This window comes from Paenibacillus sp. J2L1-98, assembly GCF_056269405.1.
The window spans coordinates 57672-115342 of the sequence record NZ_JBWDNW010000002.1 but is presented as its reverse complement, the minus strand read 5'-3'; the positions used below and the strand labels follow the sequence as shown (position 1 = coordinate 115342).

General features: G+C 46.4%; 52 protein-coding genes (2 of these 52 cut by a window edge). 45 read left to right on the top strand and 7 right to left on the bottom strand.

The window, feature by feature from the left end:
* Positions 1 to 170 carry the 5' portion of a hypothetical protein gene (locus AC0YNZ_RS05190; RefSeq protein ID WP_110773088.1) on the bottom strand. It extends 121 nt beyond the left edge of the window, so the window shows 170 of its 291 coding nt (coding positions 1-170); it begins with the start codon at positions 168 to 170; its stop codon lies beyond the left edge, outside the window.
* A gap of 247 nt (positions 171 to 417) precedes the next feature.
* Between AC0YNZ_RS05190 and AC0YNZ_RS05185 the strand changes: the two genes are divergently transcribed.
* The 16 genes from AC0YNZ_RS05185 to AC0YNZ_RS05110 all read left to right on the top strand — a co-directional run bounded on the left by AC0YNZ_RS05185 (position 418) and on the right by AC0YNZ_RS05110 (position 20014).
* On the top strand, positions 418 to 1227 hold the full coding sequence (locus AC0YNZ_RS05185; RefSeq protein ID WP_475825624.1) for an alpha/beta fold hydrolase: 810 nt from the start codon (positions 418 to 420) through the stop codon (positions 1225 to 1227).
* A 324-nt stretch (positions 1228 to 1551) separates the two neighbouring features.
* Entirely contained in the window at positions 1552 to 2220 is a 669-nt protein-coding gene (gene rpiA / locus AC0YNZ_RS05180; RefSeq protein WP_475825623.1) for a ribose-5-phosphate isomerase RpiA, read from the top strand.
* 648 nt (positions 2221 to 2868) lie between these two features.
* Positions 2869 to 5016 (top strand): nitrite reductase large subunit NirB, encoded by a 2148-nt coding sequence (gene nirB, locus AC0YNZ_RS05175; RefSeq protein WP_475825622.1) that lies wholly within the window; start codon positions 2869 to 2871, stop codon positions 5014 to 5016.
* Positions 5001 to 7163: an assimilatory nitrate reductase catalytic subunit NasC gene (gene nasC, locus AC0YNZ_RS05170; RefSeq protein WP_475825621.1), complete on the top strand. Its 2163-nt coding sequence runs from the start codon at positions 5001 to 5003 to the stop codon at positions 7161 to 7163. Before nirB ends, nasC begins: the two co-directional genes overlap by 16 nt.
* A 192-nt stretch (positions 7164 to 7355) precedes the next feature.
* Positions 7356 to 8264: a permease gene (locus AC0YNZ_RS05165; protein WP_475825620.1), complete on the top strand. Its 909-nt coding sequence runs from the start codon at positions 7356 to 7358 to the stop codon at positions 8262 to 8264.
* Positions 8261 to 9283, top strand: coding sequence for a TIGR03943 family putative permease subunit (locus AC0YNZ_RS05160; protein WP_475825619.1), 1023 nt, complete (start codon positions 8261 to 8263; stop codon positions 9281 to 9283). Before AC0YNZ_RS05165 ends, AC0YNZ_RS05160 begins: the two co-directional genes overlap by 4 nt.
* A gap of 204 nt (positions 9284 to 9487) precedes the next feature.
* Positions 9488 to 10627 carry an acyl-CoA dehydrogenase family protein gene (locus AC0YNZ_RS05155; protein ID WP_475825618.1) on the top strand — a complete coding sequence of 380 codons (1140 nt, stop codon included), beginning with the start codon at positions 9488 to 9490 and terminating at the stop codon, positions 10625 to 10627.
* Positions 10628 to 10650: 23 nt separating this feature from the next.
* Positions 10651 to 11823 carry an acetyl-CoA C-acetyltransferase gene (locus tag AC0YNZ_RS05150; protein ID WP_475825617.1) on the top strand — a complete coding sequence of 391 codons (1173 nt, stop codon included), beginning with the start codon at positions 10651 to 10653 and terminating at the stop codon, positions 11821 to 11823.
* A 16-nt stretch (positions 11824 to 11839) separates the two neighbouring features.
* On the top strand, positions 11840 to 12706 hold the full coding sequence (locus tag AC0YNZ_RS05145) for a 3-hydroxybutyryl-CoA dehydrogenase (protein WP_475825616.1): 867 nt from the start codon (positions 11840 to 11842) through the stop codon (positions 12704 to 12706).
* Positions 12707 to 12732: 26 nt separating this feature from the next.
* Entirely contained in the window at positions 12733 to 13875 is a 1143-nt protein-coding gene (locus tag AC0YNZ_RS05140; RefSeq protein ID WP_475826141.1) for an acyl-CoA dehydrogenase family protein, read from the top strand.
* Between the two features lie 33 nt (positions 13876 to 13908).
* Positions 13909 to 14808, top strand: coding sequence for a methylisocitrate lyase (gene prpB / locus AC0YNZ_RS05135; protein WP_475825615.1), 900 nt, complete (start codon positions 13909 to 13911; stop codon positions 14806 to 14808).
* Positions 14798 to 15919: a bifunctional 2-methylcitrate synthase/citrate synthase gene (gene prpC / locus AC0YNZ_RS05130; protein ID WP_475825614.1), complete on the top strand. Its 1122-nt coding sequence runs from the start codon at positions 14798 to 14800 to the stop codon at positions 15917 to 15919. The genes prpB and prpC overlap by 11 nt, the downstream gene beginning before the upstream one ends.
* A 21-nt stretch (positions 15920 to 15940) precedes the next feature.
* Entirely contained in the window at positions 15941 to 17383 is a 1443-nt protein-coding gene (locus tag AC0YNZ_RS05125) for a bifunctional 2-methylcitrate dehydratase/aconitate hydratase (protein ID WP_475825613.1), read from the top strand.
* A 144-nt stretch (positions 17384 to 17527) separates the two neighbouring features.
* On the top strand, positions 17528 to 18037 hold the full coding sequence (locus AC0YNZ_RS05120; RefSeq protein WP_475825612.1) for a hypothetical protein: 510 nt from the start codon (positions 17528 to 17530) through the stop codon (positions 18035 to 18037).
* Positions 18038 to 18243: 206 nt separating this feature from the next.
* On the top strand, positions 18244 to 18690 hold the full coding sequence (locus AC0YNZ_RS05115) for an Rrf2 family transcriptional regulator (RefSeq protein ID WP_475825611.1): 447 nt from the start codon (positions 18244 to 18246) through the stop codon (positions 18688 to 18690).
* A 52-nt stretch (positions 18691 to 18742) separates the two neighbouring features.
* Positions 18743 to 20014 (top strand): MFS transporter, encoded by a 1272-nt coding sequence (locus AC0YNZ_RS05110; RefSeq protein ID WP_475825610.1) that lies wholly within the window; start codon positions 18743 to 18745, stop codon positions 20012 to 20014.
* Between the two features lie 22 nt (positions 20015 to 20036).
* On the opposite strand, the gene AC0YNZ_RS05105 is transcribed toward AC0YNZ_RS05110, so the two are convergent.
* The gene (locus AC0YNZ_RS05105; protein ID WP_475825609.1) at positions 20037 to 20897 is read right to left on the bottom strand and encodes a YihY/virulence factor BrkB family protein; all 861 of its coding nucleotides are present in this window, start codon (positions 20895 to 20897) and stop codon (positions 20037 to 20039) included.
* A gap of 137 nt (positions 20898 to 21034) precedes the next feature.
* Between AC0YNZ_RS05105 and AC0YNZ_RS05100 the strand changes: the two genes are divergently transcribed.
* From AC0YNZ_RS05100 to AC0YNZ_RS05080, 5 genes are all read left to right on the top strand, one after another.
* Positions 21035 to 21442, top strand: a complete 408-nt coding sequence (locus tag AC0YNZ_RS05100) for a TerB family tellurite resistance protein (protein ID WP_475825608.1) — start codon at positions 21035 to 21037, stop codon at positions 21440 to 21442.
* 25 nt (positions 21443 to 21467) lie between these two features.
* Positions 21468 to 22385 (top strand): helix-turn-helix transcriptional regulator, encoded by a 918-nt coding sequence (locus AC0YNZ_RS05095; protein ID WP_475825607.1) that lies wholly within the window; start codon positions 21468 to 21470, stop codon positions 22383 to 22385.
* Between the two features lie 71 nt (positions 22386 to 22456).
* Entirely contained in the window at positions 22457 to 23998 is a 1542-nt protein-coding gene (locus AC0YNZ_RS05090) for an MDR family MFS transporter (RefSeq protein ID WP_475825606.1), read from the top strand.
* A gap of 129 nt (positions 23999 to 24127) precedes the next feature.
* Positions 24128 to 24949 (top strand): GNAT family N-acetyltransferase, encoded by an 822-nt coding sequence (locus AC0YNZ_RS05085; protein ID WP_475825605.1) that lies wholly within the window; start codon positions 24128 to 24130, stop codon positions 24947 to 24949.
* Between the two features lie 73 nt (positions 24950 to 25022).
* On the top strand, positions 25023 to 25664 hold the full coding sequence (locus AC0YNZ_RS05080; protein ID WP_475825604.1) for a Bax inhibitor-1/YccA family protein: 642 nt from the start codon (positions 25023 to 25025) through the stop codon (positions 25662 to 25664).
* A 97-nt stretch (positions 25665 to 25761) separates the two neighbouring features.
* Here the strand turns inward: AC0YNZ_RS05080 and AC0YNZ_RS05075 are convergent, their stop codons facing one another.
* A complete protein-coding gene (locus AC0YNZ_RS05075) occupies positions 25762 to 26400 on the bottom strand; it encodes an FMN-dependent NADH-azoreductase (protein ID WP_475825603.1) in 639 nt (212 codons plus the stop codon).
* A gap of 254 nt (positions 26401 to 26654) precedes the next feature.
* Here AC0YNZ_RS05075 and icmF point away from each other — a divergent pair, with 254 nt between their 5' ends.
* The 6 genes from icmF (at position 26655) to mgrA (ending at position 34637) form a co-directional block, all read left to right on the top strand.
* On the top strand, positions 26655 to 29930 hold the full coding sequence (icmF, locus tag AC0YNZ_RS05070) for a fused isobutyryl-CoA mutase/GTPase IcmF (RefSeq protein ID WP_475825602.1): 3276 nt from the start codon (positions 26655 to 26657) through the stop codon (positions 29928 to 29930).
* 21 nt (positions 29931 to 29951) lie between these two features.
* Entirely contained in the window at positions 29952 to 30503 is a 552-nt protein-coding gene (locus AC0YNZ_RS05065; protein ID WP_475825601.1) for a cob(I)yrinic acid a,c-diamide adenosyltransferase, read from the top strand.
* Between the two features lie 226 nt (positions 30504 to 30729).
* Positions 30730 to 31506, top strand: a complete 777-nt coding sequence (locus tag AC0YNZ_RS05060) for a DeoR/GlpR family DNA-binding transcription regulator (protein ID WP_475825600.1) — start codon at positions 30730 to 30732, stop codon at positions 31504 to 31506.
* Entirely contained in the window at positions 31499 to 32326 is an 828-nt protein-coding gene (locus AC0YNZ_RS05055) for a Cof-type HAD-IIB family hydrolase (RefSeq protein WP_475825599.1), read from the top strand. The genes AC0YNZ_RS05060 and AC0YNZ_RS05055 overlap by 8 nt, the downstream gene beginning before the upstream one ends.
* Positions 32327 to 32330: 4 nt before the next feature.
* The gene (locus AC0YNZ_RS05050; protein WP_475825598.1) at positions 32331 to 33533 is read left to right on the top strand and encodes an MFS transporter; all 1203 of its coding nucleotides are present in this window, start codon (positions 32331 to 32333) and stop codon (positions 33531 to 33533) included.
* Between the two features lie 120 nt (positions 33534 to 33653).
* The gene (mgrA, locus tag AC0YNZ_RS05045; RefSeq protein WP_475825597.1) at positions 33654 to 34637 is read left to right on the top strand and encodes an L-glyceraldehyde 3-phosphate reductase; all 984 of its coding nucleotides are present in this window, start codon (positions 33654 to 33656) and stop codon (positions 34635 to 34637) included.
* Between the two features lie 162 nt (positions 34638 to 34799).
* On the opposite strand, the gene AC0YNZ_RS05040 is transcribed toward mgrA, so the two are convergent.
* A complete protein-coding gene (locus AC0YNZ_RS05040) occupies positions 34800 to 35678 on the bottom strand; it encodes a LysR family transcriptional regulator (protein WP_475825596.1) in 879 nt (292 codons plus the stop codon).
* A 176-nt stretch (positions 35679 to 35854) separates the two neighbouring features.
* Here AC0YNZ_RS05040 and zwf point away from each other — a divergent pair, with 176 nt between their 5' ends.
* The 7 genes from zwf to AC0YNZ_RS05005 all read left to right on the top strand — a co-directional run bounded on the left by zwf (position 35855) and on the right by AC0YNZ_RS05005 (position 46426).
* Positions 35855 to 37381 carry a glucose-6-phosphate dehydrogenase gene (gene zwf / locus AC0YNZ_RS05035; RefSeq protein WP_475825595.1) on the top strand — a complete coding sequence of 509 codons (1527 nt, stop codon included), beginning with the start codon at positions 35855 to 35857 and terminating at the stop codon, positions 37379 to 37381.
* Entirely contained in the window at positions 37359 to 39353 is a 1995-nt protein-coding gene (gene tkt / locus AC0YNZ_RS05030) for a transketolase (RefSeq protein WP_475825594.1), read from the top strand. The genes zwf and tkt overlap by 23 nt, the downstream gene beginning before the upstream one ends.
* 67 nt (positions 39354 to 39420) lie before the next feature.
* On the top strand, positions 39421 to 40089 hold the full coding sequence (gene fsa / locus AC0YNZ_RS05025) for a fructose-6-phosphate aldolase (RefSeq protein ID WP_475825593.1): 669 nt from the start codon (positions 39421 to 39423) through the stop codon (positions 40087 to 40089).
* 41 nt (positions 40090 to 40130) lie between these two features.
* Positions 40131 to 41480, top strand: a complete 1350-nt coding sequence (locus AC0YNZ_RS05020) for a glucose-6-phosphate isomerase (protein ID WP_475825592.1) — start codon at positions 40131 to 40133, stop codon at positions 41478 to 41480.
* Between the two features lie 449 nt (positions 41481 to 41929).
* On the top strand, positions 41930 to 42832 hold the full coding sequence (locus tag AC0YNZ_RS05015; RefSeq protein WP_475825591.1) for a LysR family transcriptional regulator: 903 nt from the start codon (positions 41930 to 41932) through the stop codon (positions 42830 to 42832).
* A gap of 110 nt (positions 42833 to 42942) precedes the next feature.
* The gene (gene metE / locus AC0YNZ_RS05010; RefSeq protein WP_475825590.1) at positions 42943 to 45231 is read left to right on the top strand and encodes a 5-methyltetrahydropteroyltriglutamate--homocysteine S-methyltransferase; all 2289 of its coding nucleotides are present in this window, start codon (positions 42943 to 42945) and stop codon (positions 45229 to 45231) included.
* A 295-nt stretch (positions 45232 to 45526) separates the two neighbouring features.
* On the top strand, positions 45527 to 46426 hold the full coding sequence (locus AC0YNZ_RS05005; RefSeq protein WP_475825589.1) for a cell wall hydrolase: 900 nt from the start codon (positions 45527 to 45529) through the stop codon (positions 46424 to 46426).
* A 305-nt stretch (positions 46427 to 46731) separates the two neighbouring features.
* Here the strand turns inward: AC0YNZ_RS05005 and AC0YNZ_RS05000 are convergent, their stop codons facing one another.
* The gene (locus AC0YNZ_RS05000) at positions 46732 to 46893 is read right to left on the bottom strand and encodes an AraC family ligand binding domain-containing protein (protein WP_475826140.1); all 162 of its coding nucleotides are present in this window, start codon (positions 46891 to 46893) and stop codon (positions 46732 to 46734) included.
* Positions 46894 to 47147: 254 nt separating this feature from the next.
* Here AC0YNZ_RS05000 and AC0YNZ_RS04995 point away from each other — a divergent pair, with 254 nt between their 5' ends.
* Positions 47148 to 47318: a hypothetical protein gene (locus AC0YNZ_RS04995; RefSeq protein WP_220039034.1), complete on the top strand. Its 171-nt coding sequence runs from the start codon at positions 47148 to 47150 to the stop codon at positions 47316 to 47318.
* 458 nt (positions 47319 to 47776) lie between these two features.
* Here AC0YNZ_RS04995 and AC0YNZ_RS04990 read toward each other — a convergent pair whose 3' ends face one another.
* Positions 47777 to 48325: a TetR/AcrR family transcriptional regulator gene (locus AC0YNZ_RS04990; protein WP_475825588.1), complete on the bottom strand. Its 549-nt coding sequence runs from the start codon at positions 48323 to 48325 to the stop codon at positions 47777 to 47779.
* 280 nt (positions 48326 to 48605) lie between these two features.
* Between AC0YNZ_RS04990 and AC0YNZ_RS04985 the strand changes: the two genes are divergently transcribed.
* The 5 genes from AC0YNZ_RS04985 (at position 48606) to AC0YNZ_RS04965 (ending at position 54293) form a co-directional block, all read left to right on the top strand.
* Positions 48606 to 49583, top strand: coding sequence for an aldo/keto reductase (locus AC0YNZ_RS04985; protein ID WP_475825587.1), 978 nt, complete (start codon positions 48606 to 48608; stop codon positions 49581 to 49583).
* Between the two features lie 178 nt (positions 49584 to 49761).
* Positions 49762 to 50151, top strand: coding sequence for a MerR family transcriptional regulator (locus AC0YNZ_RS04980; protein WP_475826139.1), 390 nt, complete (start codon positions 49762 to 49764; stop codon positions 50149 to 50151).
* Positions 50152 to 50503: 352 nt separating this feature from the next.
* Positions 50504 to 51547, top strand: a complete 1044-nt coding sequence (locus AC0YNZ_RS04975; protein WP_475825586.1) for an NAD(P)-dependent alcohol dehydrogenase — start codon at positions 50504 to 50506, stop codon at positions 51545 to 51547.
* A gap of 367 nt (positions 51548 to 51914) precedes the next feature.
* Positions 51915 to 52955, top strand: a complete 1041-nt coding sequence (locus AC0YNZ_RS04970) for an NAD(P)-dependent alcohol dehydrogenase (RefSeq protein ID WP_475825585.1) — start codon at positions 51915 to 51917, stop codon at positions 52953 to 52955.
* Positions 52956 to 53312: 357 nt separating this feature from the next.
* On the top strand, positions 53313 to 54293 hold the full coding sequence (locus AC0YNZ_RS04965) for an aldo/keto reductase (protein WP_475825584.1): 981 nt from the start codon (positions 53313 to 53315) through the stop codon (positions 54291 to 54293).
* 85 nt (positions 54294 to 54378) lie between these two features.
* Here AC0YNZ_RS04965 and AC0YNZ_RS04960 read toward each other — a convergent pair whose 3' ends face one another.
* Positions 54379 to 54924: a TetR/AcrR family transcriptional regulator gene (locus AC0YNZ_RS04960; protein WP_475825583.1), complete on the bottom strand. Its 546-nt coding sequence runs from the start codon at positions 54922 to 54924 to the stop codon at positions 54379 to 54381.
* Positions 54925 to 55129: 205 nt separating this feature from the next.
* Here AC0YNZ_RS04960 and AC0YNZ_RS04955 point away from each other — a divergent pair, with 205 nt between their 5' ends.
* The 5 genes from AC0YNZ_RS04955 to AC0YNZ_RS04935 all read left to right on the top strand — a co-directional run.
* Positions 55130 to 55459: a carboxymuconolactone decarboxylase family protein gene (locus tag AC0YNZ_RS04955; RefSeq protein WP_475825582.1), complete on the top strand. Its 330-nt coding sequence runs from the start codon at positions 55130 to 55132 to the stop codon at positions 55457 to 55459.
* A 263-nt stretch (positions 55460 to 55722) separates the two neighbouring features.
* Positions 55723 to 56901 carry an MFS transporter gene (locus AC0YNZ_RS04950; protein WP_475825581.1) on the top strand — a complete coding sequence of 393 codons (1179 nt, stop codon included), beginning with the start codon at positions 55723 to 55725 and terminating at the stop codon, positions 56899 to 56901.
* Between the two features lie 104 nt (positions 56902 to 57005).
* On the top strand, positions 57006 to 57191 hold the full coding sequence (locus AC0YNZ_RS04945; RefSeq protein WP_475826138.1) for a DUF3737 family protein: 186 nt from the start codon (positions 57006 to 57008) through the stop codon (positions 57189 to 57191).
* A 46-nt stretch (positions 57192 to 57237) separates the two neighbouring features.
* A complete protein-coding gene (locus AC0YNZ_RS04940) occupies positions 57238 to 57618 on the top strand; it encodes an aminotransferase class I/II-fold pyridoxal phosphate-dependent enzyme (RefSeq protein WP_475825580.1) in 381 nt (126 codons plus the stop codon).
* 45 nt (positions 57619 to 57663) lie between these two features.
* Positions 57664 to 57671: the 5' portion of an MFS transporter gene (locus tag AC0YNZ_RS04935; protein WP_475825579.1), read on the top strand. The gene runs 1189 nt beyond the window's last position; 8 of the gene's 1197 nt are visible here — the first part of the coding sequence; its start codon is at positions 57664 to 57666; its stop codon lies beyond the right edge, outside the window.

The window sequence follows — 57671 nt, the reverse complement described above, 5'->3', positions numbered from 1 at the left end:
GATAGTTTCGGATTGACATGCAAAGCGGACTCAAAGAAAGAGCATCTTTCGAAATTGAAGTCCATGGTGGAAATGATAATTACGCAGTTCGTGAAAGTACAGCCAATAAAGCTGAATCCATCAAAAGTAATTGTCTCGTTTTTAAAATGTTCATTAGATATTCTATTCATTATCGACGCTCCTATTCTGTGATGGGACAACCTAATAAAGATATTAACAGAATTTAAATGTGATGTTTGTCGCTTATTGTTTTGAAAAATAAATAATTAACGACATAAATAGCGGTCATCCGAACTTTACCGCAGAAGAAAGGGGATACATAATGTGCTTAATAAGCAATACCATTAGGCATTCACCTAATTGATCTGCTATGAGTATCTTAGTGCTAAAGAGACCCTTAACATTGGAGGAATTAGCTTGGGATATTACGTGGCAGTGGAACCTGATGTGAAGATATATGTAGAGGACGTAAATCCGAATAGCAATAAGGTCATCTTCTTTATACATGGCTGGCCGGCTAATCATCATCTGTTCGAGTACCAATTTAATGTATTTCCTGCTTTGGGTTACCGCTGCATCGGCATCGATCTTAGAGGCTTCGGTCTATCCGATAAACCTTACAACGGCTACAATTATGACCGGTTAGCCGACGATGTTCGAGCTGTTGTTGATGCGCTTAAGCTGCAAAGCTTTACCCTTGCAGGTCATTCTGTAGGCGGTGCGATCGCCATACGTTATATGGCGCGTCATAACAGCTATGGAGCAGCTAAACTGGTGTTACTGGCTGCAGCTGCCCCAAGCTTTACACAGCGGCCGAACTACCCGCATGGGCTGCCTAAAGATGAGGTGACCAAGCTTATACAAGCTGCTCGCAACAACCGTCCTCAAATGCTCCGGGATTTCGGCGAAATGTTCTTTTTCCAAAACGTTGCCGAGCCATTCTCCGAATGGTTCTTTCAACTCGGCTTGCAGGCAGCGGGTTACTCTACTGCCGCTCTGCTCGAATCACTGAGGGATGAAAGCTTATTCGACGATCTTAGCAAAATAAAAGCTCCGGCCTTAATTTTCCAAGGAATACATGATCAGATCGTGCTCCCGCAGCTTGCTATGGCGCTGAGCAAAGGTATTCAAGGCTCAAAGCTCATATGGCTGGAATACAGCGGGCACGGCTTGTTCTGGGAACAGCGCGATAAAATCAATGAAGAGATGTCGAAGTTTATCGGCTGATACATGTGCCGTCGTTTCACTGTAATTAGCGCCGATATGAAGGGTGGAACCCATGTCTTAAAACGTGGAAGCCGCCTTTTTTTGGTATTCAATCATTTGGACGGCTGATATAATATTGGGATGGGAAATAAGTATTTTCTTTCTATCAATCGCAGCAGCATGAAAGCACGGGAGTGACAACGCTCCTTTCTTAGGTTAATGTCAAACTATGAAATTGTTGCTGAGAAGCTTTGCTGTATTCCGATGGATAATAACGGCCTTATTATTGTATTAGGCAGTAGTACGCATTATGATGATTTCTAATCAAAAGACAGAGGTGTAACGATGGAATCTAAAAGAATTGCTGCGGAAAGAGCTGTAGAATTTATTAAGGATGGCATGATTGTTGGGCTCGGGACAGGCTCGACCGCATTTTGGGCGATACAAAAAATCGGACAAAGAGTGAAGGAAGGGTTGTCGATCAAAGCGATTGCTACGTCCAATCAATCTGAGGATTTGGCGAGAGAACTTGGCATAAGCTTGCTCTCAACTGCTGAAATTGAAACTATCGATATTACGATTGATGGCGCTGATGAAGTTGATACGGATTGGAATCTAATAAAAGGCGGCGGCGGAGCGCTTTTGCGCGAAAAAATTGTCGCATCCTCCAGCAAGCAGCTAATCATCATTGTAGATGAAAGCAAGCTAGTCAAGCAATTAGGCCATTTCCCTTTGCCGGTTGAGATCGTTCGGTTTGGATATGAAATAACGGTCAATAAGCTGCGCAAGCTTGGTGCTGAGCCAACTCTAAGAAAAACCGGCGAACAGCCCTATTTAACGGATAACGGAAATTATATCGCCGATTGTCACTTTGGAAAAATAGATCGGCCAGAGGAGCTGCATCAAGCTCTGAACCTCATTCCGGGCGTTGTAGACAACGGCCTCTTTATTGGCATGGCAACGCATGTAATCGCAGGCTATCAGGATGGAACAGTCAAGGAGCTGCTGAAATAATCAAACTCAAACTTGTGCTCCTTGACGAAATATTTACTCAAAAAAACCTTGATTGACCATACTTATGGTCATCAAGGTTTTTTTGTATTTTCTGTCGGGGAGAACAAACAAATGTCCATAGGACTGATGACTAAACCAACTTAGTAATGCAAAAGATAAACGTGACTAATAGTTCCCAAATAAAAAGGAAGAAGCCGTATTATATCGATTGGCCGTTATCGACCTAAAAAGCCGCAATTCGTCCTTTTCAAAGAACGAGATTGCGGCATCATTACCAATAGCTGCACGTCATTGTGCGAATTTCATCTGGATGGTTTACAATTTTGTAAGCCCTATCGAATTATAAATTTGCGTAATGTGCGTGTCAATATAGCTCACACATAATTTTTTATTTTTCAAAAATGAGCGCATAATTGTGTTATATATATTGACATACAATACGGCATGAACTAATCTTACATTATAAGAGTAGAGCACAGCGGCGTGCCAACTCATGCGGCATTGATGCCTTTTCCCCGAATTCGGGAAAGGGCTTTTTATGTACATCTCTGCTCAAACATATCGTTGGGGGGATAATATGTCGAATATAACTGCGCTACACCCGCTGACAAACGACTTAGACAATTGCACGAGTGGATGTGAACATAGATGAGTAAGGAAAAACTAGTAGTCATTGGAAACGGTATGGCCGGCATCAAATGTGTTGACGAAATAATAAAGCTTGCACCAGAGAAATTTCAAATTACGGTAATTGGCAGTGAGCCGCATCCGAATTATAACCGAATATTGTTATCAAAAGTACTGCAGGGTGACTCCTCCATTGAAAGCATCGTGATCAATGATTGGTCCTGGTATGATGAAAGGGGAATTCACCTCTTTACGGGTGAGACTGTCACTCAGATTCATTCGGAAGCACAATATGTAACAACCTTATCCGGTATTCGTATTGATTATGATTACCTTATTATAGCAACCGGCTCCTCTGCCTTCATACCGCCTATAGCAGGCGTCCATAAGTCTGGTGTGATCTCATTCCGGAACATCGAGGATTGCCAGACAATGATGAAGTATGCGAAAAAATATAAAAAAGCGGCCGTCATCGGCGGAGGCTTGTTAGGTCTTGAAGCCGCAAGAGGCTTGCTGAACCTCGGCATGGAGACGGATGTGATCCACAATGCTCCTTATCTGATGAACCGCCAGCTCGACCGCAAGGCTGCAGAAATGCTTCGTAAGGAATTAGAAGAACAGGGCATGCGGTTTTGGCTAAGCAAAGAAACGGAAAGCATTACCGGTTTGAATCGCGCTAAAGGCATTCGCTTCACGAACGGAAGCTCATTGGAAGCTGATTTGATCGTCATCTCTGTAGGAATCCGTCCTAACATCGAGCTAGCCAAAAAAAGCGGCATCGAAACGAATAGAGCGATCGTCGTCGACGATTATATGCGCACGAGCATACCTAACGTTTATGCGGTTGGAGAATGCGCTGAGCATCGTGGAGTCGCTTACGGTCTGGTCGCGCCGTTGTATGAGCAAGGGAAGGTGCTGGCCAGCATCATTTGCGGGGAGGAATCAGAGCCCTATAAGGGTTCTGTACCATATGCACAGCTCAAGGTCTCAGGAGTAGAGGTCTTCTCGGTAGGCAATATTAACAAAGAGGAAGCAGATACAGCGATTCAGCTGTATGACGGTATTCGCGGCACTTACAAAAAAGTGACGATGATAGATGGTAAGGTTCGCGGCGCTATTTTGTTCGGCGATACGGCAGAAGGAACCTCTTTGCTTGGTTTAGTGAAAAGAGGGGCATCCATTTCTGAGCTTACCGCTCCTTCAAGCGCTGCAGACAGCGGCGGACTGGATGAGGCGGCCGCAAATATGCCGGACCGTGAGACAGTCTGTGCCTGCAACGCTGTCAATAAATCGGCTATCATGTGCGCTGTTATTGAAGACGGTATGCAAACGACTGATCAGGTTCGCGATTGCACGAAAGCGTCAAGCTCCTGCGGTGGATGTCGTCCTATGGTTGCGGCAATTGTGCAATATGCGCTTCGACACGGTAAAGAAGCTCTTGCGGCAACGGCTCCTCCCGTCTGCGGCTGCACAGATGTAAGTCATGAATTGCTAAAGGCTTCAATTGCTGACCGTTCATATTCTAATAAGCATGAGGTTAAAGTCGCATTAGGCTGGAAAAGCTTATCGGGCTGCCCGACCTGTACAGCTGCCATCCAATATTATTCGGAGCTTTATCATCCGGAGGCTGCCAAACAAAACTCGAACGGTACAGACGAAAGCTGCAGCGACCTCTCGGTTGGCGTTCATCCGGACAAGGGTGCAGGCATCGATGCAGAATTCGATTCGCGGTTGATAGGGAGAGAGCTTCAAAGCTCTTGCGGCAGCTTATCTTTCCCTTCGCCTGTGAGAGCAGCCATCACGTCCAGCCTTCGAAATCCGGCTGGGGTGCTCGTTCATGACATCGGCATAACCGGAGCACCCGCCGGCTGGGAACTCTATGCGGGAGGACATTCGGAGCTTCCGGTTAAGCAAGGTCAGCTAGTCGGAATAGCTGAGACCGATAAGGACGCGGTGATGCTTTCCGTATCGTGCCTCCAGCTCTACCGGGAAAGAGCGGAGTATGGCGAACCTCTTTGGAAGTGGATAGAGAGAGAAGGAATCGTTGAAATTAGAGAGATGTTATTTGACGGGGATTACCGGCTTGACCTTATCGATAGAGCAGAAGCATCAGCTATAACGAAAAAAAATGAGGAAAGGCTCGGTGAAAGCATATGCGGCAATTATTAAACGCTCCAGTAGGCATGGAATCGAGCTTTGTCACGGAAACGCAATGTCCGTTTTGCAGCGTGCAGTGTAAAATGCGCATAACGAAAGAGCTGCCGATACCTGGCTCACGCCGGTATTCTTATGCGGTTGAAGGCATACCAAACGCCGCTTCGGAAGGACGCTTATGCGTGAAAGGCATGAATTCCTATCAGCATGCGACAAGCACGGACCGCTTGCTTCAGCCTCTAGTAAGGAAGGACGGCCAGCTTGTCCCGGCTTCTTGGGAGGAAGCCTTAAATACGATTCATAACAAATTCCAATCTATCAGCAAGGAGCACGGCCCCGATTCGCTAGGCGTATATGGCGGGGGTTCGCTGACGAACGAGTCTGCCTATTTGCTCGGTAAATTCGCAAGGGTAGCGCTGGGAACCAAATATATAGACTATAATGGAAGATTTTGCATGTCGGCTGCCGCTTCTGCGGGCAACAAAACGTTCGGCATCGATCGTGGACTAACTTGTCGGTTAGCGGATATCCCGCTTGCACGCTGCATCATTTTGGCTGGAACGAACATAGCTGAATGCCAGCCGACTTTAATGCCTTATTTCACGAAAGCTAAGGAAAATGGTGCCATCATCATCGTCATTGATCCAAGGGCTACAGCAACCGCTGCGATAGCAGACATTCATTTGCAGATCAAGACCGGTACAGATGCCGCGCTTGCAAACGGCATGCTTAAAGTGCTGTTGGAAGAAAAGCTGATGGATGAAGCGTTTATCGCCAAAAGAACAAACGGATTTGCGGAGCTGAAAGAGCATCTGTCTTCTATCCAACTAAATGAAGTGGCCGAGTTAACGGGCTTGAATGAAGAAACGATCCGTAAGGCGGCGATCGCTTACGGGCAAGCGGAAACAGGCATTATTTTCACGGCAAGAGGCGTAGAGCAGCAGACAGACGGTCATGTGGCGGTGCGGAACTTCCTGAACATGGTTATCGCTACAGGAAAAATCGGCAAGCCCGGCTGCGGCTACGGCGCCGTTACCGGTCAAGGCAATGGGCAGGGCGGTAGAGAGCATGGACAGAAAAGTGATCAATTACCCGGCTACCGGAACATTGAAGATGAGCAGGATCGCGCTTATGTCGCTGGCGTATGGGGGATTGATCCGGCAGAACTCCCGCGTAAGGGCGTATCCGCATATGAAATGATGGAGCTTGTTCACAAGCGGGTCATTCGGTCTTTGTTCGTAATGGGTTCGAATCCCGTCGTCTCTAATCCGAATGCCGATTTGGTCGAGGAAGGACTGTCCGGATTAGAGTTCTTAGTGGTAGCAGATATGTTCATGTCCGAGACGGCGCGGATGGCCGATGTCGTATTGCCCGTTACAGCATATCTTGAGAATGATGGAACTTTAACCAATCTAGAGGGCCGCGTACTCTTGAGAGAATCTACTATTGCTCCTCCTGGCGAGACGAGGCATGACTGGAAAATTTTATGCCAAATTGCCGAAGGGCTCGGAAAACATAAATATTTTCCATTTCACACAGCTGAACAAATATTCGATGAGCTCAGAATCGCAAGCCGCGGCGGTCTTGCTGATTATTACGGCATCACCTATGATAAATTGCGGCGGACTGGCGGTGTCTATTGGCCTTGTACGTCAATCGAGGCGAACGGTAACCAGGGGATCATGTTCGAGCATGGCTTTGCCCATTCGGACGGGAAAGCGATTTTTATGCCTGTATCCAGCAAGCAGCCTCAGGAGACGCCAAACGAGGAGTTTCCGCTCACAATGACTAACGGAAGATTGCTGTCTCATTATTTGACAGGTGTCCAAACACGCAGAAGTCCTTCTCTGGCGGCGCGTAATGTAGACAATTATATCGAAATCCATCCGAAAACAGCCAAGAAGTATCGGGTGGAGGATGGCGAATGGGTAGAGGTTACCTCTCGCAGAGGCAGCTTCAGCGTTAGAAGCCGTTTCACGGATAAAATTAGAGAGGATACGTTATTCGTTCCGATGCATTGGGGTGGGGTACAAAACGTGAATAAGGCGACTAGTCCCGAGCTTGATCCCAATTGCAAAATGCCAGGCTTTAAAACCTCGACCGTTACCATAAGCCCTTTGCGTTTGCAGCAGCCTAGCAAGGCGCAAGCGAAGCAAGTATAGTTAATCCAAATCATAAGCGAGCCTGAATAAAAAGGACCGTTCCGAGCTGCCCATCTGGAGCCGAACGGTCCTTTGCTGTGACAAGCTTGACACAACGGCTGCGAGTGGTTTAAAACCATATACAGGGGTATACCGGCTACACGCTATTTTTTATTCAAAGCAATACGAGAATGAGCAGTGGAGATGAGCTAGTTGACGACTTTATATCAACTCAATACGATTTTTATCAGCATGGTGATGGAAGCTATTCCTTTTGTGTTAGTTGGTGTCCTTATTTCCGGATTAATACAAACCTTCGTCAAAGAGCAATGGATCGCGCGTATCATGCCGCGAAATCGTTATTTAGCCACGATATTCGGCTGCGGGATCGGCATGTTTTTTCCTTCCTGCGAATGCGGGATCGTTCCGATAACGAGAAAATTAATTAATAAAGGCATGCCTCTGCACGCCGGAATTGCCTTTATGCTAACCGGTCCGATTATTAATCCGATCGTGTTGTTCTCCACCTATATCGCCTTCGGGAATGATTGGCAAATGGTCGGCATTCGCGCAGGGCTTTCGATTGCGGTCGCTTTCGCGGTTTCGATCATCCTCTCGTTTCTGTTTAAGGAGCTGCCATTCCGTATACACGATGGGCAGACTGCTGCAGCAATCGAACTTGGAACGGAACAGAAGGCTGCCCGCATTCCGCTTAGCAAGAGGATTTATGAGGTTGTTGCGCACGCGGTTGATGAGTTTTTCTCCGTCGGAAAATATTTAGTTCTCGGAGCTTTTATCGCCGCATGCATGCAGACGTTCGTACCGACCTCGTACTTGCTGCATCTTGGCAGCAATCCGGTGACATCATCGCTCGTTATGATTGCCTTGGCCTTTATTATTTCGCTTTGCTCGGAAGCGGATGCTTTCATTGCAGCTTCCTTCAGAAGCACTTTCACGGTCGGCTCATTATCTGCTTTTCTAGTTTTTGGACCGATGATTGATATCAAAAACACACTTATGCTGCTCGGAACATACCGTGGAAAATTTGTTTTCACTTTGATTGCTTTGGTAGCGTTATTTACCTTAGCCGGATCGTTAATCGTTGGGAGGTTATTCGGATGATTCGTTTTTTCATATTGTTCGGATTTTCTTTCATGTTTTTCATGCTTCATTATACCGGAGATATTAATAAATATATCAATATGAAATATGCCTATCTATCGATTAGTGCTGTCGTCATTTTGGGTCTGTTAAGCATCTTTGAATTTGTGCGCGTCTCGCGTCTGCAGATTGCTGAGGAGAAGCAGCAGGCGGCGGCTGCCGCCTCGGCTGAGGATGATGAAGCATGCCGGCGCGGCGAGCATGCGGGTCATGAACATTGCACGAATAACAATCATGTGCATGACCATCACGCGCATAACGATCATCTACATGACCATCACGTCCATGACGATCACACGCATATTCATGCGCACGCACATGAGCATCATCATCACGATCATGGACATTCACACGGCAACGATACTAAGCTCAAGCGGTTTTTCAGCTACCTCATCTTATTTGTGCCAATTATAACGGGGCTTTTCCTGCCGGCGCATGCGCTCGACTCAAGCTTCGTGAAGGCAAAGGGCTTTTCGTTCCCGAGCTTTGAAGAAAATATAGAAAAAAATCCCGGAGCCCATCAGTTTTTGAAGCCTGATTCAAGCGTATTTTATCGTAAGGAAGATTACACTCAAGTGAAAAATAAAGAGCTTGCACAATTCATTAACCGCCAAACAATCACTCTTACCGATGCGGATTATTTAAAAGGCATGGAGGTCATTTACAATACGCCGGACGCCTTTATGGGCAAAACAATCGGCTTCGACGGCTTCGCCTACAAAGGGCAGCAGGTGGACGGCAATCATTATTTCGTCTTCCGCTTCGGCTTCATTCATTGTGTTGCGGATTCCGGTGTGTTTGGGATGCTGGTCGAATTTCCGAAAGATACGCAAATCAAGGATGATGATTGGGTGCATGTATCGGGTAAGCTGACCTGGGAGCTGTATCAGCCGTTCAAACAAACGATTCCTGTCTTAAAGGTAAACGATTGGAAGCCAATAGAAGCGCCAAAAGACCCCTATGTTTATCGATCAACTTAATTTAAAGCCGAACATGAAGTCAACCTTTGCGGGTTGGCTTTTTTTGTTTGGCATGTCCTTTTTTTAATTCATAGCTGAGTCGTATTTAAACTGGCCCGGGAAAGTCATTTTTAAGGAGACAGCATTCATATAATACGATACTAGTGAATACCGCCTTGCTTTGTCCATCTAACTTTGCCTGCCATAAGAAAGGGAGGGAGGGAGATGCTTTTTTCTATATCCGAAGAGCTGGAGATGACCCGTTCGGTCATAAGAGAATTTGCGGAAAGCAAGATTGCTCCGAATGCCGGGGAACGAGATGAGGCAGAAATTTTTGATCGTTCGATTTTCGTGAAGATGGGGGAACTCGGCATAACGGGAATTCCAATCGGCGAGCGTTACGGCGGTGCCGGAAGTGATTGGATGACGTATACCGTTGTTTTAGAAGAGCTCTCACGAGTATGCGCTTCGACGGCGGCTGCACTCGCTGCACATACCGTTTATACGGCTTGGCCGATTTACGCTTTTGGCAGCGAGGAGACAAAAGCTTCCTATCTGAAGGAGCTGGCGAGCGGTAAAAGGCTGGGAGCATGCGCACTGCCAAATGCCAAAAACGAAAAAGCGCGAATGGATGACGGCATTACCGCCCGTCTAATCGGGGGGAATTGGGAGCTGAACGGTGTATATTCCTTCGCGATCCAGGCGGAGATTGCGGATAGCTGCGTCGTGTTTGCACAAATCGGGAAAGGAAAAAAGATTTCCGGTTTCAACGCATTCCTAGTTGAAAGCGGAACGGCTGGATTCGAAATCAGCAAAAAAGTGCGAAAGCTGGGCTTGCGTTCCTTAATGACTGCAGAAATCAGATTCAAGCAGTGTATGATTCCGAAGAAAAATAGAATTGGCCAAGAAGGGCAGAGTCAAGAAATGGCTCATTCGTTAATAGACATCGGCCATATTAGTGCAGCTGCGCAAGCAGTCGGTATCGCACAGGGAGCGTTGGAGGCGGCAGCCGCATATGCCAAAGAGCGCAAGCAATTCGGCACTCCGATTGGAAAGCAGCAGGGAATTTCCTTTAAGCTCGCTGATATGTCGGCCAAAATCGAGGCCGCCCGTCTGCTCGCCTATCAGGCAGCATGGCGTAAGGACGCAGGTTTAGACTGCGGCAGGGAATCTGCAATAGCCCGTAAATTCACGGCAGATACAGCTGTCGCTGTAACGATTGAAGCTGTCCAAATATTTGGCGGCTATGGTTATATGCAGGAATATCGTATGGAGCGATATTTGCGGGATGCCAAATGCCTGGAAACCGAAATTGGAACGGGCGGTATGGAGACGGATTGCATTTACCGCGTGTTGACGGAATAGGGAGGTAGGGAGGCGATTCCATCATGCGTCATACGGTTGTTGCCGGCGGACGAAGAACGGCTTTCGGTAAATTCGGCGGGATGTTCAAGGACGTAAAGGCGGCCGAACTCGGAGCAGCCGCGATTAAGGGAGCGATGCAGCAAACAGGAATACCGGCTAATCAAGTAGATGCAGTCATGATGGGCATGGTGCTTCAAGCCGGCTGCGGACAAAATCCGGCACGCCAAGCTGCTAGGATTGCGGGGATCGATTGGAGCGTCCCGTCGGAAACGATCAATAAAGTATGCGCCTCGGGGCTGCGCGCCGTTACGATGGCGGATCAAATCATCCGCACTGGAGATGCGGATATGATTGTGGCTGGCGGGATGGAAAGCATGAGTCATGCGCCATTCGCTGTCCGGACCGCCAGATGGGGCAGCAAGCTGGGGAATGCCGAGTTAACCGATATTTTGATCCACGACGGACTTCTTTGTCCATTCGACGATGTACTGATGGCTGTTCACGGCAATCGGGTCGCTGCTGAACTAGGCATAAGCCGTTCCGAGCAGGATGAGTGGGCATTAAGAAGCCATTACCGGGCGAGTTCCGCTAGAGCCAGACTTTTTTTCGAAGAGGAAATTGTATCCTGTCTGGCGCCGGCAAGCGCTGCGATCGATATCGACGAATGTCCGCGCGCCGATACGAATGAAAAGAAGCTGGCGCAGCTTAAACCCATTCACAAGCCTAACGGAACGATTACTGCGGGAAATGCACCCGGCGTGAACGATGGCGCAGCGGCATTAATTCTGATGTCGAACGAGAAGGCGCTGCAAGAAGGATACAAACCGCTTGCCAAAATAATCGGGCACAGCACGATCGGAACGGAAGCTCCTTATCTTGCCACGGCTCCAGCACTAGCCATACGGAAGCTTTTGCAAAAAACGGGCGTTTCGTTGAAGGATATCGATGTTTTTGAAGTGAATGAAGCATTCGCATCCGTTGTTCTGACATGCGGCAAAATACTCGGATGGGATGCTGAGAAGGTTAATGTGAACGGAGGAGCTATTGCGCTTGGACATCCGATTGGGGCAAGCGGAGCAAGAATTATGCTTACCTTAATCCATGAATTGCAGCGCAGAGGCGGCGGTCTTGGAATTGCTGCCATTTGCAGCGGCGGGGCGCAAGGAGATGCCGTATTGGTTCAGGTAGATGGCTGAAGCTGGGATGGTGACCATGACTATTCGAAACGTAACGGTAATTGGAGCTGGACAAATGGGCAGCGGAATAGCCCAGACACTTGCCCATAGCGGATTACAGGTAACTCTTTACGATATTGAGATGGCAGCAGTTAACCATGGCATATCCTCGATTGGCGACAATCTGTCGCGGCTCGTCACGAAGGGGAAAATGACCGGGGAGCAGCGAGAGCTGCTATTAGCCCAAATTGCCGTTTCGACGAATTTGGAAAGTGCTGCTGAACATGCAGAGCTTGTTATTGAAGCTGCGCCAGAGCACATGGACACAAAAAAATTGTTATTTAAGCGGCTTGATCAAATATGCCGGCCGAATACGATATTAGCGACAAATACGTCATCACTGCCGATCACAGACATTGCTGCAGCGACAAAACGGCCGCAGCTCGTGATCGGTATGCATTTCATGAATCCTGTGCCTGTTATGCCGCTCGTCGAGATCATCCGAGGGCTTGCGACATCGGATGAAACCCTCGAGAGCATTCAAACGCTAGCTCAAACACTTGGAAAAACGCCAGTGGAGGTGCATGATTTTCCGGGCTTCGTCTCTAACCGCATTCTGATGCCGATGATCAATGAAGCCATTTACACGGTCTATGAAGGGGTAGCTGCACCGGAGGCTGTAGACCAGGTAATGAGGCTGGGGATGAATCATCCGATGGGACCGCTCACTCTCGCCGATTTCATTGGACTTGATACTTGCTTAGCCATTATGGAGACGCTGCACGATGGATTTGGGGATTCGAAATATAGGCCTTGTCCGCTGCTGCGCAAATATGTGCAGGCTGGCTGGCTGGGCCGAAAGAGCGGACGAGGGTTTTACATTTACGAAAAAGGGCGGGGATAAGCTCAGCAGGAAAGGGGTGCATGGCGTTGGAGCTCCGGTATACACAAGAGCAAGCAGAACGGCAGAGAGCGGTCCAACAATTTGCAGAGACAGAAGTTGCCAAATTCGTGCCGGATATGGAGCTAAAGGATGAATTTCCTCGCTCGCTAATCGCAAAAATGGCTCAATTTGGACTTATGGGCATTCCGGTTCCCAAGCAATGGGGCGGAGAAGGCGCCGATTTTATATCGTATATTGTTGCTATTAACGAGATATCGAAAGTGAGCGCCGCAGTTGGCGTCATCCTATCGGTTCATACCTCTGTCGGAACATTTCCGATTTTGCAATATGGCTCCCAGGAGCAGGTTTCTAAATATGTGCGGAGGCTGGCAGCCGGAGAGAGCTTAGGCGCTTTTGCATTAACCGAGCCGAATGCCGGATCGGATGCTTCCTCCATTCGTACGACAGCCGTACTTGACGGTGAGCATTATATTTTGAACGGGACGAAGCTGTTCATAACGAATGCCGGGGCGGCGAACATCTATGTCACCTTTGCGGTAACTGACCCTGCCAAGGGAGCCCGCGGAATTACTGCGTTTATTATCGAGAGTGATGCGGAAGGGCTAACCATCGGCAGAAAAGAGAAGAAGATGGGTCTTCATGGCTCAAACACCTGTGAATTGATCTTCGATCAGCTGAAGGTGCCTGTTTCGCAGCGGCTGGGGGAAGAAGGTAAAGGGTTTACGATCGCCAAAGGCTCGCTAGATGGCGGCCGAATCGGTATCGGAGCCCAAGCGCTAGGTATTGCTCAAGCGGCTTTGCAGGTGCTGGATAATCATTTTAACCCGCGCGTTGCCGGTAAAGTCAAACTGTTAGATAAGCTGCAGCACCAGCATGCGAAGCTTGCCGAATTGACTGCACAGGTCGAAGCAGCCAGATTGCTCGTTTATCGGGCTGCATATTTGCGTCAGCAGGGGCTGCCTTGCACGATGGAAGCCTCCACGGCGAAAATGTTCGCTTCCGATACGGCAGTCGCGGTTACAGGCGCTGCTGTTCAAATGCTCGGAACGGAAGGCTGCACGAAGGCGCTGTCCGTAGAGAGGCTGTTTCGCGATGCGAAGGTCACTCAAATCTACGAGGGCACCAATGAGATTCACCGGATCGTGATCAGCGGCCAATTGCTGAAATAAATGAATTTTATCCCCAGAAAAGGAGGTGGCGGAATGGGTCATACTCCCGGGCAGCGTCTTCGCGAAGCGCTTAACGTCGAAAAGCCTCTGCAGGTCGCAGGCGCTATACATGCCTATTCAGCCATTATGGCTGAAAGAGTTGGGTTTCGCGCTTTATATTTATCAGGAGCAGGCGTAGCTAATGCTTCCTTCGGGCTGCCCGACCTCGGAATTACAACGCTGCAGGATTGTTTGGAGGAGGTTAGAAGAATAACAAGCGTAACGGAGCTGCCTCTGCTCGTAGATGCCGATACCGGCTTCGGCGGAGCCTTTCAAATTGCGCGCATGATGAAGCAAATGAATCGTGCCGGAGCTGCCGGCGTTCATATCGAGGATCAGATTATGGCCAAAAGATGCGGGCACCGTCCCAATAAAGCGATTGTAAGCAAAGGGGAAATGGTGGATCGCATTAAAGCCGCGGCAGATGCGAGAGAAGATTCACATTTCGTTATTATGGCCCGCACGGACGCGCTTGCGTCAGAGGGATTAGAAGCTGCGATCGATCGAGCCTGTGCATGCGTCGAAGCAGGAGCGGATATGATTTTTCCGGAGGCGGTCATCAGGCTTGAGGATTACCGGTCATTTGCCGATGCCGTAAAGGTTCCCGTGCTTGCAAACATCACGGAGTTCGGTCAAACGCCGTTATTTACAGCAGAGGAGCTGGGAAATGCGGGAGTAAGTATGGCTCTGTATCCACTATCGGCGTTTCGCGCGATGAATGCAGCCGCGCTGCTCGTTTATCAGGCAATCCGGCAGGAAGGTACGCAAAAAAACGTAATTGGTTATATGCAGACAAGAGCGGAGCTCTATGATTTTCTTCACTATTTCAGTTATGAGAAAAAGTTGGATCTGCTGTATGGCAGCCGGGAGGAGGGAATTAGCGATGGCGACTAAAAAACCGGGCGGGCTCGCTGAAGTTGTAGCCGGGCAAACCGCAATCTCTACGGTCGGCAAGGAAGGGAGAGGGCTAACCTATCGCGGTTATTCGATCGACGATCTCGCAAGCTGCGCGTCCTTTGAAGAAACCGCCTATTTGTTAATTTACGGAAAACTCCCGAATCAAGCGGAATTGCAGCAGTATAAGCGCAAGCTTTCAGGTCTTAGGCGGCTGCCGGCAGGCTTGCTCACGATTTTGGAGCAGCTGCCTTCTAGCACGCATCCGATGGATGTACTGCGAACCGGCGCCTCCGCGCTTGCTGCCTTTGAGCCTGAGACAGAAGGGCATGACCAATTTGAAATTGCCGATAGGTTGATCGCATGCAGTGCATCAATGCTGCTGTACTGGCATCAATTTCACGCGAGCGGCAGCAGGATCGAAACCGAAACCGATAACGAAACCATTGCCGGTCATTTCCTCCAGCTGCTGCATGGTCATCGCCCGAACGAGCTCCATGAGAAGGGTTTGGATGTTTCTCTCATTTTGTATGCGGAGCATGAATTCAATGCTTCTACGTTCGCAGCCCGCGTAACGGCATCCACGTTATCCGATATGTATTCGGCAATTACGACCGGTATCGGGACTCTGCGGGGGCATCTTCACGGCGGCGCGAACGAGGCGGCGATGGAGCTTATCGAACAATTCGCAGGTCCAAGCGAAGCGGAGAGCGGCATAATGCAAATGCTGAGGGAAAAGAAATTAATTATGGGCTTTGGTCATCGCGTTTATTCGATCTCTGATCCAAGATCGGATATTATCAAAAAATGGTCGAGAAAACTCTCTGAGGATAGCGGCGATTTGTCGCTCTATCAAGTTTCCGAGCGAATTGAGCAGATTATGCTGCAGGAGAAAAAGCTCTTTGCGAATTTAGACTTCTACAGCGCGTCGGCATATCGGCTAATGGGCATTCCGACTTCCCTTTTCACTCCGATCTTTGTCATTTCCCGCACGAGCGGCTGGTCCGCACACATTATCGAGCAGCGCAGGCATAACCGTCTCATTCGTCCGAATGCTGACTATACAGGGCCTGATCCGCTGTCGTGGACTCCGATCGATCAACGAGCCTGATAAGAGGAGGAAGTGAATCCTATGTCTACGCCTGTCAGCAACGAAAGGCCTGAGCCCGATCAAGTCTTAGTCGATATTGCGAAGTATGCTGCGCATGATTCGATCGAAAGCGCAGAAGCATACGAGACGGCCCGGTATTGTCTCATGGATACGCTCGGCTGCGGCTTGCTCGCGCTCCGATATCCGGAATGCACGAAGCTGCTAGGTCCGATCGTTCCCGGAACGATCGTGCCGAATGGTGCTCGTGTGCCAGGCACCGCGTTCCAGCTGGATCCGGTCACAGCTGCATTCAACATCGGCTGCATGATCCGGTGGCTCGATTATAACGATACATGGCTTGCGGCGGAGTGGGGCCATCCGTCCGATAGTTTGGGAGGAATCCTTGCTGCCGCCGATTATATAAGCAGAACAAATATAGCCGGACGCAAGCCGCCATTAACGATGCGCGACGTGCTCACCGCGATGATTAAGGCGCATGAAATTCAAGGCATTATTGCGCTTGAAAACAGCTTTAATCGTGTAGGACTCGATCATGTCATTCTTGTGAAGGTCGCCTCAACCGCTGTCGTAACGGCGCTGCTCGGGGGGACGCAGGATGAAATTATCGCAGCGTTATCGAATGCCTGGATCGATGGGCATCCGCTTCGCACCTACCGGCATTCACCGAATACGGGAACGCGAAAATCATGGGCAGCCGGCGATGCGACGAGCCGCGCCGTTAGACTTGCCATGATGGCTGTAAAGGGGGAAATGGGGTATCCTTCCGCGCTGACGACGCCGGGGTGGGGATTTTATGATGTTCTCTACCGGGGTAAAGATTTCTCGATTAAACGCGTTTTTGAATCATATGTCATGGAAAATGTACTGTTTAAGATATCATTCCCCGCTGAATTTCATGGCCAAACAGCAGTCGAATGCGCGATACAGCTTCACCCGATTGTTAAAGACAGACTGCATGAGATTGATAAAATCGTACTCACGACGCATGAATCTGCCATACGCATCATCGATAAGACCGGACCGCTTCACAATCCGGCGGACCGCGATCATTGTCTCCAATACATGGTAGCAATCGGACTGCTGTTTGGCACTTTGTCTGCCGATCATTATGAAGAAGCTGCTGCAATCGACCCGCGAATAGATGCGCTCCGCCAAAAAATGATTACGGTTGAAGATAAAAGGTATTCGCATGACTACCTGGATGAGAATAAGCGTTCGATAGCTAATGCAATTCAAGTATTTTTCACGGATGGCACGACCTCGGAAAAGCTCGAGATCGAGTACCCGATCGGCCATCGGCGCAGACGGTCTGAAGCCATCCCGCTTCTGCAGCGTAAATTTGAATCCAATCTGAGAAGCCGTTTTCCAGCTAAACAAGCTCAAGCGGTTTTGGAGCTTTGCCTAGATCAAATAGCGCTGGAGCAAACTCCTGTCCATCAATTTATGGATCTGTTTGTAATCTGACAACTGCCTGCGTAAAACGCGGGTTTTTCTTTTTTTTAACAAAAAATTTATTGCAGCTTTTCTGTAACTTATTGCGCCCTGCAAACGTTATATTCTATACTTAAACCAAACAAGAATAATCCATATTAAAGGGGCGTCTGCGGTATGAAAAAATATCCAATGATCGCAGCAGTTGCAATCGCTTGTCTCACGGCCTTTAGCTTTGCGCCGACGGGCGGCCGTGAATATGTGCCGGTAGAAAAAACGCCGGACTTGGAAACAGGCTACATCGCAAACGTCCAAAAGCAAAATAATCAATTCATGCTGTCCTTTGATCCGATTGAATGGTACGAGGGTGATCAAGCCGTCGATAAATTTACCCAGCGGGAAGGGGATTCGGGTCTAGATGGCCCGCCTGATGGCTATTATATTATAAATGACGACGAAACTTTGCAAGCATTGCCTATCGATGACGATGCCGAAGTTCTCATGCAAATCTATAATCGTACAGGCAATATTGCCGAAGCAGACATCGTATGGGATGAGCATATATCCGTCGAAAAATTCATCGGTCTGATCAATAAGGAAGATGATTTGGACATAAAGAGCTTCCCTTATCACTTGACCGTGAAAGACGGCAAAATCGTTCGGATCGTGCAGCAATATATTCCTTAACTAAACAATGACGATCGACGTCGCAACCAGAAAGCAAGCTCTGCGCAGATGTGATCGTTACACTCAAAAAGTCGCGGATATAGCGGCTTTTTTTATTTGCGGCTATTCGGAATCGAGGTCAGCCTTGTTTTCATGTTTATACATTTGGATTGCAGTTGACATAAGAATCAAATGAAACTAATATAGTTACATTGAGAGGTGAGATTATGGGATCGAACAGCCATTTTACTGTAGCGCTTCACATCCTATTAAGAATATGCTTTGAGAAGGATAAGAGCCAGCCATATGTTTCTTCCGAGCAAATTGCCAAGAGCGTGAACACACACGCGGTGTTTATTCGCCGGATTCTAGGCGCCTTGAATAAAGCGGGTTTAGTTGAAGTGCGGCGCGGCGGCGTGAACGGCGGCTGGATACTCGGAAAGTCCCCGGAGGAAATAAATTTACTAGATGTTTATACCGCTGTCGTGGATGATCCGCTCAATGAAATGCATCACAGCGAGCCAAATCGCAAATGTCCGATAGGCAGAGGCATTCAACCTGCTTTAAGTCATTATTATGAGTCTGCTGAAGCTGCTTTTCGCAGTGAGCTAGCCAAGACAACATTGGCCAAGCTAATGCATGATACGCTTGATTTCGCTGCTGAAGATGAATAGCTTTTTTTGAAGTCAAATAAAACTGATTCAGTTACATTAAAGAGGTGAGAGTATGCCAAAAGAACGTCAGGCTTCAACATTTTATTACGGCTGGGTCGTCGTTGTAATTGTGTTTCTGACCTTGCTTGTGTCTGCCGCTATCAGTTCCGTACCAAGCGTGCTCATGCTGTCGCTCGAGAAGGAGTTCGGCTGGGATCGCAGCGCCATCTCGGGAGCCGTATCGATCCGAATCTTATTGTACGGATTAATGGGACCATTCTCCGCAGCGCTTATGGCTCGATACGGCATTCGAAAAATAATGGTTATAGCAATGGTGTTATTAATTGCAAGCATGTCGCTAACGCCCCTCATTACAAAAATTTGGCAATTTGTGCTTCTGTGGGGAGTTGTTGTCGGTCTGGGTACGGGCGCACTAGCCAATGTGCTTGGCGTGACGATCGCCAATCGCTGGTTCGTAAAGCATAAAGGACTTGTTATTGGCTTGCTTACGGCCAGTGCAGCTACTGGCCAATTGTTGTTTCTCCCAATCATCGCCAAGATCACGAGCGAAATGGGATGGAGATATTCCGTCTATACGGTGGTTGCCGTATTGTTATTGTTAATACCTGCAGTGGCGATTTGGATGAGAAATCATCCATACGATGTCGGAAAAGCGCCATTAGGTGAATCGGAGATCGTCAAACCTGCTCCATTTACAGGCAATCTCTTCCTAACCCCGATACTCGTACTGGTCGCAGCGAGCAAGAGCGGAACGTTCTGGCTGCTCGCAGCAACTTTTTTCCTATGCGGATTCTCGACAAACGGATTGATCGGCACTCATCTTATACCGGCATGCGGTGATTTCCAAATTCCGATTGTTATTGCAGCCGGATTGTTATCACTAATGGGGTTATTCGATTTAGTGGGCACGACGATGTCGGGCTGGCTGACCGATCGGTTTGACAGCAGATGGCTATTATTATGGTATTATGGGCTTCGCGGACTTTCTCTTATTTTCTTGCCATACGCGCTTGGAATGGGTTACACGCAGCTTTTGATCTTTTCTGTCTTCTACGGACTCGATTGGATAGCAACTGTACCGCCAACCGCAAAGCTGACGTCCGACGCATTCGGAAAAGAAAAGGCGGGGATGATATTCGGCTGGATTGTCGTTGCCCATCAAGCCGGCGCATCGTTGGCGGCATACGGAGCTGGCATGCTGCGTGATTGGCTTGGCAACTACACCGTTCCTTTCGTGCTCGCAGGTTTCTTATGCTTATTTGCGGCTGTTATGTCATTGCGAATTCGCGGAATGAGGAAGAGGACTGCTTTGAGCTATAATTGAGCATAAAACAGGGTAGGAAGCCTTAATCGGGCTTCTTACCCTGTTTCTTGCTGAGAATATCTCTTCTCGCCGACGCAAGCGTGGCATTAATTTCACCGCCAAGCATAATCATGATGGAGCTGAGATAGAGCCATATCAATAAAATGATCATACCGCCCAGGCTGCCATACGTTTTTGAATAGTTTCCGAAGCTGTTCATATAAAATTGGAACAAGAGTGAAGTAACAATCCAGCCAAACGTAGCGAACATGGCTCCCGGTAGGACCTCCCGCAAACCTAGTTTTCTGCTCGGTACGATCCAGTATAAAAAGCTGAAGGTACCGATCATTGCCGTGATAGGTACCGCATATTTAACAATTCCCCAAATCCAATGGAATCCGTCAGGTTGATCGAACAAATCAAATAAATAATGGCCGATCGCCTTCCCGAAAATGAACATGAACATCACCAGCACAATAACGGCCACAAGAAAAATCGTCGATAGAAGCGAGAGGCCCCGGATTTTCCAGAAGGGACGCATCTCCTCCAGGTCATAGGCTTTATTTAAGCCTTTTAAAATAGCATTAACGCCATTCGACGCCGACCAGAGGGTAGCAATCATCCCGAATGAGAGCAAACCGCTATTACTGTTTTTCATCACCTCCGACAATATCCCGTTTATCGTATCGCTCGCGTCAGTAGGAAGGACGCGCACAAGTTCTGTAACGACGCTATCGCCTGACAATTCAATCAATCCAAGCAGGCTGACCATGAAAATAAGAAAGGGAAAGAAGGATAATATTAAATAATAGGTAAGCTGCGCTCCAATTGCTGGAACGTCATCGTCGCGAAAGCGTCTGTACAGGCTTTTCATAAACTGCAGCGATTGAGACATGTTCGGCATCTGTAATCACCATCCTTTATGTAAAAATAAACAAAAATACGAGAATACTAAACAAGTTGGCTTCAAAATGTAGGAAAAGCTTATCTGATGTCGAATAAGTGTAAGTCAAACTTATATAAAACAAGGGAGTGGGCAGTTTGTTTTTACATTTTCTGCAATCGAAAGAACATAAAGTAGCCTTTCTTGAACTGGCGCATCTCGTGGCGAATGCTGACGGGTTCGTGAATAAGAAGGAACGCGGATTTCTGCAAACATACAAGGACGAGATGGATATCGGGCAACTGGATATTAGCTTCTCATCAGAAAAACAGCTTTCGGACATCATTGGCGACCTGAAGGATGAGCATGTGAAAAACATCTTTTTCGCAGAAATTTTGCTGCTTATATTCGCAGACGGGGATTACAACGATGACGAGAAACAAGTCACGAGGGATATGAAGCGCCTGTTCGGTTACTCAGACGAAACCTATGAAACGTTCAAAAACTGGGTCATCCGGATGGATCAGCTGAAAATTGAAGGCGTAAAGCTCATTTTGAACCCTTAATCGATTAAACGCTAAGGAGATACCTATGAAGCTGGAGCGTTTAATATCGATGATATACATGCTGCTGAACAACGAGATCCTTTCTGCTTCGGCTTTGGCAGAGAAATACAAGGTATCTCAACGGACGATTTATAGAGATATTGATGCGATCTGCGCGGCGGGAATTCCCGTCATCTCCTATCAGGGCGTAAATGGCGGTTTCGGCATTATTGACTCGTACAAAATGGACAAAAGCTTACTCGGCTCCTACGATATTGGCTCGCTTATCACGATTCTTCACAGCATGTCGACCGTATTTGAGGATGATCGTGCTTTAGAGACAATACATAAGCTGCAAACGATCCAACAAGACGAAGGCGTGCCAAGCTTAACGATGGATATTGGCGGCAAAAGGGCTTACAATGACTCACTCCGGATTCTAAGAACCGCCATTACGGAATGCCGTCTCGTCCGGTTCGAGTATATCAACGCCAAAAGCGAAAGGAAGCAGCGCAGTGTTGAGCCGATCAGCCTCCTGTATAAATATGATTCGTGGTATTTATACGGATTCTGCCGGGAACGCAAAGATTTTCGAGAATTTAAGCTGTCCCGGATAGCAAAATTGCTTGCTGCAGCTGAATATTTTCAGAAGCATAGCCACTTGCCCGAAAGAGATCGGACCTATGAACAGCAGCAATCAGAAAATGAAATGAAAGCCACTCTTCATTTCTCTATCGAATGCTTAGCTCGAGCTATGGATTTCTTCTACAGCGCGGAGAAGAGCTTCAATGATGACGGCACGCTTAACGTTACAGTAAGCATCGATCGTATCTCGGAATCGCGTTGGCTGATTCCGATTCTGTTAAGCTTCGGCGATGGGGCCGTCGTAGTTGATCCTCCCGAGCTAAGAGAAACGGTCAAAGCTAAGCTGGAAAAGATGATAAAACGATATACCGAAGTATGACACGCAGTTGTCATACTTTTTTTAATACACTGATAACAAGATAAAACGATATCAAAAAAGGAGTGTTATCAGTGAAGCAACGTCAAACAAGCAGTCTTACCGTCGTCATTGCGGGCTTGCTGCTCGGTATTTTAATGGCATCCATGGACAATACGATCGTGGCGACAGCTATGGGAAATATCGTCGGAGAGCTCGGCGGCATGGATAAATTTATATGGGTGACATCCGCATATATGGTAGCAGAGATGGCCGGCATGCCTATTTTCGGTAAGCTGTCGGATATGTACGGGCGCAAAAAGTTTTTCATCTTCGGAATTATCGTATTTATGCTTGGCTCCGCGCTTTGCGGAACGGCTGGCTCGATTACGGAGCTTGCAATCTATCGGGCCATACAAGGTATCGGCGGAGGCGCACTCATACCGATTGCGTTTACGATCATGCTTGACGCGGTGCCCTTGGAGAAACGCGGTAATTTGGGCGGAATGTTCGGAGCGGTCTTCGGTTTATCCAGCATATTCGGTCCTTTGCTCGGAGCCTATATTACAGATCATATTGCTTGGCAGTGGATATTTTACATCAATCTCCCGATAGGGGTCATTTCTTTCATTATGGTCACGGTTTTCTATAAGGAATCGCATGAGCACTCCAAGCAGCCAATCGATTGGTTAGGCGCTTCTACGCTATTAGGGGCAATTGTTTGTCTCATGTTCGCGCTGGAGCTTGGCGGTAAGCAATTCGCTTGGCACTCGGGGGTTATTTTGAGCTTATTCGGCGGATTCGCCGTTTTGCTTATCGCGTTTCTCATAACAGAGAGCAGAGCGGAGGAGCCGATTATCTCATTAGGATTGTTTAAGAATAGATTGTACACAACGAGTATCCTTGTCGCGCTTTTCAGCGGAGCGGCATTCGTAGTGGCATCGGTATACATCCCTATTTTCATCCAAGGGGTACTGGGCGGATCGGCAACTAATTCCGGTCTTGTACTGCTGCCGATGATGGTTGGATCTGTCGTTACCGCAACGCTTGGAGGCAGCTTGATGAATAAAATATCTTACCGGAATATCATGATTCCCACGCTTGCTTTATTAGCGGTCGGCATCGCGCTTGTTGCCAGTCTTTCTGCCGAATCGTCAAGATTGACGGTTACCGTCTATATGGTCCTCGTTGGACTTGGGATCGGCGCATCATTCTCTGTGCTTGGAAATGCGGCTATCCACGGCTTATCCTACCGCCAGAGAGGAACCGCAGGGGCGACCTTAAATTTTATTCGCTCGCTCGGCATGACGATTGGCATCACAACGTTTGGTCTCATTCAGAGCCACCATTTTATGAATAAAATGACGATGCTGTATGCTGCTGGCGCCAGCGAAGAAGGGCAGCTGCCAGAAGGGCTCTCCCTTCACGATCCGCATGCGCTGCTGTCACCGGATACGAGGGCACTAATCCCGTCCGACATGCTCGACGACTTGTCCACTACGCTTTCCGGTTCCATCGTCTATACCTTCGCTTGGGCGATTGTGCCGGTTGCGCTCGCGCTGCTCGCTTCATTATTCATGGGTCACAAGAAGCTGGACGATTCAGCGGAATCAGCGGAATACTCATCCGCACATTAGAGATGCGAAATGACAGTCGCGTTATCCCTATAAACCCCCGTTTTCCAAATGGAAGACGGGGATTTGTAGTTAAAAAGTGGAAATATATAGTATACTTAATTGAACTTTAAAGTGAAGGAGGAGCGAGAGTTGAAACTGCCCGTTATGAATGAAGAGCTTGCAAAACGCATCCAACAATCAGAAATCGATTATTTAACGTCAAGGATCAGCTCGATTGGCGAGCGGGAAGATAATCCCGAGGGAGTCGAAATCAATACGTTTGGCGAGACAAGGGCTTATTATATTAGAACGATGCCCTGGTTCATTTTCAATTCAGTAAAGGGCCTCTCGGATGCGGATATGAACAGGATTGAGGATATTGTCCAGTTCTACGCAGCCAAAGACCGGCTGTTTCAAGTAGATCTTAATCCCGTACAAAGCGGTTCTATGCTTTTTAAAAGACTAGCCGAGCTTGGTTTTTGCCAAAATGGCTTTCATTCCGTATTATACGGGCTGCCGAAAGAAGATAAGCAAGATTTTCAGCCAAATATCACAATCGTTGAAGTTGATAACGAAAAACAATTTGATCATTATGCAGAAATCCATTGTCTAGGTTCCGGTATGCCATTATCAGCCAAACAACACTTTGTGAATAACAATATGGGTTTACTGAATAGAGCAGGGTGGAAAATCTTTTTGGGATACTTGAACGGATTCCCGGCAGGTGTGGCCGTTATGCATATCAGCAGCGGTATCGCTTCCTTAACCTTAGCAGCCACCCATCCTGAATATAGAAATCAAGGGCTTCAAACTGCACTAATAAACAGACGGTTATTTGAAGCGTACAAAGCAGGGTGTGAGCTTGTTGCCGCTCAAGCAAGCTTTGGCTCCACAAGTCAAAATAATATGGAGCGTGCCGGCATGCGCATAGCCTGGACACGATCAACATTTATTCAAAGGAATAAGATGTAAAATTTCTTTTTTATAACTGCATTTCATGCTATTATGGGGACTATAAAAATTCAAAATGGGGGAGAGAAATTAGATGAACTATAGTCATTCAAGCGGATATGGGAAGCCCATGCAAAAATTAATGCTGACATTTTTCTTTGCCTTGCTTGTATCCATTGGCGGCATGTATATTGGAACGATGCTGCCAAGCGCTGCAAGAATTCCTCTGTATATTGTAGAGATCGGCTTAATTATTGCCATTATGCTCTTGCGCAAATCGAAAGCGATCGGGTATTCGTTAATGTATGCGTTCATGGTCGTATCCGGAGCAGTACTGCAGTATTCATTAAGCTATTACATTGCTTCGATGGGTACGAGTATTGTTATCCAAACCGTCGCAGTAGCCGTTATCGTTTATGCGGGGCTTGCCATCTATGCAACTTACACCAAAGAGGATTTCCGTTTTTTAGGCGGATTCCTATTCGCATCGTTGATTGGACTCATTGTACTCGGACTGATGCAGTTTTTCTTTCCGTTCGGAGGGATGATGGAAACGCTGTATGCAGGCTTTGGTTTGCTTGTGTTCATTGGCTACACGTTATATGACTTTAACCGGATGTCCAAAGAAGGCTTCGACGAGAGCGAAATTCCTATGATGGTCGTAAATATTTATCTGGATTTAATCAACATGATTCTTTATGCGCTCCGGTTCGTCAAATCATTGCTCGATGATTAAGATTTAGAAGCATTAGGAAAACTCCAAAAAAGGGTGCCCCTCAAGTAGATAAAACTACTAGAGGGGCACCCTTCATTTTTAAACGATAACCATTTATTTAGAAGCTTTTTGCCAGCTCAAGCGCTTGTTGAATGGCTTTGTCCTTAATGGCTGGGGCCTGATCAGATGAGGCCCCCATCCCTTCAACATAAATGACATCGACAGAAGGAATCCCGATAAATTGCGCAATTGCTGTCAGGTAACGGTGGCTGAATTCGAAGCCTTGTAGAGGACCTTCGGAAAGAACGCTTCCTGAAGCCTGAATATGCAGCATTTTTTTGTCAGCGGCTAAGCCGACAAGAGTACCAGATTCATTGAATTTAAACGTTTTTCCAGCTACGCAAATCGCGTCAATGTAAGCTTTCAGAACAGGTGGGAATAAGAAGTTCCATACCGGATTAACGATAACAATTTTATCTGCTGCAACAAATTGGTCTACAAGCTCGCCCAACCGCGCCACTTTTGATTGAGAGTCCGAGCTTAATTGATCGAAAGAGGAACCGCTTTGGAGCTGGCCCCATCCGCTGAAAACATCAGCATCGATTTGGGGAATGTCCAGCTTGTATAAATCTAAATGGATAACCTCGTCGCTCGGATTTGCTTCACGGTATGCATTTACAAATTGTTGGCCTACTGACAAGCTGTAGGATGCACTATGATCAAGCGGATGTGCGGTTACGTATAATACGGTTGACATTAGGTAGATCTCTCCTCGTTATTTGTTTTTTGAACTTAACTTTATTATAGTAAGTTAATTACAAAAGTCAATAAATAGATTGGACATATTCGTCTCAAGGCAGCGAAAAAACTCGGTGCCCTGGGATCCGCTCTAATAATGCGGTATCTCTCACCGGAAATCGAATATTGTAATAAGGAGAAGAAGTATTTCCGGTTCGCTTGAGTTTGAAAAACCGGAGCAGGATAAAAAACGATGGAAGGGCGGAATGAACATTGCAAACACAAGTTTATCGCCCGAGTTGCCATGTACGATTTGTTACGGCTGCCGCTTTATTCGATGGCCATGACGCTTCCATTAACATTATGAGACGGATTCTCCAGGCTTCCGGAGTCGAGGTCATTCACCTGGGTCATAACCGTTCCGTTCATGAAGTGGTGAGTTCGGCGATCCAGGAAGATGTACAGGGAATTGCCGTCAGCTCCTATCAGGGTGGTCATGTCGAATATTTGAAGTATATGTACGACTTGCTCCGGCAGGAGGGGGCAGGCCACATTAAGATCTTTGCTGGCGGCGGAGGGGTAATCGTTCCTGCGGAAATCAAGGAATTGCATCAATACGGGATCGCCATGATTTTCTCGCAAGGCGATGGGCGCGAGATGGGACTGCAGGGTATGATCAATCATATGATCCGGGAATGCGATTATCCTTCGCCAAAGCAGGCGGAAAGGGATATGGCGGCATTATCGGATAGAAACTGGGGAGCCATCGCCAAATTGATTTCCCTTGCGGAAGAATATGCGGCCAAGGCTGACTTGGGCGATTCCGCAGCAGCCATGCTGAAGCAATTACAAGCGGATGTTCCCGATGTTCCGGTACTCGGAATTACAGGAACCGGCGGTGCGGGCAAGAGCTCGTTAACCGACGAATTAGTGCGCCGGTATCTTGATCAATTCCCTGATCGTTCGATTGCCGTTATCTCCGTCGACCCGTCCAAGATGAAATCGGGCGGAGCGTTGCTTGGGGATCGCATCCGGATGAACGCCATTCATGATCCGAGGGTTTTCATGCGCAGCATGGCGACAAGAGGATCCAAGTCCGAGATAAGCGAGGCCACGAAGGACGCGATTCATATCGTCAAACGGGCGGGTTATGATTTTGTCGTTATCGAAACAAGCGGGATAGGACAAGGCGGCGCTGCCATCGTTGACCTGTGTGATGTGGCGATGTACGTCATGACCAGCGAATTTGGAGCGGCTACCCAGCTGGAAAAAATTGATATGATCGACTTTGCAGACGTCATCGTCATTAATAAGTTTGAACGCAGAGGATCCGAAGACGCCCTTCGGGATGTCCGCAAGCAATTCAAGCGCAGCCGTCAGTTATTTGACGTGCCCGATGAAGAACTACCCGTGTTCGGGACGATTGCCAGCCAATTTAATGATCAGGGCACGACAGTGCTCTTTGCCAATCTTATGAAAATCGTAGAGGCGAAAACTGGCGGAAGCTGGCCTGTGCAGCATGATGCAGCGCTTACGAAAGTGACGAAGAAAAAAAGGATCATTCCGCAGGATCGAGCCGGCTACCTGGGTGAAATTGTTCAAACCGTTCGTCAATATAAGAAATTTACAGAGGAACAAGTCGCGATTGCCCGGAGTCTGGCCCAATTAAGGGGAACCAGGCAGCTGGCCGAATCCGACAAAGGGCGGCTTCTGTCTGAATCCGAGTCTTCGATTTTCGTGGAGAAGATAGAGGCGATGCTCGCTTATTACGAAGCCAGCTTGCATCCAGACTGTAGGAAGCAGTTAGAGGACTGGCCGGAAATACGCGATGCGTACAAACAGGATCGGTTGGCCACGAAGGTTGGTAACAAGGTAACGATGACGGATTTGTATATCGAATCACTGTCCGGCAGCAGAATTCCGCGGGTCAGCTTGCCGAAGTTTGAAGATGCCGGCGAGATCCTGCGCTGGCTGCTTAAGGAGAATTTACCGGGTTATTTTCCGTTTACAGCGGGTGTATTCCCGTTCAAGCGGACAAATGAAGATCCGAAGCGCCAATTCGCAGGGGAAGGAACACCGGATCGAACCAACCGCCGCTTCCACTACCTCTGTCAAAATGACGAAGCCAAGCGGTTGTCTACCGCCTTCGACAGCGTAACCTTGTATGGGCAGGACCCGGACGATCGCCCTGATATTTATGGGAAAATCGGAAATAGCGGCGTGAGTGTATGTTCATTGGACGACATGAAGAAGCTTTACGACGGCTTCGACCTTTGCCACCCCTCGGTTAGCGTATCGATGACCATCAATGGTCCGGCACCGGTTATTCTGGCGATGTTCATGAATACGGCCATTCATCAGCAGGCCGATAAGTTCGCGAAGCAGAACGGACGGAGGCCGGATGAGGTCGAATACGAGACAATCAAGGCTGCAACGCTGCAAACAGTGCGCGGTACGGTCCAAGCGGATATTCTCAAAGAGGATCAAGGGCAGAATACGTGTATTTTTTCGACCGAGTTTGCCCTGAAGATGATGGGAGACATTCAGCAGTATTTTATCGATCATAAAGTGCGTAACTATTACTCGGTTAGTATTAGCGGCTATCATATTGCGGAAGCCGGAGCCAATCCCATCACCCAATTGGCCTTTACGCTTGCAAACGGATTCACCTTTGTCGAATACTATTTATCCCGCGGTATGCGGATAGATGATTTCGCGCCGAATCTGTCTTATTTTTTCAGCAACGGCTTAGATCCTGAATACAGTGTCATGGGGCGCGTCGCCCGCCGAATATGGTCTACGGTCGTTAAGCATAAATACGGGGGCAATGAACGAAGTCAAAAGCTGAAGTATCATATTCAAACCTCCGGCCGCTCTTTGCATGCGCAGGAAATGGACTTCAACGATATCCGCACGACTCTGCAGGCGCTCATTGCGATTTATGACAATTGCAATTCCTTGCATACGAATGCTTATGACGAGGCTGTAACGACACCGACAGAGGGATCCGTACGCCGGGCGATGGCGATTCAAATGATTATCAATAAGGAGTTTGGAATGGCGAAAAACGAAAATCCGCTTCAGGGCTCCTTTGTGGTGGATGAGTTGACTGACCTCGTAGAAGAAGCCGTGCTCACAGAATTCCAGCGCATTCACGATCGCGGAGGCGTGCTTGGTGCGATGGAAACCCAGTATCAACGGGGAAAAATTCAAGATGAATCGCTGCACTATGAGCTTAAGAAGCACTCCGGCGAACTGCCGATTATTGGCGTGAATACGTTCATTCATCCTGATCCGACCGAGAATCGTTACGATATTGAACTGGCCCGTTCGACGGAAGAAGAAAAACAGAAGCAAATAAATAATCTGCAATCCTTCCGGTTGAAGCATCAGGACCGGTGCGCTGGTGCGCTTGTGCGTTTAAAACAGGTCGCCCTGGAAGACGGGAATCTGTTCGAAGCGTTAATGGAAGCTGTAAAATCAGCCTCGCTTGGACAAATCACGACCGCTTTATATGAAATCGGGGGTCAGTACCGCCGAAATATGTAAGCTGGAGGGAGGATGAAATTTGTGAAAATCTATACGAAATCGGGAGACAAGGGTCAAACCAGTCTCGTTTACGGGCAGCGTGTGTCGAAGCATTCCCCTCGGGTTCATGCCTACGGGACTTGCGACGAAGCGAATTCAATGATCGGATTGGCGCTTTCCTCACTGGGGCAAGACCAAGATTGGTCTTCCTTTCGGCAGCTCTTTCATATTGTTCAAACGAAGCTGTTTCATGTAGGTGCGGAACTTTCGACTCCTCCGGGAAAGAAGGTTGCATGGCCGATTGCGAAAGAAGATGTTCGTTACCTGGAAGAGCAAATTGACGACATGGAGGCAAATTTGCCACCATTAACAAATTTTATTTTACCGGGCGGTCATGTTTGCGGCGCCTCGCTTCACGCGGCAAGAACGATCGTTCGCCGTGCGGAGAGAATGGCCGTTGAGGTTCAACAGGAAGAGGAACTTAATCCGGTTGTCCTATCGTATTTAAACCGCCTCTCCGATTTACTGTTTGTAGCCGCCCGGTATATCAATCATCGGACGGGAATTTCCGAGCCCACCTTGCATCAAGAATAACGGGAAGTCAGCATAGCCGTCTTGAATAAGAGCCTTGTCGTGAAAACGAAAGGCTCTTTTCGATTTAAAGATAATTATAAATCGCTAAGTTCAATTTCCCAATGAAGTGAATTCAAATGATGCACAATGAACGATAAATAATTGCAATGACTTATCGTTTGATGTAAAATGACTTATATCGCACGTTAAACTTTAATTTGAATCGTAATGAAAAGGGGCATTGAGCATGTTTCAAGAAGAGCGGATAAATGCGATTATTGAGCATTTGAATCAACACCAGCGAATCGATATCAAAGATATTTGTCAGCAATTTGGTGTATCCCGCGATACCGCGCGTAGGGATTTATTGAAAATGGAAGAGCTTGGCCTCATCCTCCGTACACACGGCGGAGCTGTTTTGCCGAAAAAAACAAAAGAAATATTCGAGTATAAAGAGCGTCTGGTAAGAGAATCCGACGAAAAACGTGAGATTGGGCATTTCGCAGCTTCACTTGTTAAAAACGGAGATTTTATTATGATGGATGCTTCAACCACTGTTCAATTCGCTGCGGAAAATTTATCTTCCGAAAATATCGTTGTCGTAACGAACTCGATTGATATCGCAGATGTGCTCTCCAGAAAAAAAACGGTGAGAACTTATTTATTGGGCGGGGAACTGCACTCTCAGCATCGTTTTCTATTTGGGCAATCAACGATTGATAAGTTAGCCGATTATCAGGTGGATAAATTATTTCTTGGCGCATGCGGCATTACGCCTAATGGTTTATCTTATCCTCAGGAGGAAGATGGAGTTGTTAAGCGTGAGATGATTAAACGGGCTAATCAAGTCATTGTACTCGCGGACCATACGAAGTTCGGTGATCAGATGTTTTACAAAATAGCGGGTTTAGATTCCATTGATTTGTTGATCACCAACCAGAAGCCGAACCGGGAAATGATGGAGAAGCTAGTAGAGCATCACGTAGAACTTCTAGTCGTATCGGAGGAAGATAGCAATGATTAAACTGATTGTTAGTGATTTAGATGGCACATTATTAGACCATACACGTCGAATTAATAATAGAGATCTTGAAGCCGTTCAGACAGCACTTAATAATGGATTTGAATTGTGCATTGCATCGGGAAGAATGTACTCAGAAATCAAAATAGTCATGCGAGAATTCAATGATCGTTATCATGCAATAGGCCAGAACGGGGCAACTGTTCACAAGAAGGATCTTGAGCTATTGGCATCCTCCGTTTTTGAACCTGAAGTATCCTCACGTCTGCTTCAAACTACCCGCAGCTTCGATCAATTTGTGAATTTTATACATTGTACAGATGATTCCTATTATTTGAAGGAACGAAATGAAACAGCGCTTCCGTATGAAGCGCGTATATTAACAGCTTGTTCCGTTCGTAGCGATTTGGAAGCAGCTCTAGAAGAGGACGAAATAAGATGCAGTAAACTTTCATACTTTGGCGAGCTTGAAAAATTAAATCAATTAAGGACTGATCTGAATAATCAGTTTGAAGGTAAAATAGATACGTTTATTTCCGACAAGGATTGCCTTGATGTAATGCCATTAAATGTCTCGAAAGGAATAGCAATATCGCTTTTGATCAAAGAACTGGGACTGCATCCAAACGAAATTGCATGCATAGGGGATTCATTTAATGATTTATCCATGTTTGCCCTAACAGACCATAGCTTTGCCATGAGCAGCAGCCATGCTGACATAAGAAATCAAGCGAGCACTGTCGTAAATTCCGTAGCTGAAGCAATAGATCACATCATCTCCTATAACCGCTCTTTTGCATCGGAAGGTATTGAGAGGTGCTGATTGGATGAAAAGAGTGGTTTGGTTAGGGTGTGCGGCCTATTTTCTAATCGGGCTTGCAACGGTCGTGTTTGGTGCGTTGTTACCGGAAATGCTGCAAGATTACGACCGGAATTATAGCAGCGGCGGTCAATTGGTTTTCACACAATTTGCAGGATTTTTCATCGGGGTTGTCCTTGCACCGAAAGCGTCCCGACGGCTAGGTTATCAGCGAACAATATTGCTGGGAATCCTCAGTTTAATAATCGTCCATACCGTATTATTATTCCACCCGGATTGGTACCTTGTCATGTTGCTCGCTGCTTTAAACGGGATTGGTTTTGGATTGACTCAAACCGCTATAGGCACATTCTTATTGGAATCCACTAATAATGGAGCGGTAACGATGAGTCGGTTAGAGGTTTCTTTTGGAATCGGAGCTTTGTTAATGCCGATAGTTTCCAGCTTCTTGATCGCACAATATTCTTGGATTTGGACATTTGCTATTGTCAGTTTATTCGCCATAATCAACCTGATTCTTTGGAGCAAGAAAATGGTCAGTCATGCTAATGACGGTATTGTGCCGCATCAAAAGGAGATTACGAATGTTGAATTAACCGACTCAACTGGCAAACAGCGATATAAACTTTCCAAGCTTGCTTTCTTTATCAGTTTCGTATTCCTGTATGTCGGGATTGAAACAAGTATTATTAATTTCCTTCCATCGATATTCGTGCAGCATTTCAATCTAAATTCATCAGAAGCCACACTATCGGTTACGTTTTTTTGGATCGCTATGGTTATTGGCCGGGTTTTTTCAGGAATAATCGCCGAGAAAATCAGCTATTACAGGTTTCTGATGGGCAGTTCCCTAGGTGCAATTATATTTCTCATTTTTATTGCTCTTGTCAAAAACACGATTGCCGCGTTTACACTTGTCTTAATGAACGGACTTTTTTTGTCGGGCATCTTCGCAATTGTAATCGTATTCGCCAATCGTGTATTCATAGGAAAGACGAAACAAACGACAAGCATTCTGATCGCATCGGGTGGAGTCGGAGGGGCGGTACTGCCCTTGCTGATCGGGTGGAGTATGGATCATTTTCAAGCGACAACAACAATATGGGTCATAGTCGGTTGTGCTTTACTCATGTTTCTTTTTTTGCTCAACGCACCTAAAAATAGGGCGGCACCGTCAGATACTATACTGCAGGTAACTAAGTTAAGATAATGTGCCTACTTTTCAGTTTATTATTTTATTAATACAATTAGTGACGAAGTATAACTATAAACCGAATGCTGCTGCAAAAGATTTTCGAAACCATTTAGAAAATGAAGGAGGATGTCTAAGATGGCATATTTGCCAGACGATGAAAGGTATCAATCAATAAAATACAACCGTTGCGGTAAATCGGGACTGAAGCTGCCGGCGATTTCACTTGGATTGTGGCATAACTTTGGCGGAGTCGACCAGTTTGAGAATCAGAGAGCAATGCTTCGCCGCGCGTTTGATCTTGGAATCACTCATTTTGATTTGGCTAACAACTATGGACCGCCTGCAGGCTCGGCTGAAGAAAATTTTGGACGCATCCTAAAGCTCGATTTCGCCGGCTATCGGGATGAGATGGTCATATCATCGAAGGCGGGCTATTATATGTGGCCAGGACCGTATGGCGAATGGGGATCTCGTAAATATTTGATTTCCAGTCTTGATCAGAGCTTGAATCGGATGGGGATAGACTACGTTGATATTTTTTACTCCCATCGTCCTGATCCTGAAACACCGATCGAAGAAACGATGATGGCACTCGATCAAGTCGTACGTCAGGGAAAGGCGCTTTACGTTGGTATTTCCAGTTATAACGCGGAGCAAACGGAGCAAGCGGTCAAAATTTTGAAGGAACTCGGCACACCCCTTCTTATTCACCAGCCGTCCTATAGTATGTTCAACCGTTGGATCGAAGATGGTTTACAAGACGTTCTTGAAAAAGAGGGCGTAGGAAGCATCGCATTTTGTCCGTTGGCTCAGGGACTGCTTACAAATCGCTATTTGAATGGTATTCCGAACGACTCGCGAGCGTCGAAAAACTCATGGGTTGCGAATGGCATAACAGATGACAATCTTCAAAAGATTCGTCTGCTGAACGAAATCGCCCAGCAGCGCGGACAATCTCTCGCGCAGTTGGCGCTCGCATGGGTGCTGCGTGAAGGGAAGGTGACTTCCGCTTTGATCGGGGCAAGTAAAGTAAGCCAGATCGAGGAAAATGTGTCTGCCCTCAATAATCTCGAATTCAGTACTGAGGAATTGAAGCAGATCGATGCTATATTGCAATGATATGTTTTTTAAATGAATGGGATGACTTTAATTTAAAGTAATAGAATTAAGCCGTCGATTTCATACGGAGATCTTCGAGTACTGCAGAGGCTGCCGATTCAACGGCAGCCTCTGTTATGTTAAAGCTGCAATCGGAGCATAATCCTATGCGGTTATTAAAGCCTATCTAACCAGTTCAATAAACCTGCTTGCTGCACTGGTAAGCGGCATGTTCCGCATTGTCATTATTCCCACGTGAGTGGGCGGCAGCGGCACGTCTAATTGAATCTCGTAGAGCGAGCCCTCATCCAGTTCCTTCGAAACAAATTCTCTGGTCACATAAGAAATTCCAAGTCCTCTCCGCGCAAACTCAATGAGAAGGTCCACGCTTCCAACCTCGATTTCAGGTTTGAGTGTATAGCCGTAACTTTGAAATAATTCTGTAATGGCCATTCGTGCCCGGCTATTCCGGGAGAAAAGAATGACAGGGTACTGCAGCAGCATATCAAGCGAAAGAACCTTTCCCTTAAGCTCGCCATAACGGGCACCCGCTACAAAGCAATCCTGCAGTTGAATACTTTCCCTCACTTCAAGCTGTGAATCGACGATCGGCATCCGAACGACACCCAAATCAATTCTGCCTTCTTTTAAGAAAGTGATAATTTCCGGCGTAGTCCCGTGATTCAGGTGCATCTTGATACCGGGGTGCTTCTGATGGAAGTCTTCCAAATACGGAAGCAAATAATGCTTGAACAGCGAATCGCTTCCACCGATCCGCAGCTCGCCGCTGTCCAAATTTTTAAGCGCAGACATTTTTTCTTCGGCGAGCGAAATTAGGATCTGAGCCTGCTCAATATAGGAATAAAGGATGGCGCCCTCTTGAGTCAGCGCAACGCCTTTGGAATTCCTATAAAACAAAGTGATACCAAAGCTGTCTTCTAGCTGTTTGATAGCGTGGCTCACGCTCGGTTGAGTGAGGTACAAGGCCTTGGCAGCCTGAGTCAAGCTGCCTGTTTTAGCAGCCCAATAAAATACTTTGTACAATTCGTAATTTTTGTTCATAGACGTGGTCTATAGCTCCTGTGAAATATATTAATTACTTGTATAGCTGATAAACGTATTATAGTGTAACAAAGAGAAAGAAACCAGAGCTTGCGGATGGGAAGCGGTCATGTTGCTGTAAGGGCAGCTTTCACCAATGCCGGTCGAAGAGAGTTCTGCTGGAAGGAGATAGGAAAATGGAGCCATCCACGTTTGTCTTATTTGGAGCGACTGGGGATTTAGCCAAAAGAAAAATTTACCCGGCCTTGTTTAATTTGTTCATCGAACAGAAGCTGCCTCAGTCATTCTCCTTGATTGGCCTTGGAAGAAGAGAGCTATCAGATGAATCATTCCAGGCTAATGTCGAAAAATCACTCCGTCAATTTTCTAGACGCGAAGCGAAAGATGCTGCATTAGTGAAAGATTTCTTGCGTGCATTCCGTTACTGTGTACTGGATATTGGCCGTAAAGAAGATTACCAGAAGCTGTTGCAGCTGGTTGAACAACGGGAAGAAGAGCTTCGTCTGCCGCCGAATCGCCTGTTTTATTTATCTGTCGGACCTGAATTTTTCGAACCGATCGCAGCAAACATCGGGGAAAGCGGGCTTGGTTCCGCGAATGGCTGGAAGCGTCTTGTCATCGAGAAACCGTTCGGCCATGATTTGCAATCTGCTCGGGATCTGAATGAGAAATTGAGCAAAGCTTTTGAAGAACACGAAATTTTCCGGATCGATCATTATCTCGGTAAGCCGTTGGTGCAAAATCTTGAGGCTCTGCAGCAGACCAATCCGGTCATTCAAGCATTATGGACCAATCGTGACATTGCCAATGTGCAGATTTCGGCAAATGAAACAGTCGGAGTAGAAGAAAGAGCGGGTTATTACGATCATGTTGGCGCGGTAAGAGACATGTTCCAAAACCATATGCTGCAATTGCTCATGATGCTGGCGATTCACCTTCCGCCGAGCAACACTTCCGAAAAGGTAAGCTTCAAGAAGAAGAAGGTAATGGAAGCTCTCAAGCCGCTGCAAAAGCAGGACGTTAGTGTCGATGTTATCCGCGGGCAATACAAAGAAGGAAGCATCCAAGGAAAGCCGGTTGTCGGCTATAAATCCGAACCGGGTATTGCCGCCGCATCCATGAACGATACGTTTATTGCTGCCAAATTGCAGATCGATGATTTATATTGGCGCGGAGTACCTTTTTATATTCGAACAGGCAAAAGAATGAAGGAAAAAACTACGCGGATCGTGGTTGAGTTTAAAGAGCCGTTGAAACAATCCTTCAATACAGGTAATGAAAGTAAAGTTCCTAATCTTCTCGTATTTGAAATCAGTCCTAACGAAGGCGTTACGCTGCAATTCAGTGCGAAGGATTCTGAGCATAAAGGGAATTTTGAACCCGTTCAAATCGATCTTCTTGCGAGTCGAGACGATGTTCCCGAGGCTTATGAAAATTTGATTTACGATGCTTTGAACGGAGACCCAACGTTCTTTGCGCATTGGGACGAAGTTGAATTGTCCTGGGAATGGGTTCAACCGATCTTAGACGCATTCGAAGAGAACCTGGTTCCACTACATCAGTATGCAGCGGGTTCTTACGGACCTGCCGAATCCGATGCGTTACTTGCAAAGGACGGCTACCATTGGTGGCTCGATTCTAAGCCGGAACAAGAAATTGAAACGAAGGAAGGGGAGCAATATGCTTACCAAACAATCCATTGATCAGTTAGCAATTGATACGATCCGTACTCTATCTATCGATTCCATTAACAGTGCCAATTCCGGTCATCCCGGTTTACCTATGGGTGCTGCGCCGATGGCTTACGCCCTCTGGGGTAAATTATTAAATCATAATCCAGGCAACTCCAAATGGTTTAACCGCGACCGCTTCGTTCTGTCTGCAGGCCATGGATCGGCTTTGCTGTACAGCCTTCTGCATTTGTCCGGATATCAGGTGTCGATTGATGATTTGAAACAGTTCCGCAAGCTGAACAGCAAAACACCGGGACATCCTGAATTTGGGCACACAGATGGCGTAGATGCAACAACAGGTCCTCTGGGACAAGGGATTGCAAATGCAGTCGGAATGGCAATGGCCGAAGCTCATCTCGCTTCGAAATTCAATCAAGACGGCTTCCCGGTTGTTGATCATTACACATATGCGCTTGTCGGTGACGGCTGCTTGATGGAAGGGATCTCCTACGAGGCGATGTCCATGGCAGGACATATGAAGCTTGGCAAATTAGTCGTGCTGTATGATTCGAACGATATCTCCTTGGACGGGGATCTTAACCTTTCCTTCGGCGAAAATATTCAAAAAAGAGCGGAATCCGCTAATTGGGAATATTTACGCGTTGAGGACGGAAACGACGTTTCGGGAATTGCTGAAGCAATCGCAGCAGCTAAGAAAAACCTTTCGCAGCCGACGCTTATCGAGATTCGTACAATTATCGGTTACGGCAGCAAGGCAGCCGGAACGAACAAAGTACACGGTAATCCGCTAGGCAAAGAAGAGGCGAAAGCTACTAAAGAAGTTTATGGCTGGAATTATGAGGAAGAATTCACCGTTCCTGAAGAAGTAAAAGCTCATTTCGAGGAGCTTAAAGGGAAAGGTGCAGCCAAAGAAGAAGAGTGGAAGAAATTGGTTGCTTCCTATACAGCGAAATATCCGGCGCAAGGCCAGGAGTTCGAGGAAGTTATCGACGGCTCTGTCACGATTGATGCAGCAAACATCCTGACGTTTGACACTTCCAAAGCGATTTCAACTCGCGTAGCGAGCGGTCAAGCTATCAATCATTATGTAAAAACCGTTCCTTCGATCTTCGGAGGCAGCGCCGATCTATCGCATTCGACGATGACGGATATCAGCGGAGAGCAAATGTTCGCAATCGATTCCTACTCAGGACGCAATATTTACTTTGGTGTTCGTGAGCATGCTATGGGCGCAGCCGGCAATGGCTTGGCTTTGCATGGCGGTGTAAAACCTTTCGTAAGCACATTCTTCGTATTCAGTGATTATTTGCGCCCGTCTATCCGTTTGGCTGCGCTGCAAAAGCTGCCTGTTACCTACGTATTTACGCATGATTCCATTGCTGTCGGAGAAGACGGACCTACGCATGAGCCTGTAGAGCACTTGGCTGCACTGCGCACCATTCCAGGTCTTACGGTCATCAGACCGACCGATGCCAATGAAACGGCAAGCGCATGGGCGTATGCGCTGCAGCAAAACGATGGACCGGTAGCGCTGGTACTAAGCAGACAAAATCTACCGATTTATGAAGCGACCAAAGCTAACATTGATGGGGTAGCCAAAGGAGCTTATGTCCTGGCGGAAACCAACAACAATCCGGATGTCATTCTGATCGGAACCGGTTCAGAAGTTTCTCTGGCTATGAGCGCCAAAGCGGAGCTTGAGCAGGATAACATCTCTGTACGCGTGGTTGCCATGCCGAGCAGAGAACTGTTCGAACGTCAATCCGAAGACTACAAACAAAGCGTTCTGCCTTCCTCTGTTTCGAAGCGTGTAGCTATTGAAGCAGGCATATCGTTAGGCTGGGAGCGTTACACGGGACCAGCTGGTAAAGTAGTGTCTATCGATACATTCGGCGCATCGGGACCTGGTCCTGAGGTCTTGGAATACTTTGGATTTTCCATCAATAATGTTGTTCGCCTGACGAAAGAATTGCTAAAGTAACAAGAAATAATTTAAAATAACGAATGAAGCAATAAAAATTAACTCAAAATAACGGAGGTAGTTAACTATGAAATTTTTTATCGATACTGCAAATGTGGAAGACATCAAAAAAGCGTATAAAATCGGCGTACTATCCGGTGTTACAACGAACCCATCTTTGGTTGCCAAAGAAGGCGTGAAATTCGAAGACCGCATTGCTGAAATTTTGCGTGAAGTGCCTGAAGTTGAATCCGTTTCTGCAGAAGTAACGCCTGATGCGATTACAGCGGAAGAAATGATTGCGCAAGCAAACGAACTGATCAAAATCAATGACAATGACCCTAACATCACGATCAAGCTTCCAATGACGCTTGCAGGCCTGGAGGCTTGCCGTTACCTGACTAAAAAAGGCGTAAAAACGAACGTAACTTTGATCTTCACTGTAAACCAAGCGCTTTTGGCTGCTCGCGCTGGCGCTACTTATGTATCTCCGTTCCTTGGCCGCTTGGATGACATTTCGGAAGACGGCGTTCAATTGATCGTAAAAGTTGCTGAATTGTTCCGTACGCATAATCTTGATGCGCAAATTATCGCAGCTTCCGTTCGTCACCCGGATCACGTGACTCGCGTAGCAATGGCTGGCGCTCATATTGCAACAATTCCATTCTCGGTTATCGAGCAAATCTCCAAGCATCCTCTAACTGATCAAGGTTTGGAGAAATTCGCTGCTGACTGGAAAAAAACAGTTTTGGTATAAGTTGCAATTAACTACATGCGGTTTGAAAGGACACGGTTCAGATGACGATTTCATTTGATTATTCCAATGCATTATCATTTATCCAGCAGCATGAAGTGGATTACTTCAGTGAGTTTGTAAACACGGCTCACCGTATGCTTCATGAGAAGCAGGGTCCAGGATCCGATTATCTGGGCTGGGTTGATCTGCCGCTTCAATATGATCAAGAAGAATTTGCAAGGATCAAAGAAGCTGCACAGCGCATTCGCAGTAATTCAGAAGCATTGGTCGTCATTGGTATCGGCGGTTCCTATTTGGGCGCTAGATCTGCGATCGAAGCGCTGTCCCATACGTTCCATAATCAGATGAGCGGGAATACCCAAGTGTATTTTGCCGGACAAAATATCAGCTCAACGTATATGACTCATTTGTTGGAGCTGCTTGAGGGCAAGGATATTTCCCTGAATGTCATTTCCAAGTCAGGAACGACGACTGAACCGGCAATTGCATTCCGTATTCTGAAAGACTATATGGAGAAAAAATACGGAAAAGAAGAAGCGCAAAAACGTATCTTCGCGACTACCGATTCATCTAAAGGTGCATTAAAAAAACTTGCCGATGATGAGGGCTATGAAACATTCGTCATTCCTGACGATGTTGGCGGTCGTTATTCCGTTCTTACAGCTGTAGGGCTGCTGCCTATCGCCGTTGCAGGACTCGACATCGATCAAATGATGGCGGGAGCAGCAGCAGCTGCGAAGAAATACAATAATCCTGATCTTGCTGCCAATGAAAGCTATCAATATGCGGCCGTTCGCAATGCCCTTTACCGCAAAGGAAAAACGATTGAGCTGCTGGCTAACTTTGAACCGTCCTTGCACTATGTTTCTGAATGGTGGAAGCAGCTGTTTGGCGAAAGTGAGGGCAAAGACCAGAAGGGACTTTATCCTGCATCCGTCGATTTTACGACCGATCTGCATTCGATGGGACAATATGTCCAAGAAGGCCGTCGCGATCTAATTGAGACGGTGCTAACAGTTGCGAAACCGAAAGTAGAGTGGACCATTCAAGAAGATGCGGGCAATCTGGACGGTTTGAATTTTATTGCGGGCATGACGATGGACGCAGTGAACAAGAAGGCAGCCGAAGGAACTCGGCTTGCCCATGTTGACGGCGGCGTGCCAAATCTGATTGTAGAGCTGGATGAGCTAAATGAATATACGTACGGCGAAATGGTATACTTCTTCGAGAAGGCATGCGGCATTAGCGGCTTGCTGCTTGGAGTTAACCCGTTCGATCAGCCGGGAGTAGAAGCATACAAGATCAATATGTTTGCGCTGCTTGGCAAGCCTGGTTTTGAAGCGCAAAAAGCCGAGCTCATTAAGCGTTTATCTGCAAAAGGACAGGAATAACAGGCTTTCTCATTGAAATAACTGCAAATCAATAATTTTGCAGAAGAAGCTATATACGAAGGAGCAGCATGCAGCTGCTCCTTTTTTATGTTTTTTCTTGCCGTGTTTAGACGGACAATCGGATTCCTTGAAGCGCCGCCTGTTCCTCCGCGGTCAGCGGGGTTAGAGGCTTCCGGAAATAACCTGCCGCGAGGCCTTGGCTTGCGAAGAGATGGCGGATGACCCTGATCCAGCCAATGCTGCCGAAGAGCTCCAGGCTTTATAGGGAGGAAGCATGATGGCCGAAAGTCCGGTCTGCTCAGCTTCCCGGATCAGTCATTGCCGCAGGATATATCGCATTCATTAGATGTACATCAAGGGATATGATACATTAGAATTAATGTAAGGAGGAACATTCAAGCTATCCACCTGCGGGTGAGTCTAGCAAGATGTTAGAGGGGAGTATTTCATTGACTTTACAACAATTAAAGTACGTAATTGAGGTCGCCAATCGGGGCTCAATTAATGAAGCTGCCAAGCGGTTGTTTATTTCTCAGCCAAGTCTTTCAAATGCGATTAAGGATCTAGAAGACGAAATGCAGTTTGCGATTTTTGAGAGATCAAATAAAGGAATTTCACTTTCTAAAGAAGGTGTTGAATTTTTAAGCTATGCCAGGCAGGTAGTCGAGCAGGCGGAATTGTTGGAAAGCCGTTACCTTAATGCTAAGCCATCCCCGCAGCATTTTTCGGTTTCTACTCAGCATTATGCTTTCGCGGTGAATGCATTTGTAAGTCTCGTTCAGGAATATGGCCAGGAAGAATATGAGTTAACTTTGCGTGAGACCAAAACCTATGAAATTATCGAAGATGTCAAAAGTTTGCGCAGCGAGATCGGGATCTTATATCTTAACGAGTTCAATGGGAAAGTCATCAACAAGCTGCTCAAAACCGCGAATTTGCAATTCAATAGCTTATTTACGGCTAAGCCGCATATTTTCATCAGTATTAAGAACCCTTTGGCAAAACAATCGATCGTGACAATTGATCAGCTTCAGAATTATCCGTATTTGTCCTTTGATCAAGGCGAGTATAATTCTTTTCATTTTTCAGAAGAGATTCTCAGTACGATTTCACATAAGAAAAGCATCCGTGTAAATGACCGGGCAACACTATTCAATTTATTGATCGGATTGAACGGGTATACCATATCGACTGGGGTTCTAAGCGCCGATTTAAACGGCAATGAAATTATTCCCGTACCTTTGGATTGTGAGGAAACCATTAATGTCGGTTGGATTTCCCATAAAAATGCTTCGTTATCCAAGCTCGCAATGGCATATATAGAAGCGCTCATGCGAGCGACAGCCCAATAAAAACTCTGATATAGCTTTCAGCTATAGCTGGATATAGTTTAATCCAGTTACACTATATCTGTTAATACGTGATATCTTACTTGTAACAATTTGTATAGGAGTGTTACAAGATGATAAAAAGCAGTGTTTTAGGATATCCACGTATTGGTGCGGATCGCGAATGGAAGAAAGCGCTCGAAGCGTTCTGGTCTGGCAAGCTCGAAGAATCGGAGTTTCACAGTCAGCTGCAGGAGATTCGTTTGAATCATTTGCGTAAGCAGCAGGAGAAGGGCATCGACATCATTTCGGTAAATGATTTCAGTTATTACGATCATGTTCTTGATACAGCGGCTATGTTCGGTATTATTCCGAAACGTTTTCAATATGAGGGCGGCATTGTACCATTATCTGTTTATTATGGTATCGCCCGTGGAACGAAGGATGCAACAGCAAGCGAAATGACCAAGTGGTTTAACACCAATTATCACTATATCGTACCGGAACTGGATGGGGCGGCGCCGGTGCTTACCGAAAATAAACCTCTTGCGGCGTATCGAGAAGCAAAAGAAAAGCTGGGTATTGAAGGCAAGCCGGTTATTGTAGGGCCGTTAACTTTCTTGAAGCTTTCAAAGGGATACAGCTTATCAGAGACCGATGCTTGGCTTGAGCGCTTGCTGCCGCTCTACATAAAGATCCTTCAGGAGCTTGAGAGTGAAGGGGTTCAATGGGTACAAATCGACGAGCCGATTCTGGTAACCAAATTAAGCGGCGCTGATCTACAGCGGTTGAAAACGATCTACGAGACATTTGCCGCTTCGGCGCCAAGCCTGAACATTATGCTGCAAACCTATTTTGAATCGGTAGAGAACTATAGTGACATCGTCGCACTGCCCGTTAAAGGAATTGGACTTGATTTTGTACACGGGTTCACCGGAAATTTGCAATCGATTAAAGCATCAGGATTTCCTGCGGACAAGGTGCTGGGTGCAGGCGTTATCGACGGGCGCGGTATTTGGAAGGCGTCACTCCGCGAGAAGCTGGCACTGCTTGAACAGCTCGCTGAGGCCGTAACGGAAAGCCAGCTCATCGTACAATCGTCGTGCAGCTTGCTTCATGTTCCGGTCACCGTAAAAAATGAGGCTAAGCTCTTGCCTGAGCTTAAGGGCGCGCTCGCATTTGCAGATGAGAAGCTGGATGAGCTTGTCCTTCTTGCCAAAGCCGCCACTTCAGGCGAGGCAGCCATTGCAGCAGAGTTGGAAACATGCGAGATCGCTCTGGAGGCGCTTAAGGATTCGAGCGAGCGCAATCGTAACGACATTCAGCATGCCGTAGCTGCAATTAGTACACAGAATCCGGAACGCAGTGTGCCTTTCTCCGAGCGTCATATTGCACAGCAGAAAAAATGGCAATTGCCGATTTTTCCGACGACGACTATTGGCAGCTTTCCTCAATCGGCAGAGGTGCGCAAGGCGCGTCAACAGTGGCGCAAGGGCGAGTGGAACAATCAGCAGTATGCTAACTTCATACGAGAGCAAATCGATATTTGGATCAAGCTGCAGGAAGAGATCGGACTGGATGTTCTCGTCCATGGCGAATTTGAACGAACGGACATGGTCGAATTTTTTGGTGAGAAGCTTGCGGGCTTCGCATTCACGCAGTACGGATGGGTACAGTCATACGGTTCCCGCTGCGTGAAGCCGCCGATTATATTCGGAGATGTAGCGTTCGAGGAAGCAATGACTGTAGAAGAAACAAAGTATGCGCAGTCGAAGACCGAACGTCCCGTTAAAGGAATGCTAACCGGCCCGATTACGATAATGAACTGGTCGTTCGTCCGTGAAGACATTACACGCGAACAAATCGCCTATCAGCTAGCATATGCGCTTAGACAAGAAGTAGAGGCCCTTGAGCTTGCAGGCATTGGCATGATTCAGGTTGATGAGCCTGCGGTTCGCGAAGGGCTGCCGCTTAAGGAAGAAGAACAAGCAAAGTACCTGGCTTGGGCAGTTAAAGCGTTCCGCATGACTACATGCACGGTTCAGGACACGACGCAAATTCACACACATATGTGCTATTGTGAATTCCATGACATGATTGATTCAATTGAAGCAATGGATGCGGATGTAATTTCGATCGAGACATCCCGCAGTCATGGTGAATTGATCCATAGCTTCGAGTTGAACACCTACAAACTGGGGATCGGTTTAGGCGTATACGATATCCATAGTCCGCGTATACCGCGGGTGGAGGAAATGACTAGTATGATCGAACGCGCCTTGCGTGTGCTGGATCCGAAGCTTTTCTGGATCAATCCGGACTGCGGACTAAAAACTCGCGGATTTGAAGAAACGGTCAATTCCTTGCGCAACATGGTTGAAGCGACACAGATCGCCCGTGCGAATCATTCCCAAACGGTGTAATAATTAACGAGAAGCGATAAGCGTTAGTAGTATAACAAACTTTGTTGAGCAGGCGCCCCGGCAGCCTGCTCATTTTATTTTGTCAGCGTAATAAATGCCGAACAGACAGGTACGGAAAAAATGGTCGATTTTGGCGCAAAAATGTCTTTAGAGACCTTTTTTTGTAGGGGGCACTTAGTAAATTGACGAATTATGTGAAAACGTTAATCCTATTGGCGCTATAAGCTGTGATATAATTTTGCGGAGAAGATGAATAATGGGATTTTACATAAACTTAATGTGCTAGGAGGAGCTCATGTTCAGTAAAAGTAAGCTGGTTAGCAGGCAAATACTCGTCATCGTTTTGGCGTTTCTCTTGTTCTGTATCGGGCCGATGTCCATTGTATCCGCGCAGGAAGAGGAAGCATCGGTTGCAAATGGCGTATCGATTAAGCTTGATGGCAAGATTGTGAAGATGACCGATCCGACACGCATACTGGATGGAAGGCTGTTTGTGCCTATGGCGCGCATAGCTGCCATGTTCGACGCAAACATAAGCTGGGACAAGGATAATGAAGAAGCTACCATACATACGGTATATAAAGACAAGATAGTGCTTGGAAACGGAGTTCCGGTCTTTTATTTCAACGATGGCCGCTATCGGATGGATGTGGCGCCATTCGTAACAGAAGGCAGGACGTATATACCGCTGCGCCATGTGGCGGAGCTGCTGCACGCGAAAGTGAATTTTAATCAGGAAGATAAAATCGTTGCTCTCGAAACGGTGCAGCCTGCCGTTACGACGGAAGTCGCTCAGGTAGTCATCCCTTCCATACTTGAGAACAAAGCAGAGCCGTTCTTGGAAAAGGATTTGATGCTGCTTGCCAAGATCACGCAGGTTGAAGCCGGATACGAGTCCTACGAGGGACAACTTGGCATAGCGAATGTAATTCTGAATAGAGTAAAAGATTTAAGATTTCCAGATTCAATATATGATGTTATTTATTCGGGGAACCAATTCCCGCCCGCTCACAACGGACTGCTTGATAAGAGTAAGCCAAGTGCAAGCGCTTTGCGCGCCGCCAAGGATGCCTTGAACGGGAAGAACAATATTGAGAATGCAGTCTATTTCTATAATTCCAAAGTATCCAAAGGAGCATTCTGGTCTAGTCTGAAAGTCATCGTGACGATCGGCAACCATAGCTTTGCGAAATAGAAATGACAATAAAAAACGCAGAATGTAACTTAGGTCCGTTATGGCGAGAGCCGTGACGGGCTTTTGTGCGTGTGGCAGCGTATTGAATGAAAGGAAGAAATATTGAGCGAAGTAAAAGTATTTGAATGAACATAGGAGTATGTAAGAGCACTTGGATGACCAAGCACTAATCAAAATTGCCACAGCTTCAAGGGGCTTCCCAAAGGACATTCCCTTAAAGCTATTCAGTTCAAAGTCGATCGATTCGCTGATGTTATGGACCTTTAAATCGGAGAAGGTAAGCAGCTCTATCGCTTTCTTTAATTTTATAGTCTGCAAACCTTCGGCGGGATTAAGCATAAATCACCTTCCTTTAATTCAATCATTTCGCCAGCAATAAGTTGCGTGCAATGACCCGAGTAAACATAAATCATCTCGAAAAATTCATGCTTGTGCTTGAAAATCGGCGTATATCGGTTATGTTTCAGAATTAAGATGTCGGCATTGTAGCTCGAAGAAAATAAATCTTACTCTTAATATGATTATATATAAGAAACCGGAGCGACTTCTAATTCGTTGAAAGCGTTTGACATTAGGTCAATCCGAATTAATTCCAGAAAAAGTCATTACTATCATGATCTGCTGGTGCTCTTACGATGTGCTGGATTGTGGTTAGTTTCGGAAAACTGGGATAAAATGCATGCCAGCATCTCATACTAACTATGAGATGGAGGTGAACGCTATGCCCAAAAATGATGCCGATCCCAAGCATGACCGCGAAGATAACCGAGCAGATAAGAAAAACAATCAGCAAAATAACGCTCATTTCACTGAAGAAGCGCAAACGTTATCGAGCAACAAGGCCGCTGATTACGTCCCAAGTTTAAATGGTATCCCCAAAAATCAAGTTTAAGTAACTGCAGGCTGCTCTTCTCGTCACGATATGATGGAAGAGCAACCTTTTACTTGCGCCGTTCCGGAAAATCTGCAATATAACGAATTCTTGTACAGAATTCCTATTATGGCTTTTCTGCTGAAGCTGCCGTGTAACGGATACGCTTATACAGACGAATGGATCCATACGGAAGCGATGGCGCAATTTACTGAAAACATCCAGAGTAATTTTCTAGTTTAAATGAGATTTTCGAAAAAGTAAAAAAGATCGCTCTCCTCAATTTTGTCTGTCCAGGAGGTGAGCGATCTTTTTCATGTTCAGCACGTTTGGGTGTCATTAATGCTTGCCCGGTTACATTGCATAACCCCCGTAAATGGCAATAGCGAAGCTATGTTTCCGTTGGACAGTGTCAGAAAGAAAATAAAGTATAGACTGACGGTGCATCATTAAGCTTTAGGGAAGGGTAACAAATGGTTCTAATTGCAATTCCTTTCTAACAATGTCCCCAATTGTTCTGCTAAAACTTGATGTGGGATTGGCTTTTCATTCGTAAACCACCATTCCACTACCCCTACGTATGCCGATGCAACAAACCTAACGATAACATCATCATTTAATCCCTTGTTTATTCCTTTGGTTATATCCACCTCATCCCTAAACTCTTCAATAAGAAACGCAAGGAACCGGTTTCGAAAGTAAGGGGCTCCTTTACTCGCTAACATCATCGAAAAGAATGAATAATTACTTTCAAAGTATTCGGTCCAAATCAGTGACCCGTTTATAAAATCCATTTCAGCTGCGGCTTCGCACCTTTCTCGGAGTTCGTTGATATGGGATTCTATGAGCTTATCCAGTAAATCATATTTATCCAAGTAATGAAGATAGATCGTTCCCCGGCTAACATTTGCCCTGTCGGAAAGATCCTGTATGGTAATGTCGTCAAAACTTTTTTCTGACATCAGTTCAATAACGGCTTTCTTTAACGCTTCTTGCGTTTTGAGTATTCTTCGATCCACTTTAGACATCGGAGGTCACCAGACTTTCTGAAGATAATAAACAAATATCAAATTTTCGTTCACTAATTAACAAATTTCGCTCATCTGACAATTGCATGAACTCTGTACCTGTTTATAATTATAGACAGAAGTTCAATAATACATCAAGGACTATTATTATATTTTTAACCAATAAAACCGCTTCGTATTGACTTAGAGTTAACTCCAAGTTGTAAACTCTTTAATACAACCAGAGTGAGGAGGTATTCGGGAAGAGCTAATCCAATTAAAACATAGGAGTGTATCGACAATGGACTATGTAAAACTTGGCCGAACCGGTTTGGAAGTTTCACGAATAGGCCTTGGCTGCATGAGTTATGGGGTACCCGAACGCGGAATCGCTCCATGGTCGCTCAATGAAGAGGAGAGCAGGCCATTCATTAAGAGAGCTTTAGAACTCGGCATTAACTTCTTCGATACTGCGAATGTATACTCTGACGGAACAAGCGAAGAAATCGTCGGACGTGCATTGAAGGAATTCGCGCATCGTGATGAGGTCGTTATTGCGACAAAGGTACACTTCCGCATGCATCAAGGTCCGAATGGCGCGGGTCTTTCCCGTAAGGCCATCATTCGTGAAATCGATAACAGCCTGAGACGGCTGGGGACCGATTACGTCGATTTGTACCAGATCCACCGCTTCGATAACACGACGCCTATTGAAGAGACGATGGAGGCACTCCATGACGTAGTAAAGGCAGGTAAGGCAAGGTATATCGGAGCATCCTCGATGTATGCTTGGCAGTTCTTGAAAGCGCAGCATGTCGCCGATCGTAACGGTTGGACCAAGTTTGTCTCTATGCAGAATTTATTGAATTTGCTGTATAGGGAAGAAGAGAGGGAGATGCTGCCGCTTTGCCGCGCAGAGGGCATCGGTGTTATTCCATGGAGTCCGCTTGCTAAAGGCCGGCTTACTCGAGAATGGGATGAACAGACAGCCCGTTCAGAGATAGACGAAGCCGGACAAAGACTGGTTGCAGCCATGGTTGATGCCGATCGCAATATCGTGGAGAGAGTGGCCGAACTTGCCGCCACGCGGGGCATTTCTCGCGCGCAAGTCGCGCTTGCATGGGTCCTGCAAAAGGAGCCGGTAACGGCACCGATCGTCGGCGCAACAAAGCCAAATCATCTGGAGGATGCAGTTGCTTCGTTGTCGGTGAAGTTGGATGCAAACGAAATTGCGAGCCTAGAAGAGCCTTATGTACCGCATCAGATATACGGTATCTAAACTAGAAAGACGGACCATTGAACGATCAGTGGTCTGTCTTGTCTTTCTCTACAAGAAAAATTGCGAATGTCCTGGGATCGAGAGAAGCTCGCAGAGCCTATTTTTCGCGGTTTACTCTTGACATGAAGTTAACTTCAAGTGCAATAATATCGGAAAACAGGAGGCGAACCGCATGACCATGATGATTGCAGAAGTAAGTGAAAAATTTAATGTTTCACAGGATACACTCCGCTACTATGAACGCATCGGACTGATTCCTCGTGTGAACCGCAATAAAAGCGGAATCAGAAATTATACGGAAGAAGACTGTAAGTGGGTCGATTTTATAAAATGTATGCGACAAAGAGCAGGTCTTCCGGTCGAAGTGTTGATTGAGTATGTCGGGCTGTTTCAACAGGGTGATGAAACCTTTGAGGCAAGAAAGGAACTCTTAATCGAGCAGCGTGAGCTGCTGATAACAAAAATCGAAGATATGAAGAAAACGTTGGAACGCCTGGATGATAAAATTGCAAGATATGAACAGACCTTATTGAAAAAAGAACAAACACTAAGAAGACCTGAGGATTAGTTTCGAGAGTAAAACAGTATTGGTATTATCGGGATGAGCTGGGCCGTTTCCACAACCGCTCCGCTCAGCCGGCTCTTTAAGCGGTAACGATACGTCTTGCCCGTCCAGACCGTAAAGGGGTTGCCAATGCTTCTTTATTGACTGCTACCGACCTCGGCATTGGGCTAGGTGTGATCATGCTGAGCTGGGTCTCCCAGTACATGGGCTACCAGGCTTTGTTCACGCTCAGCGCCGTGTCGGTCACGTTTTCCTTATTTATGTTTACTTTCTTTGTGAAACGTTCGTTGAAAGAAAATCGTCTAAGCCCTCTGAACAACCTCCTTTAATAAATCAGAGAAAGGAGAAAACAAATATGTTCAAAACACATGCACTTCGCATAGCAAGTGCCGGTTCTCCGCTGGAGCATACAACGATTGAACGTCGAAAACTTCGAGCGCATGACGTACTCATTGATATCAAATTCTCGGGAATTTGTCACTCCGATATTCATCAGGGTGAAGGGGACTGGGGGGCAGGGATCTTCCCAATGGTGCCCGGGCACGAAATCGTCGGTATCGTGAATGCCGTGGGTTCACACGTGTCAGAATACTCGGTCGGCGATCGAGTTGGTGTAGGTTGCTTAGTAGACTCCTGCCGTATGTGCGAATATTGTTTGTCCGGTGAAGAGCAATATTGCAAAAGGGGAGCTGTATATACCTACAATGGTCTAGATTATGAAGGGAATCCCACTTACGGCGGTTACAGTGAGCAAATCGTTGTGGACGAGGAATACGTGGTTCGTATCCCCGATTCTCTTGGACTTGACGTTGCTGCCCCGTTATTGTGTGCAGGTATCACAACGTACTCCCCGCTCAAGCATTGGAACGCTGGTTCTGGCATGAAGGTTGCCATCGTTGGGATGGGAGGGCTCGGACATCTCGCCGTCCAAATCGCTCACGAGATGGGTGCGAGCGTTACGGTGTTAAGCCAAGGTGAGAACAAGCGAGAAGAAGCTTTCCGCTTTGGTGCCGATCACTATTATGCAACTCGTAATCAGTCTACTTTCACCGAGCTTGCCGGCACGTTCGATTTAATTTTAAACACCGTTTCAGCGAATCTCGATATCGATGCTTATTTATCGTTATTAGGTGTTGGCGGATCACTTGTTAACGTCGGCTTGCCTGCAGAGCCCATATCATTCAATACGTTTTCGATCCTGGCAAGAAAAAACCTTACCGGTTCAAGTATAGGCGGTATTCGAGAGACTCAGGAGATGTTGTATTTCTGTGCTGAACATAGTATCGTTCCCCAGATTGAACTGATTCGTGCAGATGAGGTGCATCAAGCTTGGGATCGGGTTAAACAAGGGGACGTACGTTACCGATTCGTTATTGATATGGCAACGTTGAAACAATAAAGAAACTTCACCAAGTATGTCTTTACATAAAAACATTTTGTTGAAAAACAACAGCGTGTGCCTATGAATACCGCATCTCTTCACTCCGAAACAAGTTGCCGCAACTATGCGATGCGCTTCTTTCGGGTCAGAATACGATTTTGACATAATGAGGGTCACCAAACATCCCGAAAGATAATAGACATTTTAATAGATTTTATTCACTAATGAACAAACTGAGTTCAATTAACAATAGAATTATTAGTGAACTAATGTATAATATAAATCAGATGTACATTAATGAACTTATATTCATTATTTATAGGCGGCTGAATGTTGCAGAGATCCAGCGGCCTCAACTTACCAGATAGAAGGAGTAGAGAAAAACATGTGTAAAACTCGTGTTCTAAGTGTCCCAAGTGCAAAAGCACCATTTGAACAAACTACTATTGAACGGAGAGAATTACGTCCGAACGACATTTTAATCGATATTAAGTTTTGCGGTATTTGCCACTCCGACATTCACAATGCTTTCGATGAATGGGGAGGCGGGATGTTCCCAATGGTTCCTGGTCACGAAATGGCCGGAGTCGTAACAGCAGTTGGAACTGAAGTTACAAAATTTGCTGTTGGCGATCGCGTTGGCGTTGGTTGCTTTGTTGACTCCTGCGGAGAATGCGAATACTGCCTCAACGGTGAGGAGCAATTTTGTACGAAGGGCGTTGTCTTATCCTATAATTCGTTAGACTACGATGGTAATCAAACATACGGTGGATATAGCCAAAAAATCGTTGTAAAGGAAGAGTTCGTTGTCCTTATTCCAGACAGTTTGGATCTGGATGCAGCAAGCCCGCTATTGTGTGCAGGCATTACCACTTACTCCCCTTTGAAAAAATGGAACGCCGGCCAAGGTAAGAAGGTTGCCATTGTGGGGATGGGAGGGCTTGGCCACCTGGCGGTCCAATATGCACATGCCATGGGTGCTGAAGTAACGGTTTTGAGTCAGTCGATGAATAAGAAAAGTGAAGCCCTCGAATTGGGCGCAGATCATTACTTTGCCACCAGTGATCCCGCTTCATTCACCGAGTTGGCTAATCGTTTTGACCTCATCCTGAACACAGTGTCGGCAAATCTTGACGTGGATGCGTATTTATCCATGCTTCGTGTAGATGGAGCGCTTGTGAATGTCGGCGCACCAACTGCGTCGGACAAGTACAATGTGTTTTCCTTGCTTATGAGTCGTCGCAGCATTGCCGGTTCGCTCGTTGGCGGAATTCAGGAAACACAAGAGATGCTCGAGTTCTCCGCTCAACACGGCATTGCCCCTAAAATTGAAGTCATTCGTGCTGACCAAGTAGACGAAGCGTATGAGCGTGTGCTCCGTAGTGATGTGCGGTATCGATTCGTTATCGACATTTCTACCTTGTAACAGTCAAAGATGGAACTCGTGGAGTTACTCATTAACGCTGAACAATACATTGCTGGGCAGAGTCAGACTTGGGTTAAACTCAGTTCGAGTTCCTCATATGAAGACGTATTAAGCCGTTGACTTCAAATCAACGGCTTTTGCGTTACTTGTAATTAAACTATGTTAGGTTATTCTCTAACAACATTTCCAATCAAATTCAGAGTTGTTTATCTAATATCATTCTTAGCGGGTGCGTCCATTGGACGATTTCATGAATTAATGCCCCGTAAATTAAATCACTTGACTTGGAGTTAACTCCAAGGAGTAAACTGCATTTGAAGGAACTAATAACCTATTGGAAAGCGAGGATTCAATCATATGGAATATGTGAAACTTGGAAATACCGGTTTGGATGTATCCCGGCTTTGTCTTGGCTGTATGGGGTTTGGTGTAGCAGAGCGTTCGTTTCATAAATGGGTACTTGATGAAGAGGGCAGCCGTCCAATTATTAAAAAAGCACTGGAGCTTGGGATCAATTTTTTTGATACGGCAAACGTATATGCCGACGGAACAAGCGAGGAAATTGTTGGACAAGCACTCAAGGATTATGCCAATCGAGATGAAATTGTCCTCGCGACAAAAGTTAATGGCCGCATGCATGAAGGTCCCAATGGCGCCGGGCTTTCCCGAAAGGCAATCATGAGTGAGATTGATAAAAGCCTAAAGCGTCTGGGAACCGATTATGTGGATCTGTACCAGATTCACCGCTGGGATTACAATACGCCAATCGAAGAGACGATGGAAGCCTTGCATGATGTGGTGAAGGCAGGGAAGGCAAGATACATAGGCGCTTCTGCCATGTATGCATGGCAGTTTTTGAAGGCCCTACATATTGCCGAGAAAAATGGATGGACCCGGTTTGTATCGATGCAGAATCATTTAAACCTCATATACCGTGAAGAAGAGAGAGAGATGCTGCCGCTCTGTAAGGCTGAAAAAATCGGTGTGATCCCATATAGCCCGCTTGCAGGAGGAAGATTGACAAGAGATCCGCAGGAAACAACGCATCGTTCCGAAACCGATCAAATTGCGAAACAGAAATATGATGCGACTGCAGATGCCGATCGATTGATCGTGGATCAGGTTGCAGCTATCGCCGAAAAACGCGGCGTACCCCGTGTTCAAATCGCGATTGCCTGGTTGCTGCAGAAAGAACCGGTCACAGCTCCCATTATTGGTGCGACGAAAATATCTCATCTGGAGGATGCGGTAGCTGCTCTTTCGATTAGGTTAACCCCTGAAGAAATTGCGTCGTTGGAAGAACCTTATGTACCTCATCGGATAGTTGGGCATCAGTAATTGTGATACGATGAAAAGCTTGAAATATGAAAACGCCAAGAACGCCCTGTTCATTACTTAGGGCGTTCTTGTTCGGAAAGGGGCATTATAGACTCCTCTCTAATAATGTCCCAACTTGTTTTGCCATAACTTGAGGCGGATATGGCATTCCATTTCTTAACCACCATTCTACTACCCCTACGTAAGCAGTCCCAGTAAATTGTACAATAACATCTTCACTTAGATCGGTATTTCTTCCACTCGCTTTATCAATCTCATCATTGAACTCATCCATAAAAAACGCAAGCAGCCGAGTTCGAAAAGAAGGGGCTCCTTTACTCGCTAACATGGTCGAAAAGAACAAATAATTCTGCTCAAAGTATTCAAAAAAGGGCACAGTTGCATTGATAAAGTCCAACTCACATGCCCATTCACACATTTCCCTAAGCTCGTTGATGTGTGCTTCGATGAGTTTATCCAGCAAATCAAATTTATCCTGATAATGAAGATAAATGGTCCCGCGATTTACGTTTGCCCGGTCGGCAATATCCTGAATGGTAATATCATCGAAATTTTTTTCTGTCATCAGTTCAATAACAGCTTTTTTAATCGATTCTTGCGATTTGAGTATTCTCCGATCCACTTTTGTCATCGTTATAATTCACCAAGCTCTCTTAGATAATTAACATTTTTGAATGCTGTGTTGAGTTATCAACATAAGCCGTTTTTTTAACCATTGAAAGCATCCTATTTGTTTCTATAATAATAAACATAAGTTGATTTATCAATCTGTATAGAATATTCAACATTTATTGATTTGATCAATTAAGCGAAAATTTTCGAAGGAGGGCAAGCAAATGTCGAATTCAAAGGAGCTTACTGGTGCACAGATAATGATTGGAGATTTTGCGCCAAAACTTGTCCAATTAACCGACGACGTCTTATTTGGAGATGTGTGGGAGCGAAAGGAACTTTCTCCTCGTGATCGCAGTTTAATTACCGTCTCCAGCTTGATTGCGGGTGGAAATACAGAACAACTGAAATTTCATTTAAGTAAGGCAAAGGAGAATGGTCTATCGGAAGAGGAGCTTATCGAAGTCATTACCCATCTTGCTTTTTATGCTGGTTGGCCGAAGGCGATGTCTGCGATTATGGCAGCAAAAGATCTGTTCTCAAAAGAAAGGTAGATACATCGAGGCGGCAGCAAAAGTGAAAATAGTTTAACCATTTGAAATAGTCTTACGCCACATTGATCGACAACGGCAAAAGAACAACTCGTTCGATTCGAATTAATTCAACCGATGTATAACCTGGTTAAACGTCAAACCGAGATCGAAATTTTGCCGCTCGCCATTTCCGAGCAAATTGGAGTAACGGACCACTGAAGGCAGTGGTCCGTCTCTTTCTCTTCAAGAAATAGGGTCATATACGTGGAGAGGATCCTAAAAAAATGAGCACTACCTTGAAAATTTATATGCTTGCCACCATTACTTTCTTGGTCGCGACATCGGAGTTCATCATAGCAGGCATTCTGGACAAAGTAGCTGCCAACGCAAATATCTCGGTCTCGGCGGCGGGGCAACTGATCACAGTATTCGCAATTGCCAACGCAATCGGTTCCCCGATTGTCATGATGGCCACGGCGAACCTGGAACGGCGTACACTGCTTATACTGTCGCTCGCTATCCTGGTACTCGGCAGCCTTGCGACAGTTACCCTTTCTGGTTTTGGTTTTCTCATCTTCTCTCGCGTTTTGCTTGCTGTAGGAAGCGGCGTCTTTGGCGCCATCGCCAAGACTGTCGCATCAAAACTGGCGTCACCTGAACGTCAGGCTGGAGCGATTGCTACCGTTATAACGGGATCAAGCGCAGCCCTCATTGTCGGCGTTCCCATTGGTCGTGCTGTAGCCGCATCGTATGATTGGAAGGTCATTTTTGTAGGTATCGGTATTCTTAGCCTGCTGGCGATCTTCGCTGTTTCACGAACGATTCCTTCCACAATTGAGGCAGCCGTCGTCCCTCTGAGCAGGCAGCTTTCCCTTTTCAAAAATCCGAAAATTTTAACCGCTCTTGCTGTAACGTTCTTCTGGCAGTTAGGCTATGCAGTGCTTTTCGCGTATATAGCACCGTTCCTGTTAACCGTTACATCTATGAGCGAACGGGAGATAAGTGTTGCGCTCTTTGCCTTCGGAATCGCGACCCTAATGGGTTCCAAGTTCGGCGGATTCTTGACGGATCGTATCGGCATCCCCCGGACACTTGTAGGAGGGATGGCTATCCATGTTGTTACTCTTGTGCTGCTTTCCACGATCACCGGATCAACCTTTATTGCCATTCCGTTACTTATGCTATGGGCTTTTTCGGCGTGGTCATCTGGCCCGGGTCTACAATATAACTTAGTCTTGCTCGCCCCTGAAGCTTCAGGAATCATGCTTAGCCTATTCGGTTCCATCTTACAGCTAAGCATAGCCGTGGCCGCTGGAATAGGGGGGATGGCTGCAGGAAGCTCATCGATGCAAGCGGTCAGTTGGATCGGGGCTTCATCGGTCGCGATTGCATTAGGTCTAGCGGTAGTCTCCTTTAGCCGTACACAATCGTCTCATGGCGATACGGTTAGCAGTCCAAGGTAACAGAACTTAAGAAATCTGGGACAGAAAGAGGATTATATATGATGAAATTGATCGAAAAAGGAACTTTTGCTCATTCCAGTATGTTAAAAAGGCGTTGTACGTAACTGTGTCATTACATCAAAAGATGCCTTTGGAATTCAGAGGACATTACCGTATATGATTCTGTTTTAGATGGAGAATATCAAGGGTGGTATTCCAAAAGTCTAAGACTGGTGAACTGCAAAATTATAGGAGCACAGCCTCTGTGTTATGCCGAAAACTTAATACTTGAAAATTGTGAAATGATCTAATGAGGTGTACAAGAAGAAGATAAATCGATCGCTGAATGTGAATGAGGTGGCAGAACCGAATGATTTTGGGATCGAGGCTTTGATTGCTGCCAATACTGAGGGTGAAGACTGGTTAAATCAATTATTAGCCTATTTAAAAAGGAATCGAGATTATTTCCTTTCCTTCATGAAGGAAAGGATTCCGAAGCTAAAGGTTGTGGTGCCTGAAGCTACTTATCTAATGTGGATTGATTGCAAAAGTCTTGGCATGTGTTCAAAAGAGCTCTGTAATAAACTCTATGAAGAAGCCGGCCTAAGAATTAGTGACGGCCGCACATATGGTGAAGCAGGAGAGGGGTTCATTCGTATTAATATAGCTTGTGCCAGAGCGTCGTTATTGACCGAGGGATTAGCAAGGCTGGAGAAAATCGTAAATTCAATACGATGATTTGCCCGAAGGTCTCGAAAAGGTTCACCCAAGGAGGAATGAAACATGGAACG

What these genes read in the sequence shown, in the direction of transcription:
- rpiA (WP_475825623.1), top strand. Translation starts at nt 1,552, where the DNA reads ATGGAATCTAAAAGAATTGCTGCGGAAAGAGCTGTAGAATTTATTAAG.
- AC0YNZ_RS04965 (WP_475825584.1), top strand. Translation starts at nt 53,313, where the DNA reads ATGGAATATGTGAAACTTGGAAATACCGGTTTGGATGTATCCCGGCTT.
- tkt (WP_475825594.1), top strand. Translation starts at nt 37,359, where the DNA reads ATGCTTACCAAACAATCCATTGATCAGTTAGCAATTGATACGATCCGT.
- AC0YNZ_RS04970 (WP_475825585.1), top strand. Translation starts at nt 51,915, where the DNA reads ATGTGTAAAACTCGTGTTCTAAGTGTCCCAAGTGCAAAAGCACCATTT.
- AC0YNZ_RS05125 (WP_475825613.1), top strand. Translation starts at nt 15,941, where the DNA reads ATGTCTACGCCTGTCAGCAACGAAAGGCCTGAGCCCGATCAAGTCTTA.
- nirB (WP_475825622.1), top strand. Translation starts at nt 2,869, where the DNA reads ATGAGTAAGGAAAAACTAGTAGTCATTGGAAACGGTATGGCCGGCATC.
- AC0YNZ_RS05040 (WP_475825596.1), bottom strand. Translation starts at nt 35,678, where the DNA reads ATGAACAAAAATTACGAATTGTACAAAGTATTTTATTGGGCTGCTAAA.
- nasC (WP_475825621.1), top strand. Translation starts at nt 5,001, where the DNA reads ATGCGGCAATTATTAAACGCTCCAGTAGGCATGGAATCGAGCTTTGTC.
- AC0YNZ_RS05055 (WP_475825599.1), top strand. Translation starts at nt 31,499, where the DNA reads ATGATTAAACTGATTGTTAGTGATTTAGATGGCACATTATTAGACCAT.
- AC0YNZ_RS05005 (WP_475825589.1), top strand. Translation starts at nt 45,527, where the DNA reads ATGTTCAGTAAAAGTAAGCTGGTTAGCAGGCAAATACTCGTCATCGTT.
- AC0YNZ_RS05105 (WP_475825609.1), bottom strand. Translation starts at nt 20,897, where the DNA reads ATGCCGAACATGTCTCAATCGCTGCAGTTTATGAAAAGCCTGTACAGA.
- zwf (WP_475825595.1), top strand. Translation starts at nt 35,855, where the DNA reads ATGGAGCCATCCACGTTTGTCTTATTTGGAGCGACTGGGGATTTAGCC.
- prpC (WP_475825614.1), top strand. Translation starts at nt 14,798, where the DNA reads ATGGCGACTAAAAAACCGGGCGGGCTCGCTGAAGTTGTAGCCGGGCAA.
- AC0YNZ_RS05120 (WP_475825612.1), top strand. Translation starts at nt 17,528, where the DNA reads ATGAAAAAATATCCAATGATCGCAGCAGTTGCAATCGCTTGTCTCACG.
- AC0YNZ_RS05145 (WP_475825616.1), top strand. Translation starts at nt 11,840, where the DNA reads ATGACTATTCGAAACGTAACGGTAATTGGAGCTGGACAAATGGGCAGC.
- AC0YNZ_RS04955 (WP_475825582.1), top strand. Translation starts at nt 55,130, where the DNA reads ATGTCGAATTCAAAGGAGCTTACTGGTGCACAGATAATGATTGGAGAT.
- AC0YNZ_RS05160 (WP_475825619.1), top strand. Translation starts at nt 8,261, where the DNA reads ATGATTCGTTTTTTCATATTGTTCGGATTTTCTTTCATGTTTTTCATG.
- metE (WP_475825590.1), top strand. Translation starts at nt 42,943, where the DNA reads ATGATAAAAAGCAGTGTTTTAGGATATCCACGTATTGGTGCGGATCGC.
- AC0YNZ_RS05110 (WP_475825610.1), top strand. Translation starts at nt 18,743, where the DNA reads ATGCCAAAAGAACGTCAGGCTTCAACATTTTATTACGGCTGGGTCGTC.
- AC0YNZ_RS05050 (WP_475825598.1), top strand. Translation starts at nt 32,331, where the DNA reads ATGAAAAGAGTGGTTTGGTTAGGGTGTGCGGCCTATTTTCTAATCGGG.
- mgrA (WP_475825597.1), top strand. Translation starts at nt 33,654, where the DNA reads ATGGCATATTTGCCAGACGATGAAAGGTATCAATCAATAAAATACAAC.
- AC0YNZ_RS05060 (WP_475825600.1), top strand. Translation starts at nt 30,730, where the DNA reads ATGTTTCAAGAAGAGCGGATAAATGCGATTATTGAGCATTTGAATCAA.
- AC0YNZ_RS05150 (WP_475825617.1), top strand. Translation starts at nt 10,651, where the DNA reads ATGCGTCATACGGTTGTTGCCGGCGGACGAAGAACGGCTTTCGGTAAA.
- AC0YNZ_RS04985 (WP_475825587.1), top strand. Translation starts at nt 48,606, where the DNA reads ATGGACTATGTAAAACTTGGCCGAACCGGTTTGGAAGTTTCACGAATA.
- AC0YNZ_RS04995 (WP_220039034.1), top strand. Translation starts at nt 47,148, where the DNA reads ATGCCCAAAAATGATGCCGATCCCAAGCATGACCGCGAAGATAACCGA.
- AC0YNZ_RS05115 (WP_475825611.1), top strand. Translation starts at nt 18,244, where the DNA reads ATGGGATCGAACAGCCATTTTACTGTAGCGCTTCACATCCTATTAAGA.
- AC0YNZ_RS05075 (WP_475825603.1), bottom strand. Translation starts at nt 26,400, where the DNA reads ATGTCAACCGTATTATACGTAACCGCACATCCGCTTGATCATAGTGCA.
- fsa (WP_475825593.1), top strand. Translation starts at nt 39,421, where the DNA reads ATGAAATTTTTTATCGATACTGCAAATGTGGAAGACATCAAAAAAGCG.
- AC0YNZ_RS04950 (WP_475825581.1), top strand. Translation starts at nt 55,723, where the DNA reads ATGAGCACTACCTTGAAAATTTATATGCTTGCCACCATTACTTTCTTG.
- AC0YNZ_RS05080 (WP_475825604.1), top strand. Translation starts at nt 25,023, where the DNA reads ATGAACTATAGTCATTCAAGCGGATATGGGAAGCCCATGCAAAAATTA.
- AC0YNZ_RS05155 (WP_475825618.1), top strand. Translation starts at nt 9,488, where the DNA reads ATGCTTTTTTCTATATCCGAAGAGCTGGAGATGACCCGTTCGGTCATA.
- AC0YNZ_RS04975 (WP_475825586.1), top strand. Translation starts at nt 50,504, where the DNA reads ATGTTCAAAACACATGCACTTCGCATAGCAAGTGCCGGTTCTCCGCTG.
- AC0YNZ_RS04980 (WP_475826139.1), top strand. Translation starts at nt 49,762, where the DNA reads ATGATGATTGCAGAAGTAAGTGAAAAATTTAATGTTTCACAGGATACA.
- AC0YNZ_RS04990 (WP_475825588.1), bottom strand. Translation starts at nt 48,325, where the DNA reads ATGTCTAAAGTGGATCGAAGAATACTCAAAACGCAAGAAGCGTTAAAG.
- AC0YNZ_RS04960 (WP_475825583.1), bottom strand. Translation starts at nt 54,924, where the DNA reads ATGACAAAAGTGGATCGGAGAATACTCAAATCGCAAGAATCGATTAAA.
- AC0YNZ_RS05020 (WP_475825592.1), top strand. Translation starts at nt 40,131, where the DNA reads ATGACGATTTCATTTGATTATTCCAATGCATTATCATTTATCCAGCAG.
- prpB (WP_475825615.1), top strand. Translation starts at nt 13,909, where the DNA reads ATGGGTCATACTCCCGGGCAGCGTCTTCGCGAAGCGCTTAACGTCGAA.
- AC0YNZ_RS05095 (WP_475825607.1), top strand. Translation starts at nt 21,468, where the DNA reads ATGAAGCTGGAGCGTTTAATATCGATGATATACATGCTGCTGAACAAC.